This window comes from Peristeroidobacter soli (assembly GCF_004138485.1).
Taxonomy (GTDB): Bacteria; Pseudomonadota; Gammaproteobacteria; order Steroidobacterales; family Steroidobacteraceae; genus Steroidobacter; species Steroidobacter soli.
Genome location: NZ_RYEV01000003.1, coordinates 511,775 through 567,848 on the forward strand (window position 1 = coordinate 511,775; position 56,074 = coordinate 567,848).

Sequence of the window (56,074 nt, forward strand, 5' to 3'; positions counted from 1 at the left end):
CGGGCTCGGCCCGGCATCTACCTGAACTGAGCTTCGGCTTTCGCGTAGTCGCGTCGGCTATGCGATTGATTCCCTGACGATCGTCGCTCGACTTTACGGTCGGGTGCAGGAACGATTCGTGTCCATGCGACGTTGCCATTTTCAGGAGACGCTGACGCAAATCGAAACGAAGATGTTGATATTGGTCGTTGAGGATGAGCCCATTTGCGCGCTGAGCACGGTTGCCGAGCTGGAGCATGCGGGACACAAGACATTGGGACCGGCAGCCACCCTCGAAGAAGGGTTGGAGCTGGCACGTACCGGTCATCCGGCCCTCGCTCTCATCGATATCGATCTGATGCACGCCGGCGACGGCGTCGAGCTGGCGAAGCGATTGCGGGACCTGCATGTCGCCGCTGTATTCGTCAGCGCTCAGCATCCGTCCGCGTTCCAGAATCAGCATCTGGCGGTGGGCTTTATCGGTAAGCCCTACAACCCCGCCGACCTGCCGCTGAGTATCGAGATCATCGCGGCGATTCTGGAAGGGAAGCCAGCGCCCGAGGCGTCGATACCGCGAGCGCTGCAGTTGTTTCATTAGCGGACTAGTCGCCTGAAGTCTGCGACACCTTCGCTGGCGGAGCAGCAGGCGCGTCGCTCTCGTTCACGTAGCGATAGCGAATCACACCGTAGAGCATTTCGTCCCAAGTCTGCTGACCCCACGGCACTTCCCGATTGGGATCGGGGTTGGCTTTGTTCTGCGCCGAGTTGTCCCAGGTCGTGTGATGCGTGACCTTGGTCCCCGCGGGCAGCAGCTTCGGAGTCTTGAGTTCGTAAGTGGTCTGCCAGTTGAAGTCGTAGTTCGGCACTGACAGCAACGTTTCAGTGCGCCCATCCGGATAGGTGGCGATGAAGTCCGACGCCTTGCCGCGGAAGTGCGAGTGAGGTAGCAAGTTGTAGACGATCACATCGTGGTCGAACGTCTTGGATGCCGACTCGGTGTGCTCCTTGGTGTTCGCCGGAATCTTCAGGCGCGGGTTGAGCAGAACGGCGCTGCGCATCTGATACTGAGGCGCGTCTTTCCGGAAATACAAACCCATGCGACTCACGTCGCGAGCGGGTTTGCCGCTCACCGTGTAGTGCATCTGGAAGAAGAACTTCGCCTCCTTCTTGATCAGCACGCCCGTTTCCGCGGGCAACACCATTGGACCCGCGCCCGGCACGTAACCGCCGAGACTGCCGCCATCGCGCACGCTCTCCGCGTTCGCGCCCATGGTCGCGATGATGTGATGGAGCACGGTGCGATCGCCGGGCCGGAAGTCGACGGCGCGGACCCACACGTCGCGACCGAGCGGATTGTCGGCACTCGGCATTTGATACGGAATCACGCCGGTCGCCGGCACGTCGAACGCGGGAATCTCGACGATCAGGTCCGGCTCGCCGAGCGCCCACTCCGGCCATTGTTTCTTCAGGTCCTTGAGCGGATCGCTGCCCGTACCGCGCGGCGAGCCTGCTTCGATCCAGTGCACGAGGTTCTTGATCTCCTCCTTGCTCAGCGACCGATCGTTGGAGAACACGTTGTAGTGCGGATCGGCGTGCCATGGCGGCATGCGCTCGGTGCGCACCACCTCGCGAATCATCGGGCTGAAGCCTTTGATCATGTCGTAGCTGGTCATCTGCCACGGACCGATGCCGCCCTGGCGATGGCAGGTGACGCAGTTGTCGATGAGCATGGGCGCGATGGTCTTCTCATAAGAGATGGTCGCGTGCGCGTGCTTGCGATCGGCTTCGGGGAATTTCAGATCGCAGCCCTTGCCCTTGCTGGCATCGACCTGCGCGGTCTTTACCGGCCTGGCGTTGAGCACCGCGTCGAGCGCGTTGGCCGCGTAGGGTGTGCCGCCAGCGGACACCGGCCCACGATACGCAACCTTCCAGCCTTTGGTGTTGATGACCAGCAATTCGCCGTTGCGTTTCAGGCCCAGCGATTCGCCGATGATTTGAGTCTCATCGAGCAGGATGGGCAGGTCGATGCCTTGCGCCCTGGCTTCTTTCACGATGGCGTCGCGCGTGTCGGCGAGGTTGGAGTTGATCATCAACAGCTCGACGCCCTGCGCGCGATATTTATCTCGCAGCGCCTGCATCTCCGGCAATGACTTGCGAACGACCTCGCAGCCATTGCCCTGAGCCATCAGCACGACGGCCTTCATGTCGGAGAGGTAGTAGAGCTGGCGCGACGCGCCGGTGTGATCGAGCAGGCGAAAGTTGTCGACCGTGTCGCCGGAGTTGAGGGCCAGCGCCGGGCCGATCGCGCCTGACAGCGCCAGGGCAGTCACGATACCGGGCAGCTTGGATCCTTGCTTCATGCGCATTGCCTCAACTCGTGCCATTGAACTCGCCCGTGACTGTATGTCCGTGCCCCCGCGCCGGCGGGGACGGAATATGCAGTCTGCGTCCGCGGCCGCGAGAGTGTCCATCCGCGCGCGGGTCAAATGTCACTAATGAATGTCAAGAATCCTTGCGCTTCTGTAACGGCGCCTTTCATGCCGTCAGGCGGAACTATTCCCGGGGCGCCGCCAGTGATTCACGTTTGATGGCCGAGCCGCGCAGGATGACGCGGTCGATGCTGGTCCAGGCGCGCATCGTTTCCAGCGGATTCGCGGTCAGGAGCAACAGGTTCGCCACCTTGCCCGCTTCGACGGTGCCGTAATCCTTGTCGAGGCCGAATTGCCTGGCGTTGTTGATCGTGCCGGCGCGGAAGATCGCGGGTAACGGAACGCCGGACTGCGCCATCATGCGCATCTCACGATACGTGTCATAGCCCGGCTGCGCACCGAATGTCGGTGCGGACGGTGTGTCGCTCCCGAGCAGCAGCGGGTGGCCGAGGTCGCTGAGATATTTGGTGGCGCGCATGCCGTACGAGCTGATGACCATGTAGGTGTGCATGGCTTTCAGATCCGGCACGCCGCCCATGCCTTTGCGCATTTCTTCCTTGAACCATTGGCCCGCGGGCGTCGAGTACCACGCCAGCAATGCGGGCGGCACGACCTTTGCGTAGGCGGGGTCTTTCAACGTGTCTTCGCGAAACAAGTCCGCCAGGCCTGCGATCACTCGCAACGTCGGTTGATAGCCGATTTTCTTTGCGTGAATCTCGCGCAGATGCGCGGCGATGACCGGCGGCACGCCTTGATCGGTGGAATATTCATTCCAGTTCCACAAGCCATGCGCGAGCACATCGACTTGCGCCTCGACGGCGATGCGCTGCATGTCGATGGCATTGGCATGCGCGATCAGCAGCAAGCCGCGCTTGCGAGTCTCGGCGCGCACCCGCTGCAACGTTTCTTTGCTCATGATGGGCCAGTCGCTCGCGGGGCCGAAGCCGTCCTCGATGAAGATCTTGATACAGCGAACGTCGCTCGTCGCGAGCTTGCCGATGATGGCTTCGGGCGTGTGTTGAGCCGGGTCCGCTCCGGCCGGCAGCGGATGTTTCGCGGCGTTCGCGGGCTCGTAGATATAGTCCGGCATCGCCTTGTATCGAACGGCCTTGTCCTCGATGAACGCTGTCGGATAACCGTCGAGCACGACCGCCGCGCCACAACGATACAAATCGGGATGCTGAGGCTGCACCTCGAACGCCGCGGCGGCTTCGGACGAGCTGAGCAGGTTCAGTACTTGAGTAACGCCGTAATAGAGATAGCTGCGAGGTTGCTGGCGCGTGTAGGCATCACGTATCGCGCTCAGCGCAGGGTCGGCGTCGGTGAGGAGAGGAAAGCCGGGCACCTCGCCGACATGAACATGCGAGTCCATCAGGCCGGGCGTGAGAAACTTGCCCTTTCCGTCGATACGAGTGGCGCCCGTGGCGGCGCTGACCGGCTTCGGGCTGACGGACACGATCCGTCCATCTCGGATCAGGACGTTCTGCTTGAGCTGAGGCGCGGCGAGCTGGGGCGAAACGACCGTGACCTGCTCGATCACCAGCTCGGCGGCTCGGGCCGGGGCGACCATCGCGCTCAGGAGCCCGAATGCCAGGCAGATCATCCCGGCGACCTGCTGATTTCCTTTCACGATGACTGACTCCTGAGGGAGGTGCCGGGCGAGCGGAATGCGCTGAACCCACACGCAGAGCGAGACGCCCGGTGAACCGCCCGGTGGCCCGATTCTGCGCGATCGAGCTGCCAAAGGCAGCGGCCGGAGCCGGGTTACGCGGTCGACCCGGCCATTTAAGGGGATTTTGCGGCTTGTTTGTGGCGCCAATTGATGACATTTTGTCTGAGTATTAGAATGCATTTCCCCAGTCGCCGGCCAGGGTTTTCGTGACACAAGAACAGTTAGTTTCGTTGGGCCGCAACGCCGCGGCAGGCAAGGTCCCCACTGCGTCCGGTCGAGACCGGCGTAAGGGTGTCGGAACGGCTCGATGGCTGATGGGAGTGCTCGTGATCAATAGTTTGGGTGTGTCGGTGGCGGGGGCGGTGGAAGCCCGCCGGGGTGAGTTCGGAACGCTGGCCGATGGCCGGAAAGTCGAGTCGGTCGAGCTGGCCAATGCCAAGGGCATGTCGGTGCGCATCCTGGCGCTCGGCGGGGTCGTTCAGCAGTTGCAGGTGCCGGACCGGCACGGCAAGTCGGCCGACGTGGTGCTCGGCTACGCCACTGCTCAACAGTATCTGGATCAGCCGCAGTACTTTGGCGCGACGGTGGGTCGTTATGCCAACCGCATCGCCGCCGGCAAGTTCCTGCTGGACGGCAGGCAGTATTGGCTCGAAACCAATGACGGCCCGAATCACTTGCACGGCGGTAAGCGCGGCTTCGACAAAGTCCTGTGGAAGATCGAGTCCGTCAGCCCCGGTTCGCCCGCCCGCGCGGTGCTCACTTATATGAGTGCCGATGGCGAAGGCGGCTACCCCGGCAACATGCAGGTCACCGCGACCTACACGCTCAACGACAAGAACGAGCTGGGCATCGAGTACCGCGCGACGACGGACAAGCCGACCATCGTCAACATCACCAATCACAGCTATTTCAATCTGGCGGGCGAGGCGACGCCGACCGATGTCTTCGAGCATCGCCTGACGTTGTTCGCGAGCAAGTACACGCCGGTGAACGACACGTTGATTCCCACCGGCGAGCGTCGCGCCGTGGCCGGCACGGTGTTCGATTTCACTCAGCCTCACACGATCGGCGAGCGCATTCGCGACGGGCGTGACGAGCAACTGCGCATCGGCCGGGGCTACGACCACAACTACATCGTCGATGGCGAAGCTGGCCATTTGCGCCCGGCGGCGCAGGTCGAAGAACCGCACTCGGGTCGCGTGCTGGAGTTGCTCGCGAGCGCGCCGGGCGTGCAGTTCTATTCCGGCAATTTCCTGGACGCCACCAGTACCGGCAAGAGCAAGCGCGTGTACCGGCAGGGCGACGGTTTCTGTCTGGAGCCGCAAATCTTTCCAGACTCGCCCAACCGCAGCGACTTTCCCAACGCGCGTCTGAATCCCGGACAGACGTACGTGAACACCATGGTGCTGCGGTTCTCCGTCGCTCCCTAAGCTTTCGAACCAGACGCTTCAACAATGAGCTCATCCAATTCCACTCCGTCCGCTTCGCGTCGTCTGCGCTCGCGTGCCTGGTTCGACGATCCCGCCAACGCGGACATGACCGCGCTGTATCTGGAGCGGTACATGAACTTCGGCCTGTCCCTGGCCGAGCTGCAGTCCGGCAAGCCCATCATCGGCATCGCGCAGACCGGCAGCGATCTGTCGCCGTGCAATCGTCATCACCTCGTGCTGGCGGAGCGCGTGCGTGAAGGCATTCGTGAGGCCGGCGGCATCGTGCTGGAATTTCCGGTGCATCCGATTCAGGAAACCGGCAAGCGCCCGACCGCGGGCCTGGATCGCAATCTGGCGTATCTCGGCCTGGTCGAAGTGCTGTTCGGCTACCCGCTCGATGGGGTGGTGCTCACGGTTGGCTGTGACAAAACGACGCCGGCCTGTCTGATGGCGGCCGCGACGGTGAACATGCCGGCGATTGCGCTGTCGGTCGGGCCGATGCTCAACGGTTGGTATAAAGGGGTGCGCACGGGATCGGGCACCATCGTGTGGCGCGCTCGTGAATTGCTGGCGGCCGGCGAGATCGACTATCAGGGCTTCATCAAACTGGTGGCGTCGTCGGCGCCGTCGACCGGGTACTGCAACACCATGGGCACGGCGACGACGATGAACAGCCTCACTGAAGCGCTTGGCATGTCGCTGCCCGGCTCAGCCGCGATTCCCGCGCCGCTGCGTGATCGCCAGGAATGCGCGTATCTCACCGGCAAGCAAATCGTCGAAATGGTGTGGGCGGACCGCAAGCCGTCGGACATCCTCACACGCGACGCTTTCATCAACGCCATCCGTGTGAACTCCGCGATCGGCGGTTCGACCAATGCGCCGATTCACTTGAATGCGCTGGCGCGGCACATCGGCGTCGAGCTGAGCATCGATGATTGGCAAAAGTACGGTTTGGACATCCCCTTACTCGTTAATCTCCAGCCAGCCGGTGAGTATCTCGGCGAGGACTACTATCGCGCCGGTGGCGTGCCGGCGGTCGTGGCGGAGTTGATGCGTCAGGGCTTGATCAATGAGAAGACGTTGACTGTGAACGGCAGTTCGCTCGGCGACAACTGCCGGGGCGCGAGCATCGTGGATACGAAGGTCATCAAACCGTTTGAAGAGCCGATGAAGACTCGCGCGGGCTTCACGGTGCTGCGTGGAAACCTGTTCGATTCGGCGATCATGAAGACGAGCGTGATCTCGGACGAGTTCCGCGCGCGCTATCTGTCGAACCCGAAAGATCCGGAAGCGTTCGAGGGCCGGGCGATCGTGTTCGATGGTCCGGAGGACTATCACGCGCGCATCGACGATCCGTCGCTGGGCATCGATGAGGACACGATGATGTTCATGCGAGGAGCTGGTCCGATCGGTTATCCGGGCGCGGCGGAAGTGGTGAACATGCGGCCGCCGGTGAACCTGATCAAAGCGGGCATTCACAACCTGCCGTGTATCGGCGATGGCCGGCAGTCGGGCACGTCGGGCTCGCCGTCGATTTTGAATGCATCGCCGGAAGCGGCGGTGGGCGGTGGCCTGGCGCTGCTGAAAACCGGCGATCGCGTGCGCATCGACTTGCGCAAGGGCGAGGCGAATATCCTGATCAGCGACGAAGAGCTGAACCAGCGCCGTCAGGCGTTGAAGGATGCGGGCGGTTACCCGATTCCCGCGAGCCAGACGCCGTGGCAGGAAATGCAGCGCGCGGATATCGGCCAGGCGGAGACGGGCGCGGTGCTCGAGTCGGCAGTGAAGTATCAGCGCCTCGTCCAGACGAAGGGCGTGCCCAGACACAATCACTGATTTTCAGTTCGTACCTGCTCCCGCGCGAGGTACCCTTGCGCGGGAGTTTTTGTTTCTGGATGAGGGAAAAGAACATGGCGGAAGCATGGCGAGTCATCGCACGCGAGGAGCGGGATGAACTGGGCGAGGGGCCGGTGTGGTCGGCCAGGCACAACGCCATCTTCTGGGTCGACATCCTTTCGCACTTTCTCTATCGCTACTCGCTTGCCGATGGCGCCGTGAAGCGCTGGACGCTGCCGGAGCGGATCGGGTGGGTGGCGGAGCGTCGCGATCGACCGGGCTTCATCGCCGGGCTGCAGAGTGGCTTTTTCGAGCTGGATCTCGAGCCGTTCGCACTTCGCCAGATCGTCGATCCGGAGCCGCACTATCCGGGCAATCGATTGAACGATGCGAAGGTGGATCGGCACGGCCGCATTTGGGCGGGGACCATGGATGCGGCGATCGTGGAGGCGACGGGGTCGCTGTATTGCTTGCGACCGGACATGAGCGTTCGTCGGGTGGACGAGGGCTACAAGGTGACGAACGGTCCGACGTTCAGCCTCGGTCAGGAGTTCATGTATCACACCGATTCGGGGCGAGGGACGGTGTATCGATTCGATCTGTCGCCGGAAGGGGAGCTCAGCAACAAGCGGGTGTGGCTGAAGTTCACTGCCGAGATGGGATCGCCGGATGGGATGACGGTGGATGCGGACGGGTTTATCTGGATCGCCCATTGGGGCGGGTCGAGGATCAGCCGTTGGTCGCCGGATGCGACGCTGGATCGGGAGATTCTGTTGCCGGCACCGCAGATTACTAGCGTTGCTTTTGCTGGGCCGTCGCTGGATAGGATGTTTGTTACTTCGGCGGCCAAGGGATTGGATCGGAGTAAGGAAACGTTTGCGGGTTCGTTGTTTGAAGTTGACGCTGGTGGAGTTCGTGGGGTGGCGCCGGGTTTGTTTGCTGGGTGAGGGTTTCTGATCGGAGGGCGCGGTGGTCTGCGTCGCAGGGGGCTGTCTACTTTGGCCGTTGCTGTCAGAGGCCTCAGTGGTCTGCGTCGCCGGGAGTGACCTACCTCGTCCCGGCACCGGGCGCCGCCCGTCGCGCAGTGCGCTCCTTAGCGCACGTCCATGGTGAGCCCCGCTGTTGCGGCCCCGTCCCTGTGCCGCAAAGCTGCCGGGACGAGGTAGGTCACTCCCGACGCCGCCGTGATGTCACAGCGCATTCGCGCGTGACTCTGCTCCGACCCTGCAACCCTCACAGTGCCTTCGCGTTTGCTCCTTGTCGCACTGTCGTTGCGGCCGCAACGCCGGTTCGACAACGATCAATCTCTATTTCGCTGTGATGGTCAGCGGTCGGAAGAGCGTCACGCGCAAAAACGCAGTTGACGCCTCGGGCGGCGCCGGGGTGGGGGATCTCCTCCCCGGCAATTGGATCCGTCCAGGGACGGCGGTCCTATAGCAGCCACAAGGATGTGCAGCAGGGCGCCCGCGACAGCGGGAGCGAAGCGTGCGCAGGCGTGTGTCGCGGTGCCGGGGAGGAGATCCCCCACCCCGGCGACGCCAGCCCACCGCCGCTCTGAATCCGACTCCGCTTCCGACTCCGCCTCTTACTCGACCGCGACAACCACCACCGATTTCGGCGGTAGCTCCACGCGCAACTCATTTCCTTTCTTTGCAGCCTTGAAGGGAGCCGGCTTCACCGCCTCCGGCTTATCGAACGTATTCCGCGCATCGAGCGTCGAGGCAGTGAGGATGCGGCCAGAGGCCGCCTTGAAATTCACGCCACTGATCTTCGCCGACACAGCAGCACCCTTGTTCGGGTCGACGTTCGTAAATGCAATCTGCAGCTTGCCCGCGGCGTCACGCGCCGCCGACACCGATACCTGCGGCAACGACCACTCGCCACGCGAATAAGTCGGCGACTGAACCTCGGCTGGCAAAGAAGTCGCGCCCTGGAACGGGATATACATTTCGAACACGTGATACGTTGGCGTGAGCGTCATCTTCTCCTTATCGGTGAGGATCATCGCCTGCAGCACATTCACCATCTGCGCGATGTTCGCCATCTTCACTCGATCCGCGTGACGATGAAAAATATCGAGCGTCAGCGACGCGACCAACGCATCACGCAGCGTGTTCTGCTGATACAGGAAACCCGGGTTGCGCCCCGCCTCCGGGTCATACCAGGTACCCCACTCATCGACGTACAGGGCGACCTTCTTATCCGGGTCGTGCTTGTCCATGATCGAAGAGTGCTTCGACACCAGCTCCTCCATGCGCACCGCATGGTTCAGCGTCGACGCCCACGCATCTTCGGTAAAGCCAATCGACGGACCCTTGTTCTCCCAGCGACCGGGGAACGTGTAATAGTGCAGCGAGTACGCATCCATGTGCTTCGCCGCCTGCGACAACATCACTTCCGTCCAGTGATAGTCAGCCACATTTGCGCCGCTGGCGATCTTCAACGGCCGGTTGTCACGCGGGCCTTTCACGAACGTCGCGAACTGTTTGTACAGGTCCGCGAAATATTCCGGCCGCATGTTGCCGCCGCAGCCCCACGTCTCGTTGCCCACGCCGAAGTACGGCAACTTCCACGGCTTCTCACGACCATTGGCACGACGCATTTCAGCGAGCGTCGATTTGGTATCGGACGTGATGTACTCAACCCACTCCGCCATTTCCTGTGGCGAACCCGAGCCCACATTGCCCGACACATAGGCGTCGGCACCAATCAGCTCGGCGAAGTCCAGAAACTCATGGGTGCCGAAAGAGTTCGGTTCTTCCACCGCGCCCCAATGCGTATTCACTTTCACCGGCCGCCGGTCGCGCGGGCCGATGCCTTCGCGCCAGTGATACTCGTCGGCGAAGCAGCCGCCGGGCCAGCGCACCACCGGCACTTTCAATTTCTTCAGCGCCGCGACCACATCGTTTCGATAACCGCGCGTGTTGGGAATCGAGGAATTCTCGCCGACCCAGATTCCCTCATAGATGCCATGGCCCAGATGCTCCGCGAACTGGCCGTAGAGATTGCGATCGATTTTGGCGCCCGGCTTGTCGGCCTGGATGGTCACCGAGACCGCGACGGATTCGGCCGCGTAAACGGAAAGAGAAGCAAATCCGAGCGTCGCCAGACCGAGCGCGGCGGTCAGGCGGAGGGCCCCCTGAAGAATCGGCATCTTGTTGTCCTCTATTCGATGAAGGGATCGACGACGGAGCGCCGGCCGGCCATGAAGGCATCGGCGACCAGGCGGAAGGCGGCGAGGTCGACGTCCAGTCGACGCTCGCGAACCAGCGGGGCGAAACGCGCGTACAGATTCGCGTACTCGCGATCCGGCGCGGAGACCGTTTGTTTGCCGTCGACGTGCATGACCGAGCCGCCTTTGGAAAGCAGCAGGCGGCCGTCGTCGGTCTCGATGTCGATGTCCCAGCTCTGCGGTCCGGTCTGGCGGAAATCGAATTCCGCTCGCACCGGCAGGCCGCCGGGACCTTGCAAGGTCAGCTCGGCGGCGATGGGCGTCTCGCAATTCGAGGGGAAGTGCAGCTCGGCGTCCTTCAACACCAGCGGCTGCGGCAGGATGCGGGTGATGATAGACAGCGCGTTGATGCCGGGATCGAACACACCGAGGCCGCCGGCTTTCCAGATCCAGGCCTGGCCCGGGTGCCACACGCGCACGTCTTCTTTCCAGGTCACCTGCACGTTGCGAATCTTCCGACCCGCAAGCCATTCGCGCGCCGGCTCGACGGCGGCGGCTTCGCGTGAATGCCAGGTAGCAAACAACGCCAGCTGCCGCTGCTGAGCCATATCGACGAGGCCTGCGACTTCATTCAGCGTCGCGCCCGGTGGCTTCTCCAGCATCACATGTTTGTTCTGCTCCAACGCATACCGCGCGATCTCGTAACGAACCTGCGGCGTGCAGCACAACGACACCGCTTCGATCTCCGGCTGCTCGCGCAGCAGGGTCTCGATGTTCGGATAGCTCGGCGTGCCATCGAGCTTGTTGTGCGGACTCGCGACCGCGACCAGATGATAGTTCGGATTGGCCGCGAGCGAAGGCAGGTGTTGATCGCGCGCGATCTTGCCCAGGCCGACGATGGCGAGTTTGATCGGGCTCATGGGTTACAGCGCCTTGACCGCCACGGTGGGAGATTCGCTGCGCTTCAGGGGATTGCGCAGCGGCAGACGGAACGGTGGCGCTTCGATCTCGAACACATCGCCTTCTTTGGTCTGGATGCCTTCGGAGAACGACAGCGTCGCCGTGCCGAAGAAATGCACGTGCACGTCGCCGGGCCGACGGAACAACCGATATTTGAAATGATGATGTTCGAGATTCGCGAGGGTGTGCGACATGTTGGCTTCGCCGGTCAGGAACGGCTTCTCCCACAGCGTCTTGCCATCGCGAAGCACGCGGCTCATGCCACGCACGTCTGCTGGCAACTCGCCGACCAGCAGTTCCGCGCCCAACGCGGCATGGCGCAGTTTGGAATGCGCCAGCCACAAGTAATTGCCACGCTCGGTGATGTGATCCGAGAACTCGTTGGCCAGACAGAAACCGATGCGACGCGGATTGCCCGCGGCGTCGATGAGATAGATGCCGGCGATCTCCGGTTCTTCGCTGCCGTCGAGTGCGAAGTCCGGCGAGGGCAGGGCGTCGCCCGTGCCGACCACGCAAGAGCCGTCGCCCTTGTAGAACCATTCGGGCTGCACGCCGACCTGGCCGGCGGCGGGTTTGCCGCCTTCCAGGCCCAGGTTGAACATGCGCATCGAGTCGGTGAGCGTGCCGCCGGCCGCGGCCTTGTGCATCTTGTCGCGACCTTCGGCCGAGCCGAGATGCGTAAGGCCGGTGCCGGTGAGATACAGGTGAGCGACGTCCGGATGATCGATCGGAGCGAGCAGACGATTCCAGGTCTGCAGCTCCTGCAGATCGAGCCGTTCGTCGGAGAGCCGCGCGGCCACGCATTTTTCCAGCGAGGTGCCGCCGTTCAGCGCGGTTTGCGCCAGCTGATAAGTGCTGGTGCAATCTTTCACTTTACGAGCGACGCCACTGTCGTCGATGGCGGCCACGCCGCGCTGCCCGTCGGCAGCGCGCACCTGTATCAAACGCAAACTCATTTGTTAGTCCCGGTCGAATAGACGCCGTCGAGTCGATGCGGCGTGGACGATTGCGCGCCGCGCTTCAGGACCGAAGGCAACAGTGCATCGGGAATATCCTGGTAGCACACCGGACGCAGGAAACGTTCGATGGCGAGTGTGCCCACCGACGTCGTGCGGCCATCGGAGGTCGACGGGTACGGGCCGCCGTGAACCATGGCGTGCGACACTTCGACACCGGTCGGCCAGCCGTTCGCGAGAATGCGGCCCACCTTGCGTTCCAGCGTCGGCATCACGGCGAGCGCCAGCGCATAGTCTTCTTCAGTGACATGCAGTGTGGCCGTGAGCTGGCCTTCCAGTTTTTCCAACGCATCGATCAGCTCTGCTTCATTGGCGCAACGGACGATGACCGACGACGCGCCGAACACTTCCTCGGCGATCTGATGAGTCAGCGCGCTCGCATTGACGGAGAACAGGGCGCCACGGCCGCAATTCGCGCCGGCGGTGTCAGAGCCGCGAGCAATTGTCTTCACCGACTTGTTGGTGGCGAGACGATCCACACCCTTCTGGAACGCATCGTAAATTCCTGCGGTCAGCATGACCTGAGGCGCCGCGCCGCCAAGGGCGGCGGCCGCCGAGGCGATGAATGTATCGACGTGCGGGCCTTCGAGTGCGAACACCAGGCCGGGGTTCGTGCAGAACTGACCGGAGCCGAGCGTGAGCGATGCGACGAATTCCTTGCCGAGCGCTTCAGCGCGAGCGGCGAGCGCACCGGGCAACAACAGCACAGGATTCACGCTGCTCATTTCAGCGTAGACAGGAATCGGTTCGGGGCGAGCCGCGGCAATCTTCATCAACGCCACGCCACCACCGCGCGAGCCGGTGAAGCCAACCGCTTTGACGCGCGGATCGGCGACCAGCGACGCGCCCAATTCGCGCTTGTCACCATTCAATAGCGAGAACACGCCCGGATGCAGACCGCACTGAGCGACGGCTTCGCTGATGGCTTGTGCAACCAACTCGCTCGTGCCCGGATGCGCCGAATGACCTTTGACGATGACCGGACAGCCGGCCGCGAGCGCGGAAGCGGTGTCGCCGCCCGCGACGGAGAAGGCGAGCGGGAAGTTGCTGGCGCCGAATACAACGACCGGGCCGAGCGGCACTTTGCGCTGACGCAGATCCGCGCGCGGCAACGGCTTGCGATCGGGCATCGCCGGATCGATACGCACGCCCTGCCAACCGCCTTTGCGCAACTCATCCGCGAACAGACGCAGCTGACCCACAGTGCGCCCGCGCTCACCCGTCAGACGCGCGAGCGGCAGACCGGACTCGGCATTGGCGCGCTCGAGCAGCTCATCGCCCAACGCCATGATGCGTTCGCCTATGGTCTCCAGAAACTTCGCGCGCGTTTCGTTATCGAGCGCGCGGTACTGATCGAAAGCTTCGCTGGCCAATTGGCAGGCGCGCTCCACCTCGGCGCTGCCGGCCGAGCTGAAGGGCGGGTCGATCAATGAGGCGGTGGTGGGGTTGGCCGCGCGAAAGGTTTGAGCGGTCGCGACGCGTTCGCGACCGATGAATAGCTGACCGGTCAGGGGCATGGGGTTCTCCGCCTAAACTTGTTCCGTCGATTTACTCAGACATTATCCCAGTTGCGCCCTGGCCGGCAATCGGCACGGGCACCCCGGGGGTGAGGTAGCGTTAACAACGCCTGCGGCATTAAGACATCCGAGGGCTGCATCAACAAGACCGCGCAATGAAAGGTGGGGGGCGCGGACGCAAAATCCATCGGCGGGGCAGCCTTTTCAGGCCGCCCCGGGAAGAGACAGGGGGACTTCAGCCTCGGGCCGAAGTTGCAGTCTTGGCGGGCTTGGGTTTGCGCGAGTTGACCGTGTCGAGCTGCGCCAGTTCGACCAGGTTCAACATCGCCGCATGCGCGGCCTTCGGGTCGGAGGCTTTGACGGCCTCGTACACTTTCTGGTGATCCGGGATCGGGTCACGGCGCAGAGGGTTGTGGCGCTGCTTGAAGATAGTGGTCCATGAGACCGCGGCACCGACGCCGCTAGTCAGCGACACGATGAAGGCGTTGCCGCTCGCGCGGAGCATCGCCGAGTGGAATTCCTGGTCGGCGAGACGGCCCGCCTCGCTGGCCAGCGTGTGCGTCGCCATGCCTTCGAGCGCCTTCTCCATCGCTTCGAGCTCTTCATCGCTCCGGCGCAGGGCGGCCAGCGCGGCGGCTTCGGGCTCGACGATCTTGCGCAGCTCGAACAGGTTGGCGAGCAGGGTGTCGTCCGGCTCGAACTCGAAAATCCACGACAGCACATCGGGATCGAGCATGTGCCAGCGGGCCTGCGGGCTGACGCGCGTGCCCACCTTGGGGCGCGACTCCACCAGACCCTTCGCGGCCAGAATACGGACCGCTTCCCGATAGGCGGTGCGCGAGACCTGCAGCCGATCGCTCGCATCGATCTCGCCATTGAGGATGTCGCCGGGCTTGTAGCGCCCCGACACGATCAACACCCCCAGGTCACGCGCGATGGTTCCATGCAGTCGCAGCGACTTGCGTCGCGCCCGTGCATTAGCCCTCGCTGCCGCGGATTTTTTGCTCGACATCGATGATTTCCCTCGACACGCCGGCGGGCCACGGCCCTGCCTCTGCGTCATGCGCCGGTAGTTTACGCACGCCGCACGCGGATTTCGCTGCAGATCGCACTGAAATGCGGCGCCGACCGGCGGCGATTGCGTCCGGCGCCAGCGGCTCTGCAAAATGGCCCGGACGATTTGCCTGACAAATCGAAAGTCGTTACCATAAATTGTCTGAGTTATATGAATTCAGGCAGCCATGATTTTTGGGGGAGATATGCACAGCTGCGACGGCCGGTCGAGGCTCACGTGCGGAATGTGAGTGTCCACAGGCGCGACCTGCTCCGCGCATCGCTGTACATGGGCTCGGCGCTGGGGCTCTCCGCCAGCGCTTTGGCTCGTACCGACAGTCAGAGTCCGGCCTCGCTCAATGATCGACTCGCGGGCGACCTTTCGCCGGTCCACGACCCTTGCATCATCAAGCAAGGCGATACCTATCATGTGTTCAGCACCGGGCAGGCCCATGATCCCACCGGGTTGCTTCCCTGGCGCACGTCCAAGGATCTGGTGAACTGGACGCTCAACGGTCGCGTGTTCGATGAGATCCCGAAATGGGCACAGCAGGCGGTGCCCGGTACTCGCGGCACCTGGGCGCCCGACATCGCGTACTTCAACGGGCTGTATCACCTCTACTACTCGTGCTCCACCTTCGGCTCGAATCATTCGGTGATCGGGCTGGTGACCAACAGGACGTTGGATCGCTCATCGAAAGACTTCAAGTGGCAGGATCGCGGCCTGGTCGTGCAGTCCTCGCGCGGCGACGACTTCAATGCCATCGACTCGAATCATCTGATCGATCGCGACGGCAAGCATTGGCTGTGTCTCGGCAGTTTCTGGAGCGGCATCAAGTTGTTTCCGCTCGATCCGCGGACCGGCAAGCTGTTTCCCAACGATCAGCGCAAATATTCCCTCGCGCGGCGCCCTGCGCCCGAGGAAGCGCCGGGTGCGATCGAAGCGCCGTTCATGATCGAACGTAACGGCTACTACTATCTGTTCTCGTCGTTCGATTACTGCTGCCGAGGCGCGGCCAGTTCCTATTACATCGTCGTCGGTCGCTCGCGCGAGGTGACCGGTCCGTATGTGGGGCGCGATGGCAAGTCACAGATGGAGGGTTACGGGACCGTGGTGCTTCAAGGCAATCGTCGCTTTCGCGGGCCAGGTCATCAGGCGGTTCTGCGCGACGGCGAGCGCGACTATCTCGTCTATCACGCCTACGACGCCGAGCATGACGGCCGGCCGACGCTGCGCATCGCGCCCATCGAGTGGACCGCCGACGGTTGGCCCACGGTGCTCTGATCAGTCACCAGTCATTAGTCACTTCAAATTCATGCCCGGCATCGAGCTCAAAAACGTCACCAAGACCTTCGGCTCTGTCACGGTCATCGACAACGTGTCGCTGAGCATTCGGCCGCGTGAGTTCATGGTGTTTCTCGGGCCCTCGGGCTGCGGCAAGTCGACGCTCCTGCGCATGATCGCGGGCCTGGAGTCCGTCGACGCCGGCGAGATCTGGATTGGTGACCGGCGCGTCGATCAGCTGGCGCCGGGCGAGCGACGGGTTGCGATGGTGTTCCAGCACTACGCGCTTTATCCCCACATGACGGTGCGCGAGAACATGTCGTTCGGGCTGCGCAACGTGAAGCTGCCCGAGGCTGAGATCGACAAGCGGGTCGATGCTGCCGCGAAGATGCTGGAGATTGCGCATCTGCTGGAGCGGAAGCCGGGGCAGATCTCGGGCGGACAGAGGCAGCGGGTCGCGATCGGTCGCGCCATCGTCAAAGAGCCGCAGTTGTTCCTGTTCGATGAGCCGCTGTCAAATCTCGACGCCGCGCTCAGAGTGCGCACGCGCCTGGAGATTGCGCAGCTTCATCAGCGCGTCGAGGCGGCGATGATCTTTGTTACGCACGATCAGGTCGAGGCGATGACGCTCGCACATCGTATCGTCGTGATGAACAACCGCAAGATCGAGCAGATCGGCACGCCGATGGAGATCTACTCGCGGCCCGCGACCACGTTTGTCGCGAGCTTCGTCGGTACGCCGGCGATGAACTTCTCGCCGGTCGAGCTGAGTGATGGGCCGAATGGGTTTGTGTCGGCGCGGTTGCCGGATGGCGCGATCGTGGCCACGCGTATTGATAAGGCGTCGTTGCCCGAGTCCAGGTCGTTCAAGCTGGGTATTCGGGCGGAGTCGTTGGATATCTGCCCCGTGGGGCAGGGCCAGACGGCGGGCGTCGCGCAGTTCGTCGAACGCTTGGGAGATCGAACGCTCGTGTACGTGCGCTTGTCCGATGGCACGACAGTCGTGGCCGAGGACGCGGGCAACAGTCGGGTGGCGATCAACGACAAGGTCGGCGTGAAGTTCGATGGCGGTGGGGCGCACTTGTTCGATGATCAGGAGCGGGGTCATCACGCCGTGCTGGAGGGGAACTCGACATGAGCACCGCCGGCCAGCTGGGCGGAATCAAGCAGATGCGCGTTCATCAAGTGACGTTGCACGGGAGCCGAACGTGAGCACCGCGGCCGAACTAGTGGGCGAACTCGGTCAGGGGCGCGTCCATTACGCGACGTTGCGCGGGAGCCGAATGTGAGCGCCGCTGCGGGCCAATTGAGTGATCTCGGCCGAGCGCGCGCTCAGCCAGCGCGGGCGGGCGCGCAGCAGAGTCGCTGGAGTCACCTGCTGTACGTGGCGCCGTTCCTGTTCCTGTATGTGACCTTGCTGGTGTATCCGCTCTTCGCCGGCTTCTGGCTGAGCCTGCACAAGGCCGACTTCTTCGGCGGCAGCCGCTTCGTGGGCTTCGAGAACTTCGTCCGCCTGTCCAACGACAAGGTCTTCATCGGCGCCGTCGGCAACACGTTCTATTTCATTCTGCTGACCGTGCCGGCGCTCGCGATCATCGGGCTTGGCCTCGCCCTGGCACTGAATCGAACGACACCAACGGCCGCCTTCCTGCGCGGCGTGTTCTTCTCATCGTCGGTGCTGTCGGTGACGATCGTGACGCTGTTGTGGAAAGTGGTATTCGCCCCCGACGGCGGCTTCCTCGCGAACCTGTTCGAAGCATTCGGCAAGCAGCCCGTCGCGTTCCTGAGCAACGCCGACCTTGCGTTACCGGCCATCGCCATCACGACCATCTGGTGGTGCATCGGGCTGCCGATGATGTTGTTCCTGGCGGCGCTCCAGCAGGTGCCGCGTGAGTTGTATGAAGCGGCGGCACTCGACAACGCCGGTCGATGGAAGACGCTCTGGAGCGTCACGCTGCCATCGATCCGACGCACGTTCGCGCTCGTGATCATCATCGAAGTGGTGCTGCAGTTTCAGCTGTTCGGTCAGGCGTATCTGATGACCCAAGGCGGGCCGAACAACGCGTCACGGCCGCTGGTGCTGTTCATCTTCGAAGTGGGCTTCACTCGCTGGGACGTTGGCTACGCAGTGGCGGCGGGTCAGATTCTGTTCGGTCTCATTGCGATCGCCGCGATGGCGCAGTACTTCGTCGCGCGACGTAAGGAGGCGTTCTGATGACGACGCAGCTGTCATCGGGCGCCGTCGGTCGCGGCTTGGGCGATCGAGTGATTCTCGCGGCAACGATTGCGCTCGCCATCGTGATGGTCCTGCCGATGCTGTGGGCCGTCGGCTTGTCGCTGAAGACCAATGCCGAACTGCTGGTCGATACCAACTCAGTGCTGAAAGCGCCGTGGACGCTCCGTAACTACTACGACATCCTGATTGGCTCCGGCGTGTTTCGATGGCTGCTCAACAGCATCATCGTGTCGGTGGGTATGAGCCTGGGCGTGCTCGCGCTGTCGTCCCTGGCCGGGTACGGCTTTGCGAGGCTCGAATTCCCGGGGCGCAATGTGATTTTCGTACTGGTGCTGTTCGGGCTGGCGATTCCCGAGCAGGCGGTGATCCTGGTACGCCATCAGTTATTCAGCGATCTCAACCTGCACAACACCTATGCAGGCTTGATGTTGCCCGGCATGTCGGCGCCGTTCGGCGTGTTCCTGATGACTCAGTACTTCAAGGCCATTCCCACCGAAGTCGATGAGGCGGCGATGCTCGACAACGCGTCGCGCTTCAAAATCTTCTGGCGCGTGCTGTTGCCCATGACGCTGCCGGCGCAGGCGACGCTCGGCATTTTCACGTTCCTGCACGCGTGGAATGACTACTGGTGGCCGCTGGTGTCGGGCACCAATGAGCAGATGTACACGCTGACCGTCGGCATCGCGTCGACGCAGATGAACTTCGCGGAGTCGGCCGGTCTCGGCTACTTGATGGCGCAGGCGGTGTTCGCAGGGCTGCCCATCCTGATCGTTTATATGTTCTTTCAGAAGTACATCGTGCGCGCAGTGTCCGGAGCGGCGGCATGAGGCACTTGCTGGCGACATTACTGAGCTGCGTCGCACTCGCGAGTTGCGGCGTGCGTCAGGCGCCGAACGAGATCGTCGTACAGCGGTTCTTCGGCACGTGCAAAGCCGAGTACGGCAATCGCACCGACGTCGAGAACGCGGAGGGCGAGTGCGGGATCATGACGACGCTGATCAACAGGTTCAGCGCCGAGAATCCCGATGTGAAGGTACGCGTGAGTCCGGTGGCGTGGCCTGGATATAACCAGCTGGCCGCGCAGCTGGCGTCGGGAGATCCACCGGATCTGGTCACGATGCACCTGTCGGCGATCTCGGATTATCAATCGAGGAAGTTGCTCGAGCCGCTGGATAAAGATCTACGCGCCGTCGGTGTGGATCCGAACGGCTTCACCGCGGCGAGTCTGGTGAGCGTCAGCAAGCAGGGTCAGATTTACGGGCTGCCCATCGACAACTGGGCGCCGCTCTGGCACATCAATATGAACTATTTCCGGCAGGCCGGCCTCGTGAAGGATGGCAAGCCGATCCTGCCGCGCAGTCCCGAAGAGTTGCTGGCGCACGCCCGGCAGTTCAAGCAAGCCACCGGCAAACCCTATTTCGTACAGGCGCTGGCGAACGAGCGGGCCGCATACACTCGCAATCTCTACACGCTGTTGATGCAGCAGAGCGTCGACTTCTTCGCCGATCCGCAGCAAGTGAAGCTGCAGTCGCCGGAGACGAAGCAGGTCGTCGCTATGTTCCGGCAGCTCTATGTCGAAGACCTTACCACCAAGAATCAAGACTACGCGGCCGCCACCAATGGATTCATCAATGGCGCCGGCGGCGTGTATCTGGTCGGCACCTGGATGATCGGCGACTTCGATGCGGAGTCGCGCAAGGCGGGCAGGCCGTTGACGAATGGCTATGCGGTCATGCCGTGGCCGCAGCTCTACGCGCGCGACGCGACGTTCATCGATGGGCACGCCTGGGTGATGCCAGTGAGAGATCGCACGCCTCGGCAGCGTGACGCGGTGTTTCGCTTGCTGAAGTTTCTTGCCGATCACGACTTCGAGTGGTCCAGAACGGGACATCTCCCGGCGTACAAAGCGGTGATCGAGAGCGAGCGCTTCAACGCGCTGCCTCATCGCAGCGAGATCGCGAAGATCGCCACGACGGGCATGCCGCTGCCATCGGCTGTGCAACGACAGTTTCCCGTGCAAGACATCATTGGCGAGGAAATGGCGGCTGCCATTACCGGCCACAAAACCGTCGACGCCGCGCTCGCGGATGCCGAGCATCGCGTCAACGATCTGCTGTTTCATCTTCTTTAGCGCATTGGATCATCGTCATGCTCACTTCACGCATCGTCGTCGACCGCGATTTCGTCATCTCCGAACTGGATCGCCGGGTGTTCGGCACCTTCGTCGAGCACATGGGGCGCTGTGTCTACGGCGGCATTTACGAGCCCGGTCATCCGACCGCCAACAAGGACGGTTTCCGTCAGGACGTGCTGGAGCTGACGCGCGAGCTCGGCCCCACCATCGTTCGTTATCCCGGCGGCAACTTCCTGTCCGGCTACAACTGGGAAGACGGCGTCGGTCCGAAGGACAAGCGCCCGACGCGTCTGGATCTCGCGTGGGGCTCGACCGAGACCAACGAGTTCGGCACGAATGAATTCATCACCTGGTGTCGCACGGCCAATGTCGAGCCGATGTTCGCAGTGAACCTGGGCACGCGTGGCCCGGATGAGGCACGTCATCTGCTCGAGTACTGCAATCACCCCGGCGGCACGTACTACTCGGATCTGCGTCGTGAGCACGGTTACGAAAAGCCTCATGGCATCAAGTTCTGGTGCCTGGGCAATGAGATGGATGGGCCGTGGCAGATCTGTCAGAAGACCGCGCAAGAATACGGCCGCGTCGCCAAGGAGACCGCAAAGGTCATGCGCTGGGTCGACGGCGATCTGCAGCTCGCTGCGTGCGGTTCGTCGCAGCGTGCGATGCCGACTTACGCGTCCTGGGAATACGAGGTGCTCGACCACTGCTTCAACGACGTGGACTTCATTTCATTGCACGCGTACTTCCGCAACGACAGCAACGACATCGAGGACTTCTTCACCGTCATCGAAGACCTGGACGCCTTCATCAAAGAAGTCGCCGCGATCGCCGACGCGGTGGCGGCGAAGCGTCGCTCGCCGAAGCGCATCATGCTGTCGCTGGACGAGTGGAATGTCTGGTACAAGGCCCACTCGCCCTCCGACCTGCGCAAGCCCGGCTGGCCGAAGGCGCCGCCGCTGATCGAAGAGATCTACAACTTCGAAGACGCGCTCGTGGTCGGTGGTGCGCTGATCACCATGATCAACAACGCGGATCGGGTCAAAGCGGCCTGCATCGCGCAGCTCGTCAACGTCATCGGTCCGATCATGACCGAGACTGGCGGCGCGGCGTGGCGTCAGACGATTTTCCATCCGTTCGCACAGGCTTCGCGTCACGCGCGTGGCCAGGTGTTGCGTGCCAAGGTGCAGTCGGAAACGTTCTCGACCAAGACGCATCCGAACGCGTCGTTGCTGTTGTCGAGTGTGATTCACGACGAGGCGACTGGCGCGGTCACCATCCTCGCGCTGAATCGGAGCGCGACCGAAGAGATGCAGCTGGATGTGGAGCTGCGTGGCCTGGGCGAAGGCCGCAAGGTGTCGATTGCCAGCGAGCTGCATCACAGCGACATCAAGGCCGTGAACAGCAAGTCTGCGCCGAATGCGGTCGCGCCGAAGGAACGCAGCGATATTTCCATCAACAAGGGTGTGGTCAGCGCGAAGTTGAAGCCGTTGTCCTGGAACGTCATCGTCACCACGCCAGCGTAAGGAATCCTTGTGTCGTCGACAGTGGCAGAGCCCTTTCGACGCTCGATCAGTCGAGAGTGGCCAAGGCCGTTCAGTAGGGAGCTCTCATGCAGATGCTGCGATTTATAGGGTTGGGAACGCTGCTCATGGCGAGCCTGGCGGTCGACGCCGCAACACCGGCGGTCCAGACCTTCGGTCTGGGCGACGTCGAATTGCTCGACAGTCCGTTCAAGCAAGCGATGGAACGCAACGCCGGGTATCTGCTCAGTCTCGATGCGGATCGCCTGCTGCATAACACGCGCAAGTACGCTGGGCTGAAGCCGAAGGGCGAGTTGTATGGCGGCTGGGAATCGCAAGGCATCGCCGGCCACACGCTTGGACACTATCTGACGGCTCTGTCACAGCAGTACGCGTCGACTCACGATCCGCGTTTCAAAAAGCGGCTCGACTACATCATCAGCGAGATGGCCGAGGCGCAGCGAGCTTACGGCGATGGCTATATCGGCGCGCTTCCGGAGCTGGAGCTGAAGACCATGCGCGGCTTCAAGCAGGGCAGGGTCGAGATCAAGGATGCGTTTACCTTCAAGGAGGGCGCGTGGGTGCCTTGGTACACGCAGCACAAGGTGCTTGCCGGTTTGCGGGACGCATGGACGCTCGGCGAGAGTGCGCAAGCGAAAGACGTGACCTTGAAACTGGCGAATTGGGTCGACGACATCACCTCCCGCCTGACGCCGCAGCAACAGCAAACGATGTTGCAGGTCGAGCATGGTGGCATGCGCGAAGTGCTGTTCGATATCTATGGACTGACTCAGGACGATCGTTATCTGAAAACCGCGCAGCGTTTCGAGCATCGAGTCATTCTCGAGCCGTTGTTGGCGGGCCGAGACGAGCTGCCCGGCAAGCATGCGAACACGCAGATCCCAAAAGTCATCGGGGCTGCGCGCGGCTATGAAGTGGCGAACCAGTCGGAAGGCCGGCCGATTGCAGAGAACTTCTGGAAGACCGTCGTCCACAACCATTCATGGGCGATTGGCGGCAACAGCGACGGGGAGTTCTTCTTCTCGCCGAACTCCGCAGCCGAGCATCTGAGCGCGGCGACCGCGGAAACCTGCAACACCTACAACATGCTCAGACTGACGGAGCGGTTATTCGGTTGGCAGCCGCAGGTCGAGTACGCCGACTTCGAGGAACGCGCGCTGTACAACCACATCCTTGCTTCACAGGAACCGAAGCAGGGCATGTTCACGTATTTCATGTCGCTCAAACCGGGACACTTCAAGACGTACAGCACGCCGCACGATTCATTCTGGTGCTGCGTCGGCAGCGGCATGGAGAATCACAGCAAGTACGGTGCGGCGATTTATTTCCACACAGCCGATGCTCTGTATGTGAACTTGTTCATTCCGTCGGTGCTGCGTTGGAAGGAGCGGGGTCTCGAGCTGCGGCAGAAGACGCTGTATCCGAACGAGAATCGAACGTCGCTGACGGTGATCGAGGCGTCGCATGAGCCGCTGTCGTTGCGAGTTCGTGTGCCGGCTTGGGCCTCGGGCAAGGCCACGGTGACGTTGAATGGCAAGGCGATGGCGGTCGATGCGAAGCCGGGGTTCTACGCCACTGTGCAAAGAGAATGGCAGCAGGGCGATGTGATTGAGGTGACTTTCCCGACCGCGGTCCGCACCGAGCCGCTGCATGGGTCGACCGATCAGTTCGCTTTTGTGTATGGGCCGGTCGTGCTGGCGGGCGATCTCGGTCCCGCGCCGTCCGGGCCGACGGTGCCGTATGCCAAGGAGCAGCAGGCGAATCTCAAAGCTGAATCGATCGAAGTGCCGGTACTGGCGGGCGATCCTCAGCAACTGGCGGCGAGCCTACGTCGCGTCCCTGGTGCCGCGCTGGCATTCAAGCTGACGACCGGCGAACCTCGCGAGGAAGTGACGCTCCGGCCATTCCACGAGATCGATTACGACCGCTACACCGTGTATTGGAAGACCACGCCGGCCAAGCAGGCGGCCAGCGAGTAGTAGCGGCCAAGCCCGTGGTTGCGGTATTACTTACCGCGCCATGTGGCTGATCCGCACCAAGCTCGAACCTCCCGCGCCGACGGATCGGCTCATTCCCAGGCATCGCCTGCGCAAGCGGCTGCCTGCATTGCTCAAGTCGCGGCTGACGCTGGTCCACGCGCCGGCGGGGTTCGGGAAGACCAGCCTGCTCGCCGAGTGGGCGCGCTGCCTGCGCAATCAAAACGTCCGCGTCGCCTGGCTGTCTGTCGACGAGGATGATGCCGAGCCGCTGCAATTCCTCGCCTATCTCACGGCCGCGCTCGAAGCGAGCGGCATCGAGGTCGGCCATCTCGGTCCGGCGGCGGCGCGCGGGTTTCCGGATGTTCCGGTCACTTCAATTGTCGCCGCGTTGACGGGAGCGATCGAGCGTTCGACCGCCCGCACGGTCGTGATCATCGACGACTATCACCGTCTCGCCGGCCATCGTTCGCGCGTGGACCTGGTCGGCGTGGCGTTGGCGAAGCTCATCGACACGCTCGCCACCCGAATCAGCTTCGTGGTCGCCGGCCGCTTGCGACCGGCGTTGCCGAATGCGGCGGCTCGAAGTGCCGAGAGCCGGTTGGAAATCAGCGCCGACGAGTTGCGCTTCACCGAGGAAGAGACGCGTCGGTTGCTCAATCCTGGCGTGGCCGCGTTGAGCGACGAAGAATTGAATCGTCTCGCGATCGGCGCGGACGGTTGGGCAATCGCCGTGGCCACGGTGCGCCAATGGTTGGGCGCGGGCTGGGATGCCGAACGAGTGCTGGCGGCGCTGGCCAATCCAGGCGCCGATCTGCGCGGCTATCTCACTGACCAGATTCTTCGCAGCCTGGAGCCGGAGCAACGCGAGTTCCTGCGACGAACCTGTGTCGTCGATCGCTTCTCCCGCGATCTGGCGGCGGCGTTGTGTCCTGACGAGAACGTCGACGCCATCGTCGCGGCGCTCGAGCGCAAAGATCTGCTGGTCAGCCATTGGGACGGTGGTGAGCGCTGGCTGCGTTATCACCGACTGCTGAGCGACACGGCACTCGCGGAGTTGCGCGGCGACGCCACGGGGGATGAAATATCGCTGCATCGCGCCGCCGCCGAGTGGTTCTTCGGCGCAGGCTTGCATGCTGAAGCGGTTCGTCATGCCATCGCGACTGGCGATGAAGCACTACTCGCCGGACTGTTCGAGCGCGCGGGCGGCTGGTGGCTCGTCGTGACAGGGAACATCGGTCTGGCGCGCAACGCACTCACCCGTATTCCGGTCAGTGTGCTGAGAAAGTTTCCTCGTTCGCATCTGGCTTCGATTCTGATGCTGGGCAAGCAAGGCAGAGTCACCGAGGCGCGCAGGGAGATGTCATGTCACGACTTGCATGCGCTGCCCGATCCGTTGATGGAATACGATGCCGCGATCATCGAAGCCTGCGTCGCTCGTTATGAAGATGCTCCGGTATCGCTCGGCGAATGCGTGGCGTTGTCGGAACGGGCCGCACTGCTACCGCAAGATCAGCATGTGCTGCACGCGACGTACGGCAACATTCTTTGCGCCATGTATTTCGAAGCGGGCGATCTGTCCACCGCGCTTGCGGTTGGAGACGATGCCGTTCGTCACTACCGCAGCCAGAGCTCGATTTTCGGCGAGGTGTTTGTTTACGTTCACCAGAGTTGTGCGCTGCTGGAAAGCGGGCGTCTGCGCGATGCCGAAGCCTTGCTCCGGCAAGCCTGGCACCTGGCGCGCGATACCACGGGCCCGAACACAGAAACTGAAGCCGTTGCGGCCTGCATGCTCGCTGTCGCGTTGTATGAGAAGGGCGATGTCGAAGAGTCCGAGACATTGTTGTCTCCGGCGCTGGCCGCAATGGAGCAGGGTGAGAGCTGGTACGAGTTGCTGGCGCGAAGTTATGACGTGGCAGCCGCCATGGCGCGCAGACAGGGCGGGCTCGACGCGGCGCTCGCGGTTGTAAGCAGGGTGCGTGCAACGGCGGCAGCGCGCGACATCGGTCGATTGGAGGAATTTGCGGATATTCTGGAACTGCGCGAGCGCACGATCGGTGGCGAGATCGATACTCCCATCGTCACGCAGTTGGAGGCTGCCACGCGCTCCCGGTTGGCCCTCGGTCAGTCGCCACGGGTTCGATTCCGTCGGCAACTTGCCCTGGCGCAGTTGGAGATGCAGCGAGGGCAAGCGCGGGCGGCATTGGTCCTGCTCGCGCCCTTGATCGATGCGACTCGTTCCTCGGGTCATTGGCGCGTTCATACCGAGGCATTGGCGGTGCGCGCGCTGGCTTTGCACACGCTCGATGAGCATTGGAACGCGCGACGGGATTTCGATGCCGCCGTCAGTCTCGCGATGTTCGAAGGTCAACGACAGTTGTTTCGCGATCTCGGATCGGCACTCCTGCCATTGGCGCAAGCGCAGACGATCTCCGATGCCGAGGCGCGCTTGCCTCGCGTCCGGGATGTGTTCATCAGCTCCATCGTGGCTGACTGGCAGCAGCGGGCGGCCGATGCGGACGGCGCCATGCTCAGCGAGCGCGAGCAGGCGGTGCTACGTCTGCTGGCGCAAGGGCTGACCAACAAAGCCATCGCGCGGGCGCTGCAGGTCTCGGACAACACGGTGAAATTCCATCTGAAAAACGTCTTTGCCAAGCTCGGGGTCACCTCGCGCGCCGAAGCGGTGCGCGCACTGCATTCATAACGACCCTACCCGCCGTCACGACGCGCACCTACCCGCCACTCCCATTGTCACGGCGCGGCCCGGATCTCTTAATGACCGGGCATGAAAACACCTCTTTTACGCATCGGCATCGATGTCGGCGGTACCAATACGGATGCCGTTGTCATGCTGGGCCGCGAAGTCCGGGCCGCATTCAAATCGCCGACCACTGCCGACGTAGGCACGGGTATTCGAACCGCGCTCACCGAGGTGCTGCGTCAGGCCGAGGCCAAGGGCTCGCACATCGGCGCGGTGATGATTGGAACGACCCATTTCACCAATGCTTTCGTGCAGGCCCGGTCGCTGGCCAAGGTGGGCGTGATCCGGCTGGCCGCGCCTGCGACCACGAGCTTGCCGCCGTTCGCCGATTGGCCCGATCGATTGACTGAAGTCGTTGCCGGTCCGGCGTATGTCGTGCGCGGCGGCTACAACTACGATGGCAGCGAAATCGCCACGCCCCGGCGCGACGAAATCCTGGCCGCTGCGCAAGCGATTCGCGCTGCCGGTCTACGGGCCGTCGCCATCTCGTCGGTGTTCGCTCCTGTGAACGAAGCGCAGGAGGTGTTTGCCAGGAACATCGTACTGGAAGTCATTCCTGACGCCGCGATCACGCTGTCGCACGAGCTGGGCCGCATCGGTCTGATCGAGCGCGAGAACGCGGCCATCATGAACGCATCGCTCTCGGCGATGGCGGGCGACGTGGTGCGCTCGTTCGCCGAGGCGCTCGCCGCGCTGGATATTCATTGTCCGCTCTACGTGAGCCAGAACGACGGCACGTTGATGCCGCCGCAAGTGGCTGCGTCGTACCCCGTGCTGACATTTGCATCCGGCCCCACCAACAGTATTCGCGGCGGCGGCTTTCTCACCGGGTTGGACGATTGCATCGTCGTCGATATCGGCGGCACGACAACCGACGTTGGGGTGCTTGCCGGAGGCTTGCCGCGCGAGAGCTCGATTGCGGTCGATGTCGGCGGGGTACGTACCAACTTTCGCATGCCGGATGTGCTCTCGATCGGTCTCGGCGGCGGCAGTCGCGTGCGACACGCAGATACCTCGGTCACCGTCGGGCCGGATTCGGTCGGCTTCAAGCTGCGCAGCGAAGGCCTGGTCTTCGGCGGCTCCACGCTCACCGCAACAGATATCGCGGTGGCTGCAGGCATCGCGACTGTGGGCAATCCGGCGGCCGTCGACCATCTCGATCGCGAGCAGGTATCGCGAGCGCTGCAGAAGATCGGCGTCATGATCGAAGAGGCCATCGATCGTATGAAAACCTCTTCGACCGCCGTGCCGGTCGTGCTCGTCGGTGGCGGCAGCATTCTTGCGCCGACGACGTTGCGAGGCGCGGCGAAAGTCATCATTCCGAATCAGGCCGGTGTCGCCAACGCCATAGGTGCGGCCATCGCGCAGGTGAGCGGCGAGGTCGATCAGGTTTATTCCTATGAGCAGCTGGGGCGCGATGCTGCGTTGGAGCGCGCTCGCACCGACGCTACTAACAAAGCCGTCGCTGCTGGCGCAGACAGCGCAACTGTGCAGATCGCCGACGTAGAGGAATTGCCATTGCAGTACTTGCCAGGAGCGGCGGTGCGCGTTCGGGTCAAAGCCATCGGCGAACTCGCCGGCCTGGGAGTTTGAGCATGCGCATCGGGCTGTCTGATACCCACGATTTCGCTCGCGGCGCGGCCTTCCTCGGCACTGGCGGCGGCGGCGATCCCTACATCGGTCGTTTGCTGCTCGAACAGGCGCTGAAGAAATCTCCACCGACGCCCGTGCTCAAGGTCGATGAGCTGGATGACGACGCGCTGGTGATTCCCATCGCCGGCATGGGCGCGCCGACTGTCATCGTCGAGAAGATTCTTGGCTTCTCGGAAGGCGAGCGCGTGCTGCGCGCGTTGGAGAACCGGCTCGGTCGCAAGGCGACTGCCATCATGAGTGCCGAGATCGGTGGCCTCAATGCGCTGTATCCAGTGGCGATGGCCGCGCATCTCGGCTTGCCGGTCGTCGACGCCGACGGCATGGGTCGCGCGTTCCCTGAGCTGCAGATGGTGAGCTTCAACATCTTCGGACAGCGCAGCGCGCCGCTGGCGATGACCGATGAGAACGGCGACGTCGTGCTGATCGAATCCGATGACAACCTGCGCGTGGAGCGACTGGCGCGGCCCATCGTCGTGCCCATGGGCGGGTTGTGCATGATGGCGATTTACCCGATGAGCGGACGCGCCGTAAAAGAGTGCGCCATTCGCGATACGTTGAGTCTGGCACTGGGCATCGGTCGCGCGATCGGTCAGGCGCGCAAGGAACAGCGCGAGCCGTTCGAGAGCTTGTTCGCGCACCTGCGGACGACCGAGTACTACCGTCACTGTCGCCTGTTGTTCGACGGCAAGATCGTCGATCTGAAGCGCGAGACCTTGCGAGGCTGGGCGATCGGCCACGCCGTCATCGAAGATTTCAGCGGCCAGCGGCGTCTCGAAGTGACTTTCCGTAACGAATTCCTGCGCGCGCGCGCCGATGGACGCACCGTCGCCATCGTCCCGGATCTGATTTCGATCCTGGATCGGGAGACGGCCGAGCCCATCACCACCGAGAACCTGAAATACGGTCAGCGGGTAAAGGTGGTCGGAGCGAGCGTGCCGCCCATCATGCGCAGCGCCCGAGCGCTGGAAGTCTGGGGGCCGCGCGCGTTTGGATTCGATGAGCCGTTCGTGCCCATCGAAGCGGCGCCGTGAGCTCATCTCGAATAACAAAACTTGGGGAGTCCATCATGAAACAGCAACAGTCACTCGCGGCTCTGGCGGCCCTCTTGCTCGGTCCGTCCCTGGTCGCGGCCCAGAGCACGAACGACGATGTGATGTTGGAAGAGGTGACGGTCACGGCGCAGCGTCGCGCCGAACGTCTTCAGGACGTGCCCGTCGCAGTCACTGCATTCACCGCTGCGGAAATCGAAGCTCGCGGCGTCGGTAGTACGCGAGACATTCTGCCGATGACGCCGAATGTCACGTACGACGAGTCATTCACCGTCGGTAACAGCTTTGTCTCGGTTCGCGGCGTGGCGCAGATCAACAATGCCGACTCGCCGGTGGCCATCGTCGTCGACGGGGTACCGCAGAACAGTCAAAAGCAATTGCGCATGGAGCTGTTCGATGTCGAGCGCATCGAGGTGCTCAAAGGTCCGCAGGGCGCGCTGTATGGTCGCAACGCCATCGGCGGCGCGATCAACATCGTGACGCGCGAGCCGACCAATGACTTCGACGGCTGGGCGCAACTCGGCGCCGGTTCGGGCAATCTGCGCAGCGCGAGCGGGGCCGTGTCGGGGCCGATCGTCGAAGACAAGCTGCTGTTCCGTCTGTCCGGCGCGTACAAGGACAGCGACGGCACGATCGAGAACGTGTTCCTGCACGAAAAGGTCGACTTCTACGAGTCGAAGGATGTCCGCGCCCGCTTCATGATTCTCGCGACGGATGCGCTGACCATCGATGTGCGCGGCTCGTACTCCAACATCGACGGCGGCGCCGTGATGGATGCCTCCATGGACCCGGCGCTGACTGGCAACGCGAATCGGAAAGTCCTGCCTCGCTCCAATATCCTGGGTAACAGCGAGCGCGAGATCAGCGACGCGACCGTCAAGATCGATTGGCGCACCGATGTCGGCACGCTCACGGCCATCACCGGCTATACCGATCTGACCGAGACCTACTATGGCGATCTGGATTTCTGCAATCCGGTCGATTGTCCCAACGGCATCTTTGGCCTCGGTCCGCAGGCGGATCAGCGACAGCTGCTGGATGTGACTTTGCTGAGCCAGGAGGTGCGCCTGGCATCGCCCGACGATCGGCGGCTGCGCTGGATCGTCGGTGGCTTCTATCTCTCGACCCAGCGCGACCTGGATACGATCGCGCACCTGCTGATCCCGAACCTCCCGGGCATTCCGTTGATCTCCAACGCCGAGGAGAACGACAACGACGCCTACTCGGCGTTCGCCCAGGTCGATTACGACATCACGGATCGCACCACCTTGGGTGTTTCATTGCGCTACGACCGCGACGAGCGCGAGCAGACCAATGCCAGCGACCCGACCCGGCCGACGCGCAGCAAGTCGTTCAGCGACGTTCAACCCCGAGTCGTGGTCGATCACAAGCTCACCAAGGATCAACTGGTCTACGCGACCTATGGCACGGGGTTCCGCTCGGGTGGCTTCAACGGCGTCGGCGGCCGGCCGTTCGATGCCGAGACGCTGCAGAACTACGAAGTCGGTTACAAGTCGACCTGGTGGGATTCGCGTCTGCGCCTGAACGCCTCGGTGTTCCGCTCGCGCAGCGAGGACTATCAATTCTTTTATCTGGACTTCAACCAGGGCGGCGCTCAGGTCATCGACAATCTGGACAAGGTCGAATTCACCGGGGCCGAGTTGGAGTGGCAGGTGCAGGCGACGCGCTATTGGACGCTGCTCGGCGCGGTCGGTTTGCTCGATACGGACATCAAGGCCATCGACCCGAGCCTGACGGTGCCGGTGGAACGCGGCAATCGCACGCCGAAGACCCAGAAGTCGACGTTCTCCCTCGGCAGCCAGCTGGAGATTCCGCTCGGCTCGCTGACCGGCACGATTCGCGTCGACTATGGGCGTTGGGGCAAGAAGTACTGGCACCCGGACAACGTCGATATCCGCGATCCGGTGAACATGCTCGATCTGCGGGTGTCGATCGGCAACGAGCGCTGGACCGCGACCGCCTGGGGCCGCAACGTGCTCGATGAGTTCTATTGGCAGGACTTCAACGCCGTGGAATTCGGCGCACCCGGCGTCGACCTGGGCTCGCCGTCCTCGCCCGACACCTACGGCATCGACTTGAAGTACCGGTTCTAGCGCCCGGTCTTCCGCTAAGGGCCTTCGTTGACCTCATCCACCGTCGTCTGGCCGGTCCAGCGACGGTAGAGATGAGCCCAGGCCATGCCGATGGCCATGATCAGCGCCAACACCACCAGGCCGACCCAGATCAGGGCATTGGTGTTCTGCAGGCTGACCCAGCCCCAGGACGCAATCATCCAGATCAGTGCGGCGCACAGCGCCAGGGCCAGCACCATCCCGAGGAAGCCGATGGAGCGCAGGGTGGCGCCCAGAAACACGATCCAGCCGATCAGCAACAGCAGGCCCAGCACCGCCTCGACCGGCGTCATGCTCGGAAAACCGTCAGCCACCATGTGCACATACGAATAGCCGCTGGGGTTGAAGGTCAGCAGCACGAGTATCAGCGACAGCACCACCCGGACCAGAAACCCGCTGAAGCTCAAATCGTTCACGTTTGTCGTCCCCTCGCCGCGAAGGACCGAAGTATCGGCGAGCCGGGCTGCCGTGTGAAGCAGCGCGGAAATACCCCTCGGCGGCTCCCCCTCGCGCCTTTCCACGGCGTGTCATACGCGATCGCGCCCGCGTACACCGCTTCGTGAGAATTCGTGCGCCGTAGCGAAAGAAGCGATTTGCGCATTTCCCAACTTTTGACGAAACAACGCCACTTCGAGTGATGGCAATCTGCGAAACAGCGATTGCGGCCGGGCTGCAGGGAAACACGCGACGAATTTTGTTTCCAAACATCACGAAGCGCGAAGCGCTGGTTCTCACGGAACAATGTTTCTTATTTTAATCCCAAACAAGGATTTGTATTTTTTCATGGAAACAACAATGGAAGCACGGGATAGTGATCAAGCACGAAAGCCGCGCATACTTCAGGTCGCTCGGTTCGCACATTGCGATGACGCGAAAATCGCGGGGCATGACCCAGGCGGAACTGGCACGCGCCATCGGCGTGTCACAGCAGGCAGTGTTCGCGTACGAGCTCGGCGAGCGTCGCGTATCGGTGCTGATCCTCGCCAAGATTGCCAAGGTGTTCGCGGTGCCGGTGGAAGAAATGATCGGCCTCACCAAGTCCGCGCGCATGCCGAAGGGGCGCCTGTCGCCCCGGGCGATGCGTCACGCCGAGCGCTTGCAAGGGCTCACCAAGACCCAGCAACGCTTCGTCATTCGTATCATCGACGTGCTCGAGTCCAGCAACTCACGTTAGCAGCCGGCGGCCGCGGCGGGGTGGCCGCATGACGCGCTCAAGCAAGATCAGGCGCGTCGACGCGACCACCATCGCCTCCGTCGTGATCACGGTGGAGGGCCGCAAGGCGATCAGGGATGCCGATCTCGCGACTCTGTTCGGCCTCGGCCTGACGGCCTTTTACAAGCGCATCGGTCGCAAGTTATGGATGCTCAGACCGGGGTGGTATTTCAAACTTTCCAAACGCTACGCCCGCGGCCGTCTCGATACCCAGCCGTCGCTGGCGTTCGCTCAGAACGGCGTCTTGCTGATCGCCAGCATTCTCGGCGACGACGATTCATTGGAAACCGGCATGGAAATCGTCCAGGCGCTGCGAAGCCGGCGCCGCGGCTCGACCCAAAAGAAACGTCCTGCCCGCCGCAAGCACTGTGCCGAGAAATCGCAACGTTATTACGAATCGATGGCGCGAATGCTCCAGGGGCGGCTGCACGATCTGTTGAGGAAGATGCAGCACTGACGCTCCGGATCGGTGCGTATGCGTTTGACAGTTGCGGAATCGATTCAGGGATCGCCCTCGTCGCAGGCACATTGTGACAATTCTGGGAAGGTGACGGTTCTGTGATATCGCCAGCGACACGAGTCGTGCTGTTCATTTTGTGAAGCAACTCTCGGGGAGGAATGTGCGCGCATGCCTACAGTGTGCGGCAGTTCGCAACCCCAGGAGCCAACAATGAGCAATCCGTACGATACCGCCGGCGAGCGGATGTCCATCCTGCCGCCGACGTTGCGTTTCAAGGGCGAGCTCTCGGCCGACGAGGACTTGCTGATCCAGGGTCAGATCGAAGGCACCATCAAACATACTCAACGCGTCACCGTGGGCAAGGAAGGCAGGGTCAAAGCCAGCATCAGCGCCCAGGTGATCAAAGTCGAAGGCACGGTCGAAGGCGACCTGCACGCCGAGCGCTCGGTGTACGTGGAAGATTCCGGCAACCTGCGCGGCAATATTCACGCGCCGTCGGTGTGTCTGGTGGAAGGCTCGAAGTTCAACGGTGCCGTCGACATGGATACGAAAAAGTCCGCGCAAGCGCGAGGTAAGACGGGGACGTAACCCGCAACACGGAGTTGTTTCAGGAACCTTCCCATCTTCAAGCAAACTTTCTGGAGGCCTCGTATGCGCAGTTTCGGATTCGATCAACAACGACAGGATTCCGGCGGTGACACTGTGCGTGTACCGTCGTTGTCGTCGATGCCTGTATCTCAATCGTCTCAGCCCCCTTCACCCAGCGCGGAGGCGCCGTCGAAGGAATCTGCTTCGCCGGAACGCAAAATCGCCGTGCTCGGCCCGACGCTGCGCTTCAAGGGTGAGCTGAGCGCCGAAGAAGACTTCATCCTGCAGGGCCGGATCGAAGGCTCGATCAATCACACTCAGAGCGTCACGATCGGTACGGACGGCGCCGTGGTTGGAAACATTCACGCTCGCGTCGTTGTGATCGACGGCAGTGTTGAAGGCGACCTGCATGGCAGCGAGTCGGTGACGGTGCACGAGACTGGCCGGGTCACCGGCAACATCTTCGCGCCCCGCGTTGGATTGGTGGATGGGGCGGTGTTCAATGGTCGCATTGATATGAGTGGGGCCGGTGCCGGCCAGTCGGTGTCGCCGTCTGCCAAGAAGAGAGTGGAGAGTCCGACCATTACTCCGGGGCAGCCGCTGTCGGCGGAGGAGACGGAGAAGGTGCTCGGTAGCAAGTGACCGTCTCGGCGCGAAACGCTTTCTAAGGAGATGCCTCGGTGGCTCAGGCGCCGCCGGGGTCGTGTTTCAGAGGTCCCGCACTGCTTCCGGCATCAGCGATTCCGGAACTCGTCTCCACTGATGGTCGGTGAACGATATTTTGTAGCTTTCACCCGACGGCAAAGTGACATACACCAGATCAAACTCTTTATCGCCCTCCGGAACGTACACTTTCGCGGATCTGCCGACGAGGAAGGGTTGCGGCACATCGAAAGCTGCAGTCAACGTGGCTTTGCCGGCAATGGCAAGGTGTCGGTTGGATAATTCGTAGGCGTTTGGGTAGTTGAGATAGTTCACCAGGAAGAAGAACAGGTCTGGTGGAATGTCGTTGGGGAACGAGATGACCACCGCCTTCGAATCCCCCGTTTTGACCCACGAAGCGAACGAGTCATCCAGCGTATAGAGCTTCGCGAAGTCCCGTAGAATTCGTGTCAACTCGTCGTTCGTCCAGCCGCTGGCCACGATACGCTTGTCGCTGTTCGGGTCAGGCACGAATGCGACGCCCTTGGGTGGGGGCTCGCGGGACATCAGTCCAGAGATTTTTCCCCGGAACAGCAAGATGATCACTACTGTTGCCGCTGCCGCGACGAGAACGAACAATTTGATCATGAAGCTCTGCTTAGTGCCGCTGCTCGGATTGTGAGCTCATGATCGCAACGAAGAGCAGGAAGCACACCACAACGTAGCAGATCATGAAGCCTGAAAAATTGAAGAAGATGCCTTCGATCATCGGAGCCAGGTGCGTTCGGCCGAATTCCAATGCGGGTCGGGAGGATAAGACTTCCAGCAGCAGAATTGGCCTACAATGCTGAGCGCAAGAACCGCGGCGCCCGTAAGCGGCGTCCTTATCGAACTGCCTCGTCTGCCACGTGCGGGTACTCCGTGATCTCTAGGTGCCCTGCGAGAATTCGGGCGCTTTACGGCCTCGGCGCGTTTGCGCCTATCGGGTGCCGTGTGCACTTCAAAGGAAACAATCTCTCCGATGCGAGGGCGGACGCCGTCCTTCGGAAATGCGGAGATGTGAACGAAAATCTCTTCGCGACTCTGAGGCAGAGACACGAATCCAAATCCCCTGTCGTCGTTCCACTTGATCAGCGTCCCGTGGGTTCTCATTCTTCTTGGCGATAACGGCGACTTGCTTACGCGCCAATCATTCGGGGTCCCTTCTACAGAAGAGTTCTCGGCAGAGTCGTTCTGCCTCTTTAAGTCCCTGCTCTGTAAGAGCGACCGACTTGGCTTTGTTCACAGGATCGGAAATGTATCCCTTCTCATGGAGTCTGCCCATGGCGTCCCAATCGAAAGATTTCCAGACACGAGCCCCGTCGTGCAGAGTCAGGTACGCGAGCGCCAGGACTGCCTCATCGATTCGATCGTAGTCGTAATCCATGCTGTTTCTCCGCACCGAGGATGGTGCCTTAACGTCAACGTCGAGTCGGAATCGTGGCGATCCGTGATGCCCAGTCTTTACGTCTCGGATGGCTTGCAGCAGTTCCTCGCCAACATTTCGCTTCGCGTCCCGCGCCAGCAGTTCTTTTTCACGTCGTGGCACGGCCCGCCTCCTCTGCGAATTCTCGCAGGACGTGCGCCGTCAGGCGGCGCTGGCCGGCGTGAACTGCATGGTCCAGTTGGTTTCCCAAGTTGCGCCGTTGTCGGGTGAGAAGGCCTGTTCCCATCGAGGATTTTCATGCGGCGCCCAGGACCAGATGAAGCGGATCTTGATGGGCTTGCCATTGAAAACGTCGTCGGCATGGAACAATCCGGTATTTCCTTCGAACTTACCTACCACCGGCGGGTCGAGTTGGGTCGGATGGCGGCCATCCAGCCACCAGATGGACCAAGTGCCGCTCTTGGCACAGTAAGAGCGGACTGCGATGGCGCGGAATGTCTCTTCCGGGAAGTGCAGGATGTTGTCTTCGACGTTGCCGAATCCGCCCAGGGTCTTGCGAGTGGATGAGCGGCCTGAGAATTCCGTCCACGAGGTGCAGCCAGCCAGGCGCTCGTTCAGACGTCTGTGTTGGACCGTCCAGTCGCCGATGATGAAGTCGAAATCCGTGGGGGCGGCGGCGTGAAGGGGAAGAGTCATGGCAAAGGAGTTCCTTGAGGAGTCTCATGCTCACTCATCGCAGCGACGAGCGCCGCGATGCTGGGCTTGACCGAGGGATGCATGTCGACCCAGACCGGATCGAGATACTCGGCAACAGATCTTCCGTCGAGGAGGTCCGAGACGGAGGCGGTCTGCGCTGCGCGAAGTAGCGTCTGGGCGCGGTTCATGACTTTGCGCGAGAGAGCCGCGTCAGGTTCCGCGGCAATTTCTTCGCATTCTTTCTGTACAGCGAGGATGAGTTTCCCAACCGCGATCCCGACAGGGCTTCGTTTCCTAGGCATTCTGATTCTTATCCACGCAAGTGCTTTCCCAATGCTCTCGGGCTCACCAAACCATTCAAAAACTCAAACGTCCCTTGATCAAGAATCTCACGCGCGGCGTTATAAGCCCCACTCATCGCCGCCCGATGTAACGACGTCGCCAGACTGATCCGCCGCACTCCCGCTTCCTGCAGTTCCGGCACGCTGAACGACCGGCCCGGAATTCCGACCATGAAGTTCACCGGTTTGGACAACGAAGAGCACACCGTCCGCACTGCCTTCAGATCCGGCAACCCCGGAGCAAACAACACATCCGCGCCCGCCTTCTCAAAGGCCTGCAGCCGTCGGATCGTGTCATCGAGATCCGGATGGCCGTGCAGAAAGTTTTCGCAACGAGCCGTCAGTATGAACGGTGTGCCGAGCGACTCGACGGCCTCCACCGCCGCGGTCACTCGCTCGACCGCCTCCTCGAAGTCATAAATCGGCTTCGACGCGTCGCCGGTGTGATCTTCGATCGAGCCGCCGGCCAGTCCCGTCTGCGCGGCGAGGCGGATTGTTTCAGCGACGTAGCTCGGTGCGTGTCCGAAGCCGTTCTCCAGATCCGCCGACACCGGCACAGTCACCGCATCGACCAGCGATCGCGCATGAGACAGCGCCTCGTCGCGGCTGATTTTGCCGTCTTGTCGGCCCAATGTGTTGGCGAAGGCCGCGCTCGACGTGGCAATCGCAGGGAAGCCGAGGCCGGCGAACAGCATCGCGGCGCCGGCGTCCCATGCGTTGGCGATGACAAACGCGCGAGGTTGTTCATGTAACGCTCGGAACGCGGCGGCTTTGTCTTTCTGAGTGGCGATCATGGCGTCCTCTCCAGGGGGGCAGATTCTGGAGCCCACCGTACGCCGAAAACTGGCCAGCCGCTGTCAAGAACTTAAGCAGTTCTCAGGTCGCGGAGGCTCGGGGAGGGGCGACGGAAGAAGATCGCAAGCGGCGATACAAAGCACGCACCCGCATGTACAGATCGGGATGACGAGTCAGCCAGTGCCGGACGCGGGGCATGACGCGGAGGTGATATCGCATCCGTCCGCTCAGCGGCACCCGTTCACCCAGGCCTTCCTCGATGGTGTAGATGCACGGGTTGCAGGTTCCGCACGGCTGGCCGCGGCGGGGGCGGTGGCAGAACCAGGTGAGTTTCATCAGGTCGTCGAAGCCGTGGCTGCGCGCTTCGGCCTGCATTTGCCGCTTGGTCATATCGAACAGCGGGAAGCGGAACGATTTGAACAGCTCGTAACGGCAGTCGCCGGCGAAACGGGGATCGAGCTGGTCGCGGGTCGGGCCGATCAGATCGGCGAGCAGCTCGCGGGCCTTGTCGTCGCGGTGAATGGACAGTTCCATGCCCTCGATGTCGTGCTGGCGGCAGTAGCGTGCCAGCCACTCGTACTGGCCGCCGATGAAGCCGATGGCGAGGCAGCGCTCGTAGTAACGCTGGGTCTCGGTGTCGGCGTCGATATCGGACAGCTGGCATTCGAGGGTGTCGGCCAATCTGACAGCCGCCTCGGGCCAGTGTTTCAGCAACGCCTGACGAATCAAGCGCATCGCTTCACGTTCGGCGGGGACGGCGGGCCGGAAGTGCAGGCTGTCGAGGATGTAGTAGGGCTGCACCTCGCGCTGCTCACGGAGCAGCAGTGAGAGCAGCCTGAAGGTTGAATCCCAACCTCCTGTCCACAAGAGCGGCGTTGCCATGCGTGTACCTGTCGAGGGCATCATTGCCGGTCGAAAAGTCTAAAGGCGGGCGGCGCCCCTCAGACTGAGGGAATGACGAACCGGGCCGGCGCATCGTTCCCTCGCGCTATGAAAAACCGCTGTCGATGACGCACGACAGTTTGCATCGGAGCACGCAGCGGCCGCAGCATCCGTTACACTTCGCCTCGGCAAAGTCCCCCTGGCCTGTGCGAACCCCGTCCGATGAATAAACCCCTCGAAGCTGTGCAAGAACCAGCCGTTGAAATCCGTTTTGGCCAGGTGGGTCTGGCGCAGGTGCGGATTCGCACCACCGACGCCGGGGTCATCCTCGATGAGCTGACCGGTCGCGTCGCCTCGGCACCGCAGTTTTTCGAGCGGACCGCGGTGTGCCTGGACTTGAGCGCGCTGGAAAAAGAGCCGTCGACGAGCGAGATGCGTGGTGTGTTCGATGCCGTGCGTCGCGCCGGCATGCTCACGGTCGGCCTGGCTCACGGCACGGCGGCGGTCGACGCGCTGGCTCGTTCACTCGATGTTCCGGTGCTCACGCAGTTTCGCGTTCAGGGCAAAGCCGCGCCGGTGCAGGCGCCTGTAAAGGAAGTGCCTAAGGCCGCGCCGCCCGTCGAGGCGCCGGTATTGCATCCGCCGTCATTGATGCAGCATCAGCCGGTCCGCTCCGGCCAGCGCGTTTATGCGCGCAACTCGGATCTGGTGGTCACCGCAACGGTGGGGGCTGGTGCCGAAGTGATTGCCGACGGTTGTGTCCACATCTATGGAACGTTGCGCGGTCGCGCCGTGGCGGGAGCCCGGGGCGAAGTCACCGCGCGCGTGTTCTGCCAGGAGTTTCATGCCGAGCTGATTTCGATCGCCGGCGTATTTCGGGTGTTCGAGACCTTGCCGCCCGAATTGGTCGGCAAGCCGGTGCAGGCCTGGCTGGATGGCGACGATCTGCGCTTCGCCCGGATTGGTGGCTGACGTGCCGGTCCGCCCAGTCCTTCTCTCGACTTCCCGTATCACCCGCTTCCTCACTCTAATTTCAAGGGGAGAGTCCCACTTTGACTGAAATCATCGTTGTAACTTCCGGCAAGGGGGGCGTCGGCAAGACGACCACGTCCGCCAGTGTCGCTTGCGGCCTGGCCCGCCGAGGCAAACGCGTCGCCGTCATCGATTTCGATATCGGCCTGCGCAACCTCGACCTCATCATGGGATGCGAGCGCCGTGTCGTTTACGACTTCGTCAACGTCATCCAGGGCGATTGCACGCTCAAGCAGGCGTTGATCAAGGACAAGCGCCTCGAAACCCTGTTCGTACTGGCCGCCTCGCAGACGCGCGACAAGGATGCGCTGTCGATGGAAGGCGTGCGCAAGGTGTTCGACGAGCTGATCGCAGAGGGTTTCGAATACATCATTTGCGATTCGCCTGCCGGTATCGAGAAGGGCGCGCACCTCGCCATGTACTACGCCGACCGCGCCATCGTGGTCGTGAATCCGGAAGTTTCCTCGGTGCGCGACTCCGATCGCATTCTCGGCCTGCTCTCCAGCAAGACGCGGCGTGCCGAGAAGGGCGAGGAGAAGGTGAAGGAACATCTGCTGCTCACCCGCTACAGCCCGCGTCGTGTCGCCACCGGCGAGATGATGAGCGTGACCGACGTGAAGGAGATCCTGGGGTTGGACGTGATCGGTGTGATTCCGGAGTCGCCGGACGTGCTGTCGGCCTCGAATTCCGGTACCCCGGTGATCCTCAACGAGCAAAGCGACGTGTCCAGGGCGTACGAAGACGCCGTCGGCCGCCTGCTCGGTGAAACCCGGCAGTTGCGGTTCCTCGAAGAACCCAAGAAGGGCTTCCTGGCCCGCATGTTCGGAGGTTGAGAATGGGATTGCTCGCATTCTTCCGCCGCTCCCAGCCGACCGCGAATGTGGCGAAAGAGCGGCTGCGTATCATCGTTGCCCAGGAACGTTCCGCGCGGGGCGGTCCGGACTACTTGCCGACGCTGCGGCGTGAGCTGCTCGAGGTCATCCGCAAGTACGTCAATGTCGATCCGGACGCCGTGCAGATGAACCTCGAGAAAGAGGACGGCCACGAGGTGCTGGAGTTCACCGTGGCGCTGCCGGAGAAGGGCAAGGCATAGCCCGGAGCGGGGCGGCTGGTATACACTGCCGCCCATATGACCGCCCACCGAATCATCGGGATTCAAATTCGCCGCCCGGCATCCGCGGATGCCGGGGTGTCGATGCGAATTGCGAATCCAGGTGAATTCAGAGGCGATCAATCATGCAAGTTGGCAATGCCGCGGCGCTGCGGCTCAAAGCGGTAGTCGAAGCGGATCCGGGCGCACTGGTCCGAGTCCTGCAGTTCTTCCAGGCGCGTAACCTCATCCCGCGCTCTGTCGCCAGCGAACGGCTCGGCGACGAATACCTCCAGATCCAGATCGAGCTCGACCCCACCGAGCTGGCCGACGACGGCTTTCGTATCGTCGTCTCCAAGATCAACGAGTTGCCGGTCGTGCTCGCGGCGGTTGCCTGCGACTGATCGCCAGCGCGCCGGCACCGTCCGTCCGGGGCGGTGTCGGAATCCGTCATACTGCTGCGTCCTTGATATACAAAGGAGCAACTCATGCTGTATGCGGTCATTTGCTACAACTCCGAATCGGTGGTCGGCGCGTGGTCTAAGGAAAAAGACGACGCAGTGATGGCGCACCATCAAGGGGTGCTGGCCAGGTTCGCCGCCAAGGGCAAGCTCGGTCCGGTCGCGCGCCTCATGCCGACGACGACGGCGACGACCGTGCGCACCGGTCGCGAGATGGTGGTGCTCGATGGGCCGTTCGCCGAGACCAAGGAGCAAATGCTCGGTTTCTACCTGTTCGATTGCGACACCCTCGACGAAGTCATCGCCGCCGCGCGTGAGCTCGTGCACGAACCCGGCTGCATGGAGATTCGTCCGGTGCAGTTCTTCACGCCGGGTGCGCTGAAGAACGCCGCGGCGAAGTGAGTGACGCGTGAGCGATTTGAGCTGGATCGACGCGGCGATTACGGGAGCGCGGCCTCAAGCGGTCGCGGCGCTGTTGCGCTACTTCCGCAATCTGGAGACCGCTGAAGAGGCGTTTCAGGAGGCGTGTCTGCGCGCCCTGCAGAAGTGGCCGGTGAACGGCCCGCCTCGCGATCCGGCGGCATGGCTGATTCTGGTCGGGCGCAATTTCGCGCTCGATGAGGCACGTAAGCGCAGCAAGCAGCAGACGTTGCCCGATGAGGAAGTGCTTTCCGATACAGATGACGCCGAGACTGCCATGGCCGACCGACTCGACAGCGAGGATTACCGCGACGACGTGCTTCGCCTGCTGTTCGTCTGTTGCCACCCGGACTTGCCCGCGACTCAGCAGATCGCGCTGGCCTTACGAATCGTTTCAGGCTTGTCGGTGCAGGAGATCGCTCGCGCGTTTCTGGTCGGTGAAGCGGCGATGGAGCAGCGGATCACTCGCGCGAAGCGTCGCATCTCACAAGCGGATGTGCCGTTCGAGACGCCGGGCGCGGTCGAGCGGGCCGAGCGGTTGTCCACCGTGGCCGCGATGATCTATTTGTTGTTCAACGAAGGGTATTCGGCGAGTGGCGGCGAGCTGCACATTCGTGAGCCGCTCTGCGAGGAAGCGATCCGGTTGTCCCGGCTGCTGCTGCGTTTGTTTCGGGGCAATCCCGAGATCCTCGGTCTGAATGCATTGCTGTTGCTACAGCACGCGCGTGCGCCGGCACGGCTCGATACGGAGCAGAACATCGTGTTGATGGACGATCAGGATCGTCGTCTGTGGCGGCGTGAGCTGATCGCCGAAGCGTTCGCGCTGCTCGATAAAGCGGTCCGGTTGCAACAGCCGGGGCCGTATCAGATTCAGGCCGCGATCGCGGCGGTTCATGCCCGGGCGCCGAGCGCGGCAGATACCAACTGGAACGAGATCGATCGGCTGTACGCGCTGCTCGAAACGATTCAGCCGTCGCCGGTGGTGACGTTGAATCGAGCGGTGGCGGTGATGAAGTGCGACGGACCGGAGGCGGCGCTGGCGATGATCGAGCCGCTCGAGTCGGCGCTATCGAGTTACTTCCATTTCCACGGACTGCGCGGTGGGTTGTTGATGCAGCTCAACCGGAACGATGAGGCGCGCGTGGCGTTCGACAAGGCGATTTCGCTGGCGAATACGGCGGCGGAGGCAGCCCATATTCGGACGCACTTGGATAAGTTGGCCGCGGAAGGGAAGAAGCGGCAGGCGCACTAGCCAGCAACATAAAAAATATGCCTCCTTCGCCCGGCTCGGACCAGAAGGGGCGGCTGAACAATATCGTATCGCTGGATTGTGGCGATCGCTGCTACCGCGCGGCTACTTCGACGCCCGCCCAGCTTTCGGATCGACGTAAGCGATCTGCTGGCCGCGCAGCTCGTAGGCTTGCTCGTTCACATCGTCACTGAACAGGTCCGCGGCCTCGATCTTCAGCCGCTCGCGCAAATGTTCCATGACCTGCTCATGCGACTCGACCTCGCCGCTTGCCAGAATGTGCGCAACCGGCTCGCCTCGCTTCACCAGCTCTCGCGCGACCAGGATGGTGCGGTGACAGTCGAGCGGATCTTTCTCCGCGCACATGATGGCGACCGTGTGCGTCTTCGCCGCCGCCAGCAGGCGGTCGATGCCCTGTCGGAAAAGCTCGGTGGCCGCGAGCTTCCCATAGCTCACCCGTCCAGCGTCGTAACACGACGGATCCTTGCTTCGGGCGCCCAGTTCCTCACCGAGAAAGAGATACGAGATCCCGGAGGCGGCGAGCGCCGCCGTCAGTGCGTCACGACGGAATTGGGGATTGAAACGGCTGTAGGGCGTCGAGCGCACATCGGCGAGCAGGGTGACGCCCCGGCCTTGCAGCAGTTCCAGGAAGTGCCCGATCGGATGATTGGAATGACCGACGGTGTAGATCATGAGCCGGGAAAAATAACGACGACGCTGTCGGGTTCGCACCCCGCCGTTCGTCCTGGGAACATCAACCCACGGCGGCGGAGGCATGCGATGAAGAATAACCCAATCGTATCCCGGGAAGAGTGGCTGGAATCCCGTAAGCGGTTGCTGCAAAAAGAGAAGGAACTCACCCGCCTGCGAGACGAGCTGAGCGCCGAGCGGCGCCGGCTGCCCTGGGTTCGCATCGAAAAGCCGTATGTGTTCGAAGGCCCGCAGGGCCGCCGGACGCTGGTCGATCTGTTCGACGGCTGCAGTCAGCTCATGACGTACCATTTCATGTTCGGCCCGTCGTGGCCGCAGGGCTGCCCGAGCTGTTCGTTCCTGTCCGATCACATCGATGGCGCGTTGGTGCATTTGAACCAGCGTGACGTGAAAGTGATGGCCGTGTCGCGCGCGCCGTACTCGCTGATCGCGCCGTTCAAGCGACGCATGGGCTGGCAGTTCGATTGGGTGTCTTCCTACGGCAGTGAATTCAATTACGACTTCCAGGCCTCGCAGAAGCCGCAGGACATTTCCAACAACACGGCCTGGTACAACTACGACCTGCTCGAGTATCCGGCCGAGGAAACTCACGGTATCAGCGTGTTCTACAAGGACGCCGCCGGCGATGTCTTTCATACGTATTCCAGCTACGCCCGAGGCGTTGAGATGCTGGCCAACACGTACAACTTCCTGGACATCGCCCCCAAGGGGCGCGACGAGGCCAGGTTCGAGTTTCCAATGGCCTGGGTTCGTCATCACGATCGCTATGGCGTCGACGCCGACGAATCGAGTCGCCAACTGCCTGACGAGGAGACCGCCTGATGTGCCCGGCATGTTTTGCAGCGGCGGCGTGGATCGCCGCGGGTGCCGGCTCGGCCGGTGGAGTCACGGCGTTCGTCGTGTCTCGCGTTCGTTCTCGCAAAGGCGTAAAGGTGGAGCAGCCGCGTCCATCGACGCCAGAGAAGAAAGCGGACTAGCTCTCGACCAATTCGACATGATCCGGCGACGAAGCGGCGAGCTCGGCCCAGTCGAGTTCGAGCTCCAGGGCGTGAAAGACATCATCGTCAATCGCGCCCGAGTGTCGTAGCTCAGCGAGCTTGGCGCGCTTGGCCGCGATGTTCTGGCGGCGCAGGGCGTCGTACTCGCTCACATCGCGCGGATGCTTGCCCGCTTCGGCGATCTTTCTTTCCTCGTCGTACAGCTCGCGCAACCGGGTAGCTGCCGCATCGTTGCGATCGGCCATGCTGGTGACCGCGGCATCGATCAGTTGCACGCGCGCCGCCAAGAGTTCCTTCGCGAAGGAACTGTCAGGCGGAAACGACAACAGCCGAATCAACGGTCGCAGCGTCAGCCCTTGCACCACCAGCGTACCGAGCACGACCGCGAAAGCACTCAGCACGATCAAGTCGCGTTCCGGAAACGTGCCTGGCAAAGACAATGCCGTCGCCAACGTTACGAGTCCGCGCATGCCACACCAGGAGACGAGCACGGCCTGAGCGTTGCTGTACACGCCCTTCTTGCCCCGCCGCGATTTCACGAACGCGCTCGTTCGCATGTACAAAATGACCCACGCAAATCTCACGGCCACGACGACTGCGAACACGATGGCCGCGAAACCGCAGGCTTCGGAGAGCTCCGACGGGTTCAAGCGGCTGATGATCTCGCTGGCTTGCAAGCCCATGAGGAAGAACGCCAGCACATTCAACAGAAACACGACGGCTTCCCAAACGGCATAGGTGCTCACCCGGTCGCGGGGCGGCGTGAGCGCGGGCAGGAAATGAGCGATCGTCATTCCAAGCGCGACCACGCACAGGATGGCCGACAGATGCAAATGCTCGGCGAGAATCCACGCGCCGAAGGTGGCGACGAAACCGAGTAACGTTGCGCTCACCGTTCCATACATCCATCGCATCATCCACGCGAGCGTTGCGCCGATGGCGATGCCGAGCAGAATTCCGCCCGGCACCGCGAAGGCAAGCTCGGGGAGGACATGGATGGCTGGCTTGTCCGAGGTCGCGATGGTGACGGCGGCTGCGAAGATCAACAGCGCGACGCCGTCATTCAGCAGACTTTCTCCTTTCAACACGCTGATCATGCGGCGAGGAATATCGGCGCGGGCGAGCATGGCCGCCGCCGCCGCTGCATCCGGTGGAGCGACGATGGCGCCCAAGGCGACCGCTGCGGCGACCGGCAATCCCTGCAGCGCTACGGCAGTCCAGGCCACGGCGGCAGTGGTAAGGACTACCGCGATTCCGGCCAGCGCAACCAGCGGGCGCCAGTGCCGTCGCAGTTCTCTGGGTGGCAAATCGAACGCTGAATCGAGCAGTGCCGGCGCAATGAACAGAGCCAGTGCCAGCTCCGGCTGAATCACGATGTGCGGGGCCCATGGCAGCAGCGCGATGACGACGCCGGCCACGGCCAGCATCGTGGGATAGGGGACTGCGAAGCGTCGCGTCACCTGCAATAGCAGGATGGCGACGAACAGGAGGATGAGCAAAGTCTCGAAAAACGCCATGACAGTGCGGAGCTCCGGTTAGCAGGCGGTCACATTCCAAAGTGTGGACCATCTTGACTCTAATTTTATTAAGGCCGCCAGAGGTGTCGGTACAGTGGGCGCCCTGCATTCCAACAACGGTGGCCGAATGTCTAACTCACTGCGGGCGGTGAAGGTTCTTGTGGCGCTTACGGTTGCCGGCTGCCTGGCGGCGTGCGGCAAGACCGGGCAGCCAGCCGCCACGCCCGCGCCGAGCGCCAGCCCGGTCAAATTGACCGCGGGCGTTCAGGACATCATGCGGGACATGATCGATCCGGCCGCGGATTTTCTGTGGGAATCGGTCAGCACCACCGAAACTGCCCAGGGCGTCGAAGAGAAACAGCCGCGCACCGACGAAGAGTGGGCCGAGGTCCGCAAGCACGCGCTCATCCTCGCTGAATCCGCAAATCTGCTGCTGCTCGATGGCCGGCATGTCGCGCGTGAAGGCAAGCAGCTCGAAGATCACGGGACGCCGGGCAATCTCACGGCCGCCGAATCGGAGCAGGTCATCGCCGCGGATCGCGCGACCTTCATCGGGTTCGGGCAGGCGCTGCACGATGTGGGTGTCGCGTTCCTCAACGCGGCCGAAGAGCGCAGCCCGCAAGGAATCATGAATGCCGGCGAAACCATGGATCACGTGTGCGAAGGCTGTCACCTGAAGTTCTGGTATCCCGGTCAGGTCATTCCGCCGCTGCCGGATCAGGCTCCCGAAAAGAAGTGACGGCGGGCGTCGCCCGCTTCATGCCCATCAATAACAGCACGGCCGCGCTGGCCAGCATGCTCGCATTCACGCCGATGGGAATCGGTGTGAGCGCAGCTGCGCCGAACTTCACGAAGTAACCCACGATCAGCGCGGCGATCGTCACGGCTCCCGCGATCTGCAGTCGCTGCTTGGCCAATGTTTCATCGTTCCAGTGATGCGCGATGGCGCATGAGATTGCGACGACGATCCAGAACACCGGCGTGCCCGGGATGCCGAGCAACACCAGCGCGACCGCCGACAATGCCAGCGCCGGCACCGTGCCCCACACGAGCCCCGCCCAGACCGTGTTCAGGAAGTCCTGTCGCTTGCGTTTGGCCAGCCAGACGTTGAAGCCCGTGACCGACACGACCGACATCGCCAGACCAAGGATGAAATACAGCACTTTGACGCCAAAGCCGCCGAAATGTCCGAAGTGCAGCCGATACGTCGAGTAAACGACCTGCCGGCCGGGTGGGCCGTCCGAGTAACCGACTTTGTCGATGAAGTTGCCGGCGGTGTCGAAGTGATATTGCTCCACATAGATCAGCCGGTCCGGCAGCTGCGTGCCCACCAGCATGAACTGCCCGGGCTTGCCGGCTTCCTCGATGGTGACGTACAGCGGTGTCGTCCCGGGCGCCATCGCTTTGGTCTGAGCGATCGCCTTGCTGAGCGCGATCGGGGTGAGCTTCTGTTCCAGCTTCGGTTCTTCGCCGAACACCTGTGCGAACAGCTTGGTGGTGTCGCCGTTGGTGTAGATGCCCGCGAACACCATCGCCATCAACTGCGCGAAGCCGAAGTACGCACCGGTGATTGCAATCATCAGCTGGAACGGCGAGCTCCACACACTGAGGCGATTGTGAATATCCGCCTGCTCCAGGTGTTTCGAGCCCCCCAGCCGAAGCACGAACGCATCCTTGAAAATGCGCGGATGCGCGATCAGCCCCGACACGATCAAGCCGCACAGGATGGCGCCCAGCGCGCTCACGATGTACATGCCGAAGCTTTCCGGCAGATGCAGATAGAGATGCAGATTGATCAGCAGGTGGGTCCACTCATGATTCACTCGCTCGCCGCGGGAACCGTCGGGATTGATGAACCAGCCCTCCTTCTCGCTCGAGATGCTGGCGCGCGGCGACTCCGGAGAGGGCAGATTGACGAACATGTGTTCGGTGACTTCGACGCCGCTGGCCACGAGCTCGTGATAGGCGCGCTCCAATGTGGCCGGGTCGTACTCCTTCACTTCCTGGATCCGCGGCTGTTCCCAGCGCTCCAGCTCCGGATAGAACACCGCCAGCGTGCCCGACAGACACACCAGATACATCAGCGCGCCCACCATCAGGCCGAGCCACGAATGACTCGACAGCGATTGTTTGACCAGGCTTGCGGAAGGAATGAGGTTCATATCAGAGCCCCGCGGTGACGACGCCGATCAGGCCCAGCACGACAATGGTGACAACGGGACGTGCGAGCTTGCTGTCGGCGAGCGCCCAGTATGCCGCGCAGCCCCACAGGAACGGCATGAGCAGAATGGCGAACGCGAGATGACTCACGTAACTGAACGGCAGCGCTCGCGCCAGGGCGACGCTGAACAAAGTCGCGGCGGCTGCGCTCAGCGGGACGGTGATTACAAACAGCAGCAGATGACGCGACAACGAACGCGTGCCGTCCGTTTCGATGGACTCGACCTTCTCAGTGGCTTTGCGTTTGCGAACCTTGGCCTGGCGCAGCTCCAGATTGGTGGCGACCAGCAGCCACGCGACCAGGGCGGGCGCGGTGACAATCAAGGTGGTGCCGAATTCCGCACCGCTGGCTCGGATCGCGAAATAGCCGGACGCGATCAGCAACAGCCAGCCCAGCAACGTCGGCCGGAGTTGCGCCGGCAGCCGATCTTTCCACGAGCTGTACAAGCAGCCCACGCCCGCGATGCCGAGCGCGAAGGCCGCGATGGTGTTGATCATCGCCGGGGCCTGGTGTCTGGAGGGATCCAAGCCTAGCGCGGCGCATTTTTATCGACAATGGGCCGCAGCGCGGCCTACCCGAGGCTGGCGAATGCCTACCCGGGGCGGGTTACTTGAACCGTCCGATCCAGGTCTCGAAGTCGTTGAGCAGGGTGGTGAGCAGCTTGATCGTGTCTTCGCTGGTGAGCTTGCCGGTGCTGTCGAACAGCTTCGAAGCCTCGGAGAGATAGATCTCCGGCGACGGCATCACCGGTACGCCAATCACAGACAGCAACAAGCGCAGCTGCTGATGCGAAGCCATTGCGCCCAGCCTGCCCGGGCTCAGCGAGATCACGGCGGCCGGTTTACCCTTCCATACCCCTTGCTTCGGCGGCCGCGTGCCGACATCGATGCAGTTTTTCACAGCGGCCGGCATGCCGCGGTTGTATTCGGGAGTAATGAACAGAATCGCGTCGCTGCTCTTCACCTGGTCCCGAAACGTCGTCCACGCGGGCGGCGGCGTGTCCGTCTCCAAATCCTGGTTGTAGAGCGGCAGCTCGCCGATGCCGATCTCGGTGAGCTTGAATGACGACGGCGCGAGATCCGGCAGCGCGCGCGACAACATCCGGGTGTACGCGCCTTTGCGAAGGCTGCCGACGATGTAACCGATGTTTGTCATGGAGTGCTCCGGGGCGGGGGTTGAGTCTGTTGGGGCACGCGTCGCAGAAGGCTCATGTCGTAGCCCATGGCGCGTACTCGCTCCGACAGTGCATCGTATTCAGCTGCTGAAATGCGCGGCGTGCGCGACATGATCCAGACATAGTCGCGCTGTTTGCGGGCGATGATGGTCTGTTGATACTGCGGGTCGAGGTAGGCGATGACGTAGTCGGCCTGCAGCGGCCAGACGAATTGCATGCCCCACTCGGCGTTACTGCGAGTGTTGCGGACGTGGCCTTTGGGCCGATACGTCTTGAGCGGCCCGTCCGGTGCGTCTTGATTGAACGTGAATGTCGTGATGATCGTGCCGTCGGAGCGCAGCCGATACGACTCGACGGCGTTGTATGCGCCCTTCTCCAGAAAGGTCGGGATGTGCGCGATGACGTACCAGTCGCCCATGTAGCGCGGCAGATCCACGCTCGCGACCGGTTGCAGCGGCGGCTTCGGCGGTGTGGACTGGCAGCCGGCCAGCAGTGCGAGCAGCAGGTAAACAATGTGCTTCATGGCCCACCCATCTTATTATCGAATCGCGACAGGTCGCCATTCGTTCCACTGGGAGAGGCTGGATGCGTTTTCGTGTGCTGTTGATTTCGCTGGGGGCGCTGGCCACTGGCAATGCGGTCTCGGCGGAGCGCGGTGTCGAAGCGCTTGCCTGGCTCGCCGGCTGCTGGCAGCCGGAAAAGGGCGATGCGGGATCGCTGGAACATTGGCTGCCGCCGGCCGGTGGCACCATGCTGGGTGTCAGCCGCACGGTGAAGAACGGCAAGACCGTGGAGTTCGAGTTCATGCAGCTGCGGACCAATACCGAGGGCAAGGTCGTGTTCATCGCGCTGCCGTCGGGGCAACAGGAGACCACGTTTGTCGCTGCAACCGTCGATCATGACTCGGCGACGTTCGAGAACCCCGGGCACGACTTTCCGCAGAAAGTGATCTATCGGTTGCAGCCGGACGGCCGGCTCGTCGCGCGTATCGAAGGCACGCGCGACGGCAAGGTACGAGGCGTGGATTTTCCCATGAAGCGCGTCTCGTGCGACGCGCTCTCGGGGGTTACGGCTTTACCGGCTTCAACAGCAGATCGTGGTAGTCGAAACTGAAATCCGCCAGCGGTGAAATCGCCTGCAGCCGCGCGAAATCGACGCTGCCATCCGCCTTCAGCGTGAATGTGATGTAAGCGTCTTCCATGCGGCGATCGGTGAAGCGCGTGCGAAAGGTGTCGAAACGCACGTGCTCCAAGAGGCCGTTCATGCCGGGCGAGCTCTTGAAGTCGATGTTCAGCGTGCCACCGTTGTTGGTGACGACCACGTCGCCATACCAGGCGTCGCGATAGGTCGCGGCGTAGGCCTGCGGTTCCAAGGACGGGCCCTTGGCGTTCTGCTCTTTCTTGGCAGCATCGGCTGCGTCGAGCACGCGGATTGCGTCGGCGATCTTGGCGTCGTATGCCTTGGTGAAAGCAGCCACCCAATCGGTGCGGGCCAGACCGAGGTAGTGATCCAGCAAGGTGTAAGAGATGGCTTCACGCGCCTCGGTATCTTCCGAGTTGATCATCACCATGAAGCCGACTTTCTTCTCGGGGATCAGGAACGTCACCGAGGCGGCGCCTTCCAGAAAGCCCTGATGAGTCACGATGCGATGACCGCGATAGTCCTTCACGTTCCAGCCCAGTGCATACGTCTGGAACGTCGGATCGAGCGCGGCGAGGGCCGGGTGCTCGGGGCTGACCGGCATGAGCACGTGCGGCTTCCACATTTCATTCGCCTGCGCTTCGCTGAACAGGCGCGAGCTGCCCAACACACCGCGATCGAGCTGCAATTGCATCCAGCGCACCATGTCGTGCGGGCTGGCGTTGATTCCGCCGGCGGGCGCGGCGTTGTCCCAGCCCGAGGCGATCGACAACGGCTCGACGTTGCCGCCGACGTTGCGTGAGCGCCCGTTGAGACGGGCATGCGGCCAGCTGCGGTTGTCGGTTTTGACTCGGGTGGACGAAGGCACGGATTCATTCATGCCGAGTGGCGTGAAGATGCGTTTGACGATGAAGTCTTCCCAGGAGTCGCCGCTGACCGCTGCGATAACCTGGCCGGCCACGACATAGAGAATGTTGTCGTAGGCGTAACCGCTGCGGAAGCTGGTCGCGGGCGCGATGTAGCGCAGGCGATGCACGAGATCTTCCCGCGAAATGGTGGTTTCGGGCCAGAACATCAGGTCACCGGCGCCGAGTCCGAGGCCGCTGCGATGAACCAGCAGATCGCGAATGGTCATCTCATGTGACGCGAAGGCATCGTACATGCGGAAGCCGGGGAGCCGGTCGGCGACCTTGTCGTCCCAGCTCAACTTGCCTTCATCGACCAGGATCGCCAGCGCCGCGGAGGTGAAGGCCTTGGTGTTGGAGGCGATCGAGAACAACGTGTGCTCGTTCATCGGCGCGCCGTTGCCGAGCTTGCGCACGCCGTAGCCCTTGGTGAGCGGCGCGCGGCCCGGCTCGACCACCGCGAGCAATGCTCCGGGCACCTCGAACTTTCGCATCGACTTTTTCACCAGGGCATCGAGGTCCGAAGGCGGGGCCGCGAAGCTCAGAGGGCTGAGGCCGAGGAGCGCCGTGCAGAGCAGAGCGGAGACCGAGCGTTTGATGGTGGAGTTCATGCGCCTGTCCGAGGTTGAACGGCGCATTGTAATCAGATCCCGCCGGGCGCTTCATCGCCTTCGGGTTGATGACTGCCATCAACGGGCCATCATTTCAGACGCCAGGGCAGGTCCAGCCAGCCGCGCTCGGTATGCGCGGCGACTTTCTGGATCGTCGATGCGGAGCCGTTCTTGGGCAGGATCAGCCGCTGATCCTTGCGCAAGGTGCGCGGCACTCCCGACGCGCTCATCCCGAGGCCTCTCGGCGAGATTTCGACGACGCCTTCTGAAACCGTGACGACGATGGATTGCTCGGTGTTGCTGACACTGAATTCGGTGCCCGCGCCTTCGATGCGTGCCAGGTCGGTGGTGACGATGAAGCGCCGCTGCCGATCGATGGCTTCGGCCAATGCCTTGATCTGGGCATCCTGATATTCCGATTCCGCGGAGGGCCGCTGGTCGTCGAGCTACACGGTGTCGCGCAGGAGCGTTTCGTTGTCGAGGCGGCATTTCTGTTTGCGAAATTCATCGATGGCGCGGTTTCTCACCGCCGCGACGATGTATCGATCCAGTTCCTCGATGCCGGCGGGATGCTCGACTTTCAGCACCTGCGAGATCGCCTCATGGATGATTTCCTTGGCCAGATGCGGCGGGTGTCCGTACTTGCGGACCAGGCGGATCAGATCCGGCAAACGTCGCTGGTAGACCTCGTCGATGTTGCGAGCATGCTCGCTCGTCGCCGGCCGTCTTTTATTGTTGTCCATGCGTACTTAGACGACCCAGGCGGCACCCGCAGAGAATGTTTTTTAGGGGGCCATCGCACCGGTTGACATCGGAACCGTGTTCTATGGACCGCGCGGATCGGGGTCGGATTCGTTAGGATGACGCCATGTGTGGCCGCTATGTCTCTCCCGCAGAAGCCGCGATCGTGCGCGCGATCGAAATCCAGCGTCACAGCTGGTCCTCGCGCTTGCGTTCGCAGGGGCTGTTCGGGATGCGTTACAACGTTTCGCCGACCGATCCCGTGCCGGTCGTGCGCGTGGTGCGCGAGCTGGATGGAGAGCGCGAAGGCACTCATCTGCGTTGGGGATTGATTCCGCACTGGGCCCGCGGCAAGGCCATGGGCAACACCATCAATGCACGTATCGAAACATTGCGGACCAATGCTTCGTTTCGGGATGCGTGGCAGCGGGGGCAACGATGTCTGGTGGCGCTGTCCGGTTTCTATGAATGGCAGGCACAGCCGCCGGACTGGCAGGTCGCCGTGCCTTACTACATCACCGTCGTCGATCAGGATCCGTTCTTTCTTGCCGGCCTCTGGGATCGTTCGGTGACGCCGGCGGGCGAAATGATCGAGTCCTGCACCGTCATCACTATGCCGGCGAACGAGCTGATGGCTGACATACACAATTCCAAGAAGACCGCCGGCAAACGGGTGTTGCTGGCTCAGGAAGAGCGCCGCATGCCCGCGATCCTCGCCAGGGAAGATCACCAGACCTGGCTGAGCGGCGCGCCCGAGGAGGCCTTCAAGGTGCTCAAACAGTTTCCCTCCGGAGAAATGTTCGCTTATCCGGTCAGCAACCGGGTCAACAGCAATCGCAACGACGGTCCGGATCTGATCCAGCCGCGCGGGGAAGAAGGCGGGCAGTCGGATCTTTTCAGCTAGCTGAATCGGACATCGCTGCGACAGGCGTTGGAGCAGATCGGTCGCTATCGCCGCGGCTACCTCGTATGGCTCGCCGACGACGGTGCCGATGCTGCTGTCAGCGGCGTACTGCGTTTGGAAACATTGGATGAAGGCGTCGATTCGCTGCTCGCCGGTCGCGGTCTGCGACTGCTGCGCCTGCCCGGCGTCTCGATCGTGATCAAAGACTCAACGCGATAGCACCGTGATCCACGATGAACAAACACGTCGCTCTCATCGTTGCATGGCAGGAGGTGTGTCGAGCTTTCGAGAAATGGTGGGCCCGGCAGGATTCGAACCTGCAACCAAGGGATTCACTGTTGCCCCGATGTTTCCAAAGGGAGTGGACTATCTCTTCACCCGCGCCTCGAGCGACGAATCGCTCCGGGCGGTGGGGTGCGGGACGCTCCAGCCTGTTATCAAGGGCGCTCGGCATTCGCGCCGGGACCGAAGTCCGCGGAGTGAGGCCGCCCTCAGGTAGTCTCTGCACCTTCCGGCGGTGTACCGCCGGCTTGGCTCAGGGTTGCCACGCCGCACCCGCGAGGGTGGGGCGGAAGGGTTCCCTGAATTCATCCCGTCCACTTCGTGGCTTTCGCGACGAAGGCACCTTGTATCGATGAGTCCCCTGCACTAACCGTTGTGCTACAGGCCCACATGTCTCGAAGTGGGTAATTCTAGCGCACCCTCGCGAGGCCGCACAGATATCCACAGAAGCGGTGGATAACTTCTGAATAACCGAGGCTTGACTTCGCGTATTCGCGGCGGAAGATGGCTCGAGCGTTGGATTGGTCGTTCATTGATCAATGCCCGTCCATCCAGATGCAACGGCTGCGAAGGGGGTCATTGTTCCCGCCGGGAACGATGGCAGACAAAAAAATCAAGATGGCGGAGGTCACTTGCGAACACCTCACCCGGTCTCTGATCGCGCGCTCGCGCTATTGGGATTAATACTGCTGGCGCTGTGTCAGGTCGGCGCCGGCTCCGAGCCCGAACCCACCAAGCTCAAGCGCAAACTCGATGTCTGGTACGTCGCCACGCCGCATGAAGTGGTCGACCGGATGCTCTACGAGGCCAAGATCCGACCGACCGACGTGGTCTACGATCTGGGGTGCGGCGACGGTCGCATGGTCATCGCCGCCGCCAAACAGTACGGCACGCGCGGCATCGGAGTGGATCTCGATCCGGCCAGGATCAGAGAGGCGCGCGCCAATGCGAAAGCGCAGGGCGTCGATAAGCTGGTGACCTTCCAGGTCGGCGACATGTTCGAGACCGATCTACGTGAAGCGAACGTCGTACTGTTGTATCTGTTGCCCGAATTGAATCGGCGTCTCAAACCGAAGTTCTTTGCCGAGCTGCCGCCGGGGGCGCGAGTGGTCTCGCACGATTTCGACATGGGTAAGGATTGGGTGCCGGATCGTTCGGTCAATCTCGGCTCCGATGGGATCTATCTGTGGGTGATGCCACCGCTGGCTGAACGGCCGGTCGCGAAACACTGAATCACGATTGAAGTGATTGAAAATGAACAATGTCCTCATGCGCAGTCCGGAACCGGAGACTACGATGGGGCATTCAAAGAGGTAATGTTCATTACACGCCCGGCCGCGCCCGGCCATCGGAACACGGCATGCGTCTCGATCTACCCAGCTCCGGTTCGCAACAGGCTCACGAGGCGTTCGTATTTTCCGACAACGATGAGCCGATATCTCACGACGGGCCGCCGTTGCGAGTGTTGTTGCTCACCTCGGGTCTGGGACTGGGGCATGTGCGTGCGGCCCAGGCGGTCGCGGCGGCGTTGCAGGACCAGGCTGAAGTCGCGACCGTCGATTTCTGGTCGTTGATGAACGCCGGCGCGGCGCGCGCCATTCATGCGACCTATCTGGATCTGGTTCAAAACCATTCCGATTTGTATGAACGGTTGTATCACCTGGAGGCCGGCACCTGGCGCCAGGTGTTGGAGAGCCGTTCCGGGCCTCCGCGTGCGGTGCTCGAAGTGCTCGAGCTGATC

Annotated in this window: 56 protein-coding genes (1 of these 56 only partly in view); 32 read left to right on the plus strand and 24 right to left on the minus strand. The window is 62.3% G+C overall.

Annotated elements, in window-relative coordinates; translation table 11 throughout:
• Positions 1 to 124: 124 nt before the first annotated feature.
• Positions 125 to 577 (plus strand): response regulator, encoded by a 453-nt coding sequence (locus EKO19_RS11055; RefSeq protein WP_129776477.1) that lies wholly within the window; start codon positions 125 to 127, stop codon positions 575 to 577.
• 4 nt (positions 578 to 581) lie between these two features.
• Here the strand turns inward: EKO19_RS11055 and EKO19_RS11060 are convergent, their stop codons facing one another.
• Positions 582 to 2,339, minus strand: a complete 1,758-nt coding sequence (locus EKO19_RS11060; RefSeq protein WP_157995218.1) for a redoxin domain-containing protein — start codon at positions 2,337 to 2,339, stop codon at positions 582 to 584.
• Between the two features lie 193 nt (positions 2,340 to 2,532).
• Positions 2,533 to 4,038, minus strand: a complete 1,506-nt coding sequence (locus EKO19_RS11065; RefSeq protein WP_157995219.1) for an amidohydrolase family protein — start codon at positions 4,036 to 4,038, stop codon at positions 2,533 to 2,535.
• 356 nt (positions 4,039 to 4,394) lie between these two features.
• On the opposite strand from EKO19_RS11065, the gene EKO19_RS11070 reads away from it, so the two are divergent.
• From EKO19_RS11070 to EKO19_RS11080, 3 genes are all read left to right on the plus strand, one after another.
• Positions 4,395 to 5,510 (plus strand): aldose epimerase family protein, encoded by a 1,116-nt coding sequence (locus tag EKO19_RS11070; protein ID WP_129776480.1) that lies wholly within the window; start codon positions 4,395 to 4,397, stop codon positions 5,508 to 5,510.
• A gap of 24 nt (positions 5,511 to 5,534) precedes the next feature.
• Complete coding sequence (locus EKO19_RS11075; RefSeq protein WP_129776481.1) at positions 5,535 to 7,346, plus strand: IlvD/Edd family dehydratase; 1,812 nt, start codon at positions 5,535 to 5,537, stop codon at positions 7,344 to 7,346.
• A 74-nt stretch (positions 7,347 to 7,420) separates the two neighbouring features.
• Positions 7,421 to 8,293, plus strand: coding sequence for an SMP-30/gluconolactonase/LRE family protein (locus EKO19_RS11080; RefSeq protein WP_129776482.1), 873 nt, complete (start codon positions 7,421 to 7,423; stop codon positions 8,291 to 8,293).
• A 638-nt stretch (positions 8,294 to 8,931) separates the two neighbouring features.
• On the opposite strand, the gene EKO19_RS11085 is transcribed toward EKO19_RS11080, so the two are convergent.
• From EKO19_RS11085 to EKO19_RS11105, 5 genes are all read right to left on the minus strand, one after another.
• Positions 8,932 to 10,500, minus strand: a complete 1,569-nt coding sequence (locus EKO19_RS11085; protein ID WP_129776483.1) for an alpha-N-arabinofuranosidase — start codon at positions 10,498 to 10,500, stop codon at positions 8,932 to 8,934.
• A gap of 11 nt (positions 10,501 to 10,511) precedes the next feature.
• A complete protein-coding gene (locus EKO19_RS11090) occupies positions 10,512 to 11,438 on the minus strand; it encodes a Gfo/Idh/MocA family protein (protein ID WP_129776484.1) in 927 nt (308 codons plus the stop codon).
• Between the two features lie 3 nt (positions 11,439 to 11,441).
• Positions 11,442 to 12,434: an AraD1 family protein gene (gene araD1 / locus EKO19_RS11095; protein WP_129776485.1), complete on the minus strand. Its 993-nt coding sequence runs from the start codon at positions 12,432 to 12,434 to the stop codon at positions 11,442 to 11,444.
• On the minus strand, positions 12,431 to 14,011 hold the full coding sequence (locus EKO19_RS11100; protein WP_129776486.1) for an aldehyde dehydrogenase (NADP(+)): 1,581 nt from the start codon (positions 14,009 to 14,011) through the stop codon (positions 12,431 to 12,433). The genes araD1 and EKO19_RS11100 overlap by 4 nt, the downstream gene beginning before the upstream one ends.
• A gap of 235 nt (positions 14,012 to 14,246) precedes the next feature.
• Positions 14,247 to 15,023, minus strand: coding sequence for a FadR/GntR family transcriptional regulator (locus EKO19_RS11105; protein ID WP_129776487.1), 777 nt, complete (start codon positions 15,021 to 15,023; stop codon positions 14,247 to 14,249).
• Between the two features lie 309 nt (positions 15,024 to 15,332).
• On the opposite strand from EKO19_RS11105, the gene EKO19_RS11110 reads away from it, so the two are divergent.
• The 11 genes from EKO19_RS11110 to EKO19_RS11160 all read left to right on the plus strand — a co-directional run bounded on the left by EKO19_RS11110 (position 15,333) and on the right by EKO19_RS11160 (position 31,816).
• The gene (locus EKO19_RS11110) at positions 15,333 to 16,349 is read left to right on the plus strand and encodes an arabinan endo-1,5-alpha-L-arabinosidase (protein ID WP_407676647.1); all 1,017 of its coding nucleotides are present in this window, start codon (positions 15,333 to 15,335) and stop codon (positions 16,347 to 16,349) included.
• Between the two features lie 31 nt (positions 16,350 to 16,380).
• A complete protein-coding gene (locus tag EKO19_RS11115) occupies positions 16,381 to 17,487 on the plus strand; it encodes an ABC transporter ATP-binding protein (protein WP_129776488.1) in 1,107 nt (368 codons plus the stop codon).
• A 168-nt stretch (positions 17,488 to 17,655) separates the two neighbouring features.
• Entirely contained in the window at positions 17,656 to 18,564 is a 909-nt protein-coding gene (locus EKO19_RS11120; protein ID WP_407676648.1) for a carbohydrate ABC transporter permease, read from the plus strand.
• Positions 18,564 to 19,412 (plus strand): carbohydrate ABC transporter permease, encoded by an 849-nt coding sequence (locus tag EKO19_RS11125; protein ID WP_129776490.1) that lies wholly within the window; start codon positions 18,564 to 18,566, stop codon positions 19,410 to 19,412. Before EKO19_RS11120 ends, EKO19_RS11125 begins: the two co-directional genes overlap by 1 nt.
• Positions 19,409 to 20,716: an extracellular solute-binding protein gene (locus EKO19_RS11130; protein ID WP_129776491.1), complete on the plus strand. Its 1,308-nt coding sequence runs from the start codon at positions 19,409 to 19,411 to the stop codon at positions 20,714 to 20,716. The genes EKO19_RS11125 and EKO19_RS11130 overlap by 4 nt, the downstream gene beginning before the upstream one ends.
• A 17-nt stretch (positions 20,717 to 20,733) precedes the next feature.
• On the plus strand, positions 20,734 to 22,245 hold the full coding sequence (arfA, locus tag EKO19_RS11135) for an arabinosylfuranosidase ArfA (protein ID WP_129776492.1): 1,512 nt from the start codon (positions 20,734 to 20,736) through the stop codon (positions 22,243 to 22,245).
• A gap of 86 nt (positions 22,246 to 22,331) precedes the next feature.
• Positions 22,332 to 24,242: a glycoside hydrolase family 127 protein gene (locus EKO19_RS11140; protein ID WP_129776493.1), complete on the plus strand. Its 1,911-nt coding sequence runs from the start codon at positions 22,332 to 22,334 to the stop codon at positions 24,240 to 24,242.
• Between the two features lie 40 nt (positions 24,243 to 24,282).
• A complete protein-coding gene (locus EKO19_RS11145; RefSeq protein ID WP_129776494.1) occupies positions 24,283 to 26,943 on the plus strand; it encodes a LuxR C-terminal-related transcriptional regulator in 2,661 nt (886 codons plus the stop codon).
• Between the two features lie 81 nt (positions 26,944 to 27,024).
• Complete coding sequence (locus EKO19_RS11150) at positions 27,025 to 28,593, plus strand: hydantoinase/oxoprolinase N-terminal domain-containing protein (protein ID WP_129776495.1); 1,569 nt, start codon at positions 27,025 to 27,027, stop codon at positions 28,591 to 28,593.
• Positions 28,594 to 28,595: 2 nt separating this feature from the next.
• A complete protein-coding gene (locus tag EKO19_RS11155) occupies positions 28,596 to 29,684 on the plus strand; it encodes a DUF917 domain-containing protein (protein ID WP_129776496.1) in 1,089 nt (362 codons plus the stop codon).
• A 35-nt stretch (positions 29,685 to 29,719) separates the two neighbouring features.
• Positions 29,720 to 31,816: a TonB-dependent receptor gene (locus tag EKO19_RS11160; protein ID WP_129776497.1), complete on the plus strand. Its 2,097-nt coding sequence runs from the start codon at positions 29,720 to 29,722 to the stop codon at positions 31,814 to 31,816.
• 14 nt (positions 31,817 to 31,830) lie between these two features.
• Here the strand turns inward: EKO19_RS11160 and EKO19_RS11165 are convergent, their stop codons facing one another.
• On the minus strand, positions 31,831 to 32,250 hold the full coding sequence (locus tag EKO19_RS11165) for a DUF6524 family protein (protein ID WP_129776498.1): 420 nt from the start codon (positions 32,248 to 32,250) through the stop codon (positions 31,831 to 31,833).
• 395 nt (positions 32,251 to 32,645) lie between these two features.
• Between EKO19_RS11165 and EKO19_RS11170 the strand changes: the two genes are divergently transcribed.
• From EKO19_RS11170 to EKO19_RS11185, 4 genes are all read left to right on the plus strand, one after another.
• Positions 32,646 to 33,008: a helix-turn-helix transcriptional regulator gene (locus tag EKO19_RS11170; RefSeq protein WP_281281051.1), complete on the plus strand. Its 363-nt coding sequence runs from the start codon at positions 32,646 to 32,648 to the stop codon at positions 33,006 to 33,008.
• 28 nt (positions 33,009 to 33,036) lie between these two features.
• A complete protein-coding gene (locus tag EKO19_RS11175; RefSeq protein WP_129776500.1) occupies positions 33,037 to 33,504 on the plus strand; it encodes a hypothetical protein in 468 nt (155 codons plus the stop codon).
• Between the two features lie 213 nt (positions 33,505 to 33,717).
• Positions 33,718 to 34,095 (plus strand): bactofilin family protein, encoded by a 378-nt coding sequence (locus tag EKO19_RS11180; protein WP_157995221.1) that lies wholly within the window; start codon positions 33,718 to 33,720, stop codon positions 34,093 to 34,095.
• A gap of 63 nt (positions 34,096 to 34,158) precedes the next feature.
• Positions 34,159 to 34,737 (plus strand): bactofilin family protein, encoded by a 579-nt coding sequence (locus tag EKO19_RS11185; protein WP_129776502.1) that lies wholly within the window; start codon positions 34,159 to 34,161, stop codon positions 34,735 to 34,737.
• A 66-nt stretch (positions 34,738 to 34,803) separates the two neighbouring features.
• Here the strand turns inward: EKO19_RS11185 and EKO19_RS11190 are convergent, their stop codons facing one another.
• The 7 genes from EKO19_RS11190 to EKO19_RS11220 form a co-directional block, all read right to left on the minus strand.
• The gene (locus tag EKO19_RS11190; RefSeq protein ID WP_129776503.1) at positions 34,804 to 35,385 is read right to left on the minus strand and encodes a hypothetical protein; all 582 of its coding nucleotides are present in this window, start codon (positions 35,383 to 35,385) and stop codon (positions 34,804 to 34,806) included.
• Positions 35,386 to 35,502: 117 nt separating this feature from the next.
• A complete protein-coding gene (locus EKO19_RS39815) occupies positions 35,503 to 35,889 on the minus strand; it encodes a cold shock domain-containing protein (RefSeq protein ID WP_129776504.1) in 387 nt (128 codons plus the stop codon).
• Between the two features lie 37 nt (positions 35,890 to 35,926).
• Positions 35,927 to 36,163: a DUF6429 family protein gene (locus EKO19_RS39820; RefSeq protein ID WP_129777357.1), complete on the minus strand. Its 237-nt coding sequence runs from the start codon at positions 36,161 to 36,163 to the stop codon at positions 35,927 to 35,929.
• 201 nt (positions 36,164 to 36,364) lie between these two features.
• Entirely contained in the window at positions 36,365 to 36,859 is a 495-nt protein-coding gene (locus tag EKO19_RS11205) for a DUF1579 domain-containing protein (protein WP_129776505.1), read from the minus strand.
• Positions 36,856 to 37,161 (minus strand): hypothetical protein, encoded by a 306-nt coding sequence (locus EKO19_RS11210; protein WP_129776506.1) that lies wholly within the window; start codon positions 37,159 to 37,161, stop codon positions 36,856 to 36,858. Before EKO19_RS11210 ends, EKO19_RS11205 begins: the two co-directional genes overlap by 4 nt.
• An 8-nt stretch (positions 37,162 to 37,169) precedes the next feature.
• Positions 37,170 to 37,994: an isocitrate lyase/PEP mutase family protein gene (locus EKO19_RS11215; RefSeq protein ID WP_129776507.1), complete on the minus strand. Its 825-nt coding sequence runs from the start codon at positions 37,992 to 37,994 to the stop codon at positions 37,170 to 37,172.
• Positions 37,995 to 38,076: 82 nt separating this feature from the next.
• Positions 38,077 to 38,877: an adenine nucleotide alpha hydrolase family protein gene (locus tag EKO19_RS11220; protein ID WP_157995222.1), complete on the minus strand. Its 801-nt coding sequence runs from the start codon at positions 38,875 to 38,877 to the stop codon at positions 38,077 to 38,079.
• 222 nt (positions 38,878 to 39,099) lie between these two features.
• Between EKO19_RS11220 and minC the strand changes: the two genes are divergently transcribed.
• The 6 genes from minC to EKO19_RS11250 all read left to right on the plus strand — a co-directional run bounded on the left by minC (position 39,100) and on the right by EKO19_RS11250 (position 43,132).
• Positions 39,100 to 39,849 carry a septum site-determining protein MinC gene (gene minC / locus EKO19_RS11225; protein ID WP_129776509.1) on the plus strand — a complete coding sequence of 250 codons (750 nt, stop codon included), beginning with the start codon at positions 39,100 to 39,102 and terminating at the stop codon, positions 39,847 to 39,849.
• 80 nt (positions 39,850 to 39,929) lie between these two features.
• A complete protein-coding gene (gene minD / locus EKO19_RS11230; protein ID WP_129776510.1) occupies positions 39,930 to 40,742 on the plus strand; it encodes a septum site-determining protein MinD in 813 nt (270 codons plus the stop codon).
• A gap of 2 nt (positions 40,743 to 40,744) precedes the next feature.
• Positions 40,745 to 41,002: a cell division topological specificity factor MinE gene (minE, locus tag EKO19_RS11235; protein WP_129776511.1), complete on the plus strand. Its 258-nt coding sequence runs from the start codon at positions 40,745 to 40,747 to the stop codon at positions 41,000 to 41,002.
• A 143-nt stretch (positions 41,003 to 41,145) separates the two neighbouring features.
• Positions 41,146 to 41,403, plus strand: a complete 258-nt coding sequence (locus tag EKO19_RS11240) for a hypothetical protein (RefSeq protein WP_129776512.1) — start codon at positions 41,146 to 41,148, stop codon at positions 41,401 to 41,403.
• An 84-nt stretch (positions 41,404 to 41,487) separates the two neighbouring features.
• On the plus strand, positions 41,488 to 41,862 hold the full coding sequence (locus EKO19_RS11245) for a YciI family protein (protein WP_129776513.1): 375 nt from the start codon (positions 41,488 to 41,490) through the stop codon (positions 41,860 to 41,862).
• Between the two features lie 7 nt (positions 41,863 to 41,869).
• Positions 41,870 to 43,132 (plus strand): RNA polymerase sigma factor, encoded by a 1,263-nt coding sequence (locus EKO19_RS11250; protein WP_129776514.1) that lies wholly within the window; start codon positions 41,870 to 41,872, stop codon positions 43,130 to 43,132.
• Between the two features lie 102 nt (positions 43,133 to 43,234).
• Here EKO19_RS11250 and EKO19_RS11255 read toward each other — a convergent pair whose 3' ends face one another.
• A complete protein-coding gene (locus EKO19_RS11255) occupies positions 43,235 to 43,861 on the minus strand; it encodes a DUF488 domain-containing protein (RefSeq protein ID WP_217705259.1) in 627 nt (208 codons plus the stop codon).
• Positions 43,862 to 43,909: 48 nt separating this feature from the next.
• Here EKO19_RS11255 and EKO19_RS11260 point away from each other — a divergent pair, with 48 nt between their 5' ends.
• On the plus strand, positions 43,910 to 44,662 hold the full coding sequence (locus EKO19_RS11260) for a DUF899 domain-containing protein (RefSeq protein WP_129776515.1): 753 nt from the start codon (positions 43,910 to 43,912) through the stop codon (positions 44,660 to 44,662).
• Positions 44,663 to 44,813: 151 nt separating this feature from the next.
• Here the strand turns inward: EKO19_RS11260 and EKO19_RS11265 are convergent, their stop codons facing one another.
• Positions 44,814 to 46,355: a cation:proton antiporter gene (locus tag EKO19_RS11265; RefSeq protein ID WP_129776516.1), complete on the minus strand. Its 1,542-nt coding sequence runs from the start codon at positions 46,353 to 46,355 to the stop codon at positions 44,814 to 44,816.
• A 127-nt stretch (positions 46,356 to 46,482) separates the two neighbouring features.
• On the opposite strand from EKO19_RS11265, the gene EKO19_RS11270 reads away from it, so the two are divergent.
• Positions 46,483 to 47,094, plus strand: coding sequence for a hypothetical protein (locus tag EKO19_RS11270; protein ID WP_129776517.1), 612 nt, complete (start codon positions 46,483 to 46,485; stop codon positions 47,092 to 47,094).
• On the opposite strand, the gene EKO19_RS11275 is transcribed toward EKO19_RS11270, so the two are convergent.
• From EKO19_RS11275 to EKO19_RS11290, 4 genes are all read right to left on the minus strand, one after another.
• On the minus strand, positions 47,054 to 48,517 hold the full coding sequence (locus EKO19_RS11275; RefSeq protein WP_129776518.1) for a PepSY-associated TM helix domain-containing protein: 1,464 nt from the start codon (positions 48,515 to 48,517) through the stop codon (positions 47,054 to 47,056). The genes EKO19_RS11270 and EKO19_RS11275 overlap by 41 nt on opposite strands.
• 1 nt (position 48,518) lies before the next feature.
• Positions 48,519 to 49,073 carry a hypothetical protein gene (locus tag EKO19_RS11280; protein WP_129776519.1) on the minus strand — a complete coding sequence of 185 codons (555 nt, stop codon included), beginning with the start codon at positions 49,071 to 49,073 and terminating at the stop codon, positions 48,519 to 48,521.
• Positions 49,074 to 49,182: 109 nt separating this feature from the next.
• Positions 49,183 to 49,731 (minus strand): NADPH-dependent FMN reductase, encoded by a 549-nt coding sequence (locus EKO19_RS11285; RefSeq protein WP_129776520.1) that lies wholly within the window; start codon positions 49,729 to 49,731, stop codon positions 49,183 to 49,185.
• A complete protein-coding gene (locus EKO19_RS11290) occupies positions 49,728 to 50,273 on the minus strand; it encodes a lipocalin family protein (RefSeq protein WP_129776521.1) in 546 nt (181 codons plus the stop codon). Before EKO19_RS11290 ends, EKO19_RS11285 begins: the two co-directional genes overlap by 4 nt.
• 62 nt (positions 50,274 to 50,335) lie before the next feature.
• Here EKO19_RS11290 and EKO19_RS11295 point away from each other — a divergent pair, with 62 nt between their 5' ends.
• Complete coding sequence (locus EKO19_RS11295; protein WP_175597029.1) at positions 50,336 to 50,863, plus strand: DUF6265 family protein; 528 nt, start codon at positions 50,336 to 50,338, stop codon at positions 50,861 to 50,863.
• Here the strand turns inward: EKO19_RS11295 and EKO19_RS11300 are convergent.
• The 3 genes from EKO19_RS11300 to EKO19_RS11310 form a co-directional block, all read right to left on the minus strand.
• Positions 50,817 to 52,406: a serine hydrolase gene (locus EKO19_RS11300; RefSeq protein WP_129776522.1), complete on the minus strand. Its 1,590-nt coding sequence runs from the start codon at positions 52,404 to 52,406 to the stop codon at positions 50,817 to 50,819. The genes EKO19_RS11295 and EKO19_RS11300 overlap by 47 nt on opposite strands.
• Positions 52,407 to 52,495: 89 nt before the next feature.
• Positions 52,496 to 52,795, minus strand: coding sequence for a FecR domain-containing protein (locus tag EKO19_RS11305; protein WP_157995223.1), 300 nt, complete (start codon positions 52,793 to 52,795; stop codon positions 52,496 to 52,498).
• Positions 52,796 to 52,852: 57 nt separating this feature from the next.
• The gene (locus tag EKO19_RS11310; RefSeq protein WP_129776524.1) at positions 52,853 to 53,149 is read right to left on the minus strand and encodes an RNA polymerase sigma factor; all 297 of its coding nucleotides are present in this window, start codon (positions 53,147 to 53,149) and stop codon (positions 52,853 to 52,855) included.
• A gap of 125 nt (positions 53,150 to 53,274) precedes the next feature.
• On the opposite strand from EKO19_RS11310, the gene EKO19_RS11315 reads away from it, so the two are divergent.
• The 4 genes from EKO19_RS11315 to EKO19_RS11330 form a co-directional block, all read left to right on the plus strand.
• Complete coding sequence (locus EKO19_RS11315; protein WP_129776525.1) at positions 53,275 to 54,051, plus strand: SOS response-associated peptidase; 777 nt, start codon at positions 53,275 to 53,277, stop codon at positions 54,049 to 54,051.
• Between the two features lie 27 nt (positions 54,052 to 54,078).
• A complete protein-coding gene (locus tag EKO19_RS11320) occupies positions 54,079 to 54,270 on the plus strand; it encodes a hypothetical protein (RefSeq protein WP_129776526.1) in 192 nt (63 codons plus the stop codon).
• A 695-nt stretch (positions 54,271 to 54,965) separates the two neighbouring features.
• Positions 54,966 to 55,565, plus strand: coding sequence for an SAM-dependent methyltransferase (locus EKO19_RS11325; protein ID WP_217705260.1), 600 nt, complete (start codon positions 54,966 to 54,968; stop codon positions 55,563 to 55,565).
• A gap of 128 nt (positions 55,566 to 55,693) precedes the next feature.
• On the plus strand, positions 55,694 to 56,074 hold the 5' end (the start) of the coding sequence (locus tag EKO19_RS11330; RefSeq protein WP_175597030.1) for an MGDG synthase family glycosyltransferase. Its footprint extends 1,032 nt past the window's final position; only the first 381 of its 1,413 coding nucleotides appear in the window; its start codon is at positions 55,694 to 55,696; its stop codon lies beyond the right edge, outside the window.

Excerpts from the sequence above, each read along its gene's own strand:
- EKO19_RS11075 (WP_129776481.1), top strand. The coding sequence starts at position 5,535 with ATGAGCTCATCCAATTCCACTCCGTCCGCTTCGCGTCGTCTGCGCTCG.
- EKO19_RS11260 (WP_129776515.1), top strand. The coding sequence starts at position 43,910 with ATGAAGAATAACCCAATCGTATCCCGGGAAGAGTGGCTGGAATCCCGT.
- EKO19_RS11215 (WP_129776507.1), bottom strand. The coding sequence starts at position 37,994 with ATGATCGCCACTCAGAAAGACAAAGCCGCCGCGTTCCGAGCGTTACAT.
- EKO19_RS11130 (WP_129776491.1), top strand. The coding sequence starts at position 19,409 with ATGAGGCACTTGCTGGCGACATTACTGAGCTGCGTCGCACTCGCGAGT.
- EKO19_RS11300 (WP_129776522.1), bottom strand. The coding sequence starts at position 52,406 with ATGAACTCCACCATCAAACGCTCGGTCTCCGCTCTGCTCTGCACGGCG.
- EKO19_RS11105 (WP_129776487.1), bottom strand. The coding sequence starts at position 15,023 with ATGTCGAGCAAAAAATCCGCGGCAGCGAGGGCTAATGCACGGGCGCGA.
- EKO19_RS11055 (WP_129776477.1), top strand. The coding sequence starts at position 125 with ATGCGACGTTGCCATTTTCAGGAGACGCTGACGCAAATCGAAACGAAG.
- EKO19_RS11155 (WP_129776496.1), top strand. The coding sequence starts at position 28,596 with ATGCGCATCGGGCTGTCTGATACCCACGATTTCGCTCGCGGCGCGGCC.
- EKO19_RS11185 (WP_129776502.1), top strand. The coding sequence starts at position 34,159 with ATGCGCAGTTTCGGATTCGATCAACAACGACAGGATTCCGGCGGTGAC.
- EKO19_RS11310 (WP_129776524.1), bottom strand. The coding sequence starts at position 53,149 with ATGGACAACAATAAAAGACGGCCGGCGACGAGCGAGCATGCTCGCAAC.
- EKO19_RS11220 (WP_157995222.1), bottom strand. The coding sequence starts at position 38,877 with ATGGCAACGCCGCTCTTGTGGACAGGAGGTTGGGATTCAACCTTCAGG.
- EKO19_RS11240 (WP_129776512.1), top strand. The coding sequence starts at position 41,146 with ATGCAAGTTGGCAATGCCGCGGCGCTGCGGCTCAAAGCGGTAGTCGAA.
- araD1 (WP_129776485.1), bottom strand. The coding sequence starts at position 12,434 with ATGAGTTTGCGTTTGATACAGGTGCGCGCTGCCGACGGGCAGCGCGGC.
- EKO19_RS11090 (WP_129776484.1), bottom strand. The coding sequence starts at position 11,438 with ATGAGCCCGATCAAACTCGCCATCGTCGGCCTGGGCAAGATCGCGCGC.
- minE (WP_129776511.1), top strand. The coding sequence starts at position 40,745 with ATGGGATTGCTCGCATTCTTCCGCCGCTCCCAGCCGACCGCGAATGTG.
- EKO19_RS11280 (WP_129776519.1), bottom strand. The coding sequence starts at position 49,073 with ATGATCAACACCATCGCGGCCTTCGCGCTCGGCATCGCGGGCGTGGGC.
- EKO19_RS11315 (WP_129776525.1), top strand. The coding sequence starts at position 53,275 with ATGTGTGGCCGCTATGTCTCTCCCGCAGAAGCCGCGATCGTGCGCGCG.
- EKO19_RS39815 (WP_129776504.1), bottom strand. The coding sequence starts at position 35,889 with ATGAGAACCCACGGGACGCTGATCAAGTGGAACGACGACAGGGGATTT.
- EKO19_RS11245 (WP_129776513.1), top strand. The coding sequence starts at position 41,488 with ATGCTGTATGCGGTCATTTGCTACAACTCCGAATCGGTGGTCGGCGCG.
- EKO19_RS11115 (WP_129776488.1), top strand. The coding sequence starts at position 16,381 with ATGCCCGGCATCGAGCTCAAAAACGTCACCAAGACCTTCGGCTCTGTC.
- EKO19_RS11080 (WP_129776482.1), top strand. The coding sequence starts at position 7,421 with ATGGCGGAAGCATGGCGAGTCATCGCACGCGAGGAGCGGGATGAACTG.
- EKO19_RS11190 (WP_129776503.1), bottom strand. The coding sequence starts at position 35,385 with ATGATCAAATTGTTCGTTCTCGTCGCGGCAGCGGCAACAGTAGTGATC.
- arfA (WP_129776492.1), top strand. The coding sequence starts at position 20,734 with ATGCTCACTTCACGCATCGTCGTCGACCGCGATTTCGTCATCTCCGAA.
- EKO19_RS11085 (WP_129776483.1), bottom strand. The coding sequence starts at position 10,500 with ATGCCGATTCTTCAGGGGGCCCTCCGCCTGACCGCCGCGCTCGGTCTG.
- EKO19_RS11175 (WP_129776500.1), top strand. The coding sequence starts at position 33,037 with ATGACGCGCTCAAGCAAGATCAGGCGCGTCGACGCGACCACCATCGCC.
- EKO19_RS39820 (WP_129777357.1), bottom strand. The coding sequence starts at position 36,163 with ATGGATTACGACTACGATCGAATCGATGAGGCAGTCCTGGCGCTCGCG.
- EKO19_RS11265 (WP_129776516.1), bottom strand. The coding sequence starts at position 46,355 with ATGGCGTTTTTCGAGACTTTGCTCATCCTCCTGTTCGTCGCCATCCTG.
- EKO19_RS11100 (WP_129776486.1), bottom strand. The coding sequence starts at position 14,011 with ATGCCCCTGACCGGTCAGCTATTCATCGGTCGCGAACGCGTCGCGACC.
- EKO19_RS11285 (WP_129776520.1), bottom strand. The coding sequence starts at position 49,731 with ATGACAAACATCGGTTACATCGTCGGCAGCCTTCGCAAAGGCGCGTAC.
- EKO19_RS11290 (WP_129776521.1), bottom strand. The coding sequence starts at position 50,273 with ATGAAGCACATTGTTTACCTGCTGCTCGCACTGCTGGCCGGCTGCCAG.
- EKO19_RS11180 (WP_157995221.1), top strand. The coding sequence starts at position 33,718 with ATGAGCAATCCGTACGATACCGCCGGCGAGCGGATGTCCATCCTGCCG.
- EKO19_RS11160 (WP_129776497.1), top strand. The coding sequence starts at position 29,720 with ATGAAACAGCAACAGTCACTCGCGGCTCTGGCGGCCCTCTTGCTCGGT.
- EKO19_RS11145 (WP_129776494.1), top strand. The coding sequence starts at position 24,283 with ATGTGGCTGATCCGCACCAAGCTCGAACCTCCCGCGCCGACGGATCGG.
- minC (WP_129776509.1), top strand. The coding sequence starts at position 39,100 with ATGAATAAACCCCTCGAAGCTGTGCAAGAACCAGCCGTTGAAATCCGT.
- EKO19_RS11060 (WP_157995218.1), bottom strand. The coding sequence starts at position 2,339 with ATGAAGCAAGGATCCAAGCTGCCCGGTATCGTGACTGCCCTGGCGCTG.
- EKO19_RS11270 (WP_129776517.1), top strand. The coding sequence starts at position 46,483 with ATGTCTAACTCACTGCGGGCGGTGAAGGTTCTTGTGGCGCTTACGGTT.
- EKO19_RS11205 (WP_129776505.1), bottom strand. The coding sequence starts at position 36,859 with ATGACTCTTCCCCTTCACGCCGCCGCCCCCACGGATTTCGACTTCATC.
- EKO19_RS11140 (WP_129776493.1), top strand. The coding sequence starts at position 22,332 with ATGCAGATGCTGCGATTTATAGGGTTGGGAACGCTGCTCATGGCGAGC.
- EKO19_RS11125 (WP_129776490.1), top strand. The coding sequence starts at position 18,564 with ATGACGACGCAGCTGTCATCGGGCGCCGTCGGTCGCGGCTTGGGCGAT.
- EKO19_RS11070 (WP_129776480.1), top strand. The coding sequence starts at position 4,395 with ATGGGAGTGCTCGTGATCAATAGTTTGGGTGTGTCGGTGGCGGGGGCG.
- EKO19_RS11150 (WP_129776495.1), top strand. The coding sequence starts at position 27,025 with ATGAAAACACCTCTTTTACGCATCGGCATCGATGTCGGCGGTACCAAT.
- EKO19_RS11295 (WP_175597029.1), top strand. The coding sequence starts at position 50,336 with ATGCGTTTTCGTGTGCTGTTGATTTCGCTGGGGGCGCTGGCCACTGGC.
- EKO19_RS11210 (WP_129776506.1), bottom strand. The coding sequence starts at position 37,161 with ATGCCTAGGAAACGAAGCCCTGTCGGGATCGCGGTTGGGAAACTCATC.
- EKO19_RS11275 (WP_129776518.1), bottom strand. The coding sequence starts at position 48,517 with ATGAACCTCATTCCTTCCGCAAGCCTGGTCAAACAATCGCTGTCGAGT.